Source organism: Pseudomonas pisciculturae, from assembly GCF_015461805.1.
GTDB classification, from domain to species: domain Bacteria; phylum Pseudomonadota; class Gammaproteobacteria; order Pseudomonadales; family Pseudomonadaceae; genus Aquipseudomonas; species Aquipseudomonas pisciculturae.
On the sequence record NZ_JACVZE010000011.1, the window covers coordinates 114484 to 167271 of the forward strand.

General features: G+C 60.2%; 43 protein-coding genes (1 of these 43 only partly in view). 11 read left to right on the forward strand and 32 right to left on the reverse strand.

Going from position 1 to position 52788, the window contains the following annotated elements:
- Both ICY20_RS25655 and ICY20_RS25660 read left to right on the forward strand, forming a co-directional pair.
- A protein-coding gene (locus tag ICY20_RS25655; protein WP_159958595.1) for a GNAT family N-acetyltransferase crosses the window boundary here: on the forward strand, positions 1–705 show its 3' portion. It extends 138 nt beyond the left edge of the window; only the last 705 of its 843 coding nucleotides appear in the window; the start codon falls outside the window, past its left edge; the stop codon is at positions 703–705.
- A 22-nt stretch (positions 706–727) separates the two neighbouring features.
- On the forward strand, positions 728–1441 hold the full coding sequence (locus ICY20_RS25660) for a cupin domain-containing protein (RefSeq protein ID WP_159958597.1): 714 nt from the start codon (positions 728–730) through the stop codon (positions 1439–1441).
- A gap of 169 nt (positions 1442–1610) precedes the next feature.
- Here ICY20_RS25660 and ICY20_RS25665 read toward each other — a convergent pair whose 3' ends face one another.
- The 19 genes from ICY20_RS25665 to ICY20_RS25755 form a co-directional block, all read right to left on the reverse strand.
- Positions 1611–2963, reverse strand: coding sequence for an LLM class flavin-dependent oxidoreductase (locus ICY20_RS25665; RefSeq protein ID WP_194938949.1), 1353 nt, complete (start codon positions 2961–2963; stop codon positions 1611–1613).
- A 94-nt stretch (positions 2964–3057) separates the two neighbouring features.
- Positions 3058–3492 carry a RidA family protein gene (locus ICY20_RS25670; RefSeq protein WP_135292118.1) on the reverse strand — a complete coding sequence of 145 codons (435 nt, stop codon included), beginning with the start codon at positions 3490–3492 and terminating at the stop codon, positions 3058–3060.
- 11 nt (positions 3493–3503) lie between these two features.
- Positions 3504–5087 (reverse strand): flavin monoamine oxidase family protein, encoded by a 1584-nt coding sequence (locus tag ICY20_RS25675; RefSeq protein ID WP_159958603.1) that lies wholly within the window; start codon positions 5085–5087, stop codon positions 3504–3506.
- A 12-nt stretch (positions 5088–5099) separates the two neighbouring features.
- A complete protein-coding gene (locus tag ICY20_RS25680) occupies positions 5100–6023 on the reverse strand; it encodes an ABC transporter substrate-binding protein (RefSeq protein ID WP_194938950.1) in 924 nt (307 codons plus the stop codon).
- Between the two features lie 18 nt (positions 6024–6041).
- A complete protein-coding gene (locus tag ICY20_RS25685; RefSeq protein ID WP_194938951.1) occupies positions 6042–6815 on the reverse strand; it encodes an amino acid ABC transporter ATP-binding protein in 774 nt (257 codons plus the stop codon).
- Positions 6808–7773, reverse strand: a complete 966-nt coding sequence (locus ICY20_RS25690) for an amino acid ABC transporter permease (RefSeq protein WP_194938952.1) — start codon at positions 7771–7773, stop codon at positions 6808–6810. The genes ICY20_RS25685 and ICY20_RS25690 overlap by 8 nt, the downstream gene beginning before the upstream one ends.
- Before the next feature lie 16 nt (positions 7774–7789).
- Complete coding sequence (locus ICY20_RS25695) at positions 7790–10183, reverse strand: TonB-dependent receptor plug domain-containing protein (RefSeq protein ID WP_159958611.1); 2394 nt, start codon at positions 10181–10183, stop codon at positions 7790–7792.
- A gap of 1112 nt (positions 10184–11295) precedes the next feature.
- Positions 11296–13524, reverse strand: a complete 2229-nt coding sequence (gspD, locus tag ICY20_RS25700) for a type II secretion system secretin GspD (RefSeq protein WP_194938953.1) — start codon at positions 13522–13524, stop codon at positions 11296–11298.
- Positions 13521–14045 (reverse strand): general secretion pathway protein GspN, encoded by a 525-nt coding sequence (locus tag ICY20_RS25705; protein WP_194938954.1) that lies wholly within the window; start codon positions 14043–14045, stop codon positions 13521–13523. The genes gspD and ICY20_RS25705 overlap by 4 nt, the downstream gene beginning before the upstream one ends.
- Positions 14042–14653 carry a type II secretion system protein GspM gene (gene gspM, locus ICY20_RS25710; RefSeq protein ID WP_159958617.1) on the reverse strand — a complete coding sequence of 204 codons (612 nt, stop codon included), beginning with the start codon at positions 14651–14653 and terminating at the stop codon, positions 14042–14044. The genes ICY20_RS25705 and gspM overlap by 4 nt, the downstream gene beginning before the upstream one ends.
- Positions 14628–15653 carry a PilN domain-containing protein gene (locus ICY20_RS25715; RefSeq protein WP_194938955.1) on the reverse strand — a complete coding sequence of 342 codons (1026 nt, stop codon included), beginning with the start codon at positions 15651–15653 and terminating at the stop codon, positions 14628–14630. The genes gspM and ICY20_RS25715 overlap by 26 nt, the downstream gene beginning before the upstream one ends.
- On the reverse strand, positions 15650–16372 hold the full coding sequence (locus ICY20_RS25720; protein WP_159958621.1) for a helix-hairpin-helix domain-containing protein: 723 nt from the start codon (positions 16370–16372) through the stop codon (positions 15650–15652). The genes ICY20_RS25715 and ICY20_RS25720 overlap by 4 nt, the downstream gene beginning before the upstream one ends.
- Positions 16369–16989 carry a prepilin-type N-terminal cleavage/methylation domain-containing protein gene (locus ICY20_RS25725; protein WP_159958623.1) on the reverse strand — a complete coding sequence of 207 codons (621 nt, stop codon included), beginning with the start codon at positions 16987–16989 and terminating at the stop codon, positions 16369–16371. Before ICY20_RS25725 ends, ICY20_RS25720 begins: the two co-directional genes overlap by 4 nt.
- A complete protein-coding gene (locus ICY20_RS25730; protein WP_194938956.1) occupies positions 16986–17354 on the reverse strand; it encodes a type II secretion system protein in 369 nt (122 codons plus the stop codon). Before ICY20_RS25730 ends, ICY20_RS25725 begins: the two co-directional genes overlap by 4 nt.
- The gene (locus tag ICY20_RS25735) at positions 17351–17782 is read right to left on the reverse strand and encodes a type II secretion system protein (protein ID WP_159958627.1); all 432 of its coding nucleotides are present in this window, start codon (positions 17780–17782) and stop codon (positions 17351–17353) included. The genes ICY20_RS25730 and ICY20_RS25735 overlap by 4 nt, the downstream gene beginning before the upstream one ends.
- Entirely contained in the window at positions 17782–18198 is a 417-nt protein-coding gene (gene gspG / locus ICY20_RS25740; protein WP_122487127.1) for a type II secretion system major pseudopilin GspG, read from the reverse strand. The genes ICY20_RS25735 and gspG overlap by 1 nt, the downstream gene beginning before the upstream one ends.
- A gap of 20 nt (positions 18199–18218) precedes the next feature.
- Positions 18219–19421: a type II secretion system inner membrane protein GspF gene (gene gspF / locus ICY20_RS25745; protein ID WP_194938958.1), complete on the reverse strand. Its 1203-nt coding sequence runs from the start codon at positions 19419–19421 to the stop codon at positions 18219–18221.
- Complete coding sequence (gene gspE, locus ICY20_RS25750) at positions 19418–21148, reverse strand: type II secretion system ATPase GspE (protein WP_194938959.1); 1731 nt, start codon at positions 21146–21148, stop codon at positions 19418–19420. The genes gspF and gspE overlap by 4 nt, the downstream gene beginning before the upstream one ends.
- Before the next feature lie 144 nt (positions 21149–21292).
- On the reverse strand, positions 21293–21505 hold the full coding sequence (locus tag ICY20_RS25755; protein WP_159958633.1) for a hypothetical protein: 213 nt from the start codon (positions 21503–21505) through the stop codon (positions 21293–21295).
- A gap of 497 nt (positions 21506–22002) precedes the next feature.
- Here ICY20_RS25755 and ICY20_RS25760 point away from each other — a divergent pair, with 497 nt between their 5' ends.
- On the forward strand, positions 22003–24756 hold the full coding sequence (locus ICY20_RS25760; protein ID WP_194938960.1) for a beta-glucosidase: 2754 nt from the start codon (positions 22003–22005) through the stop codon (positions 24754–24756).
- Positions 24757–24893: 137 nt separating this feature from the next.
- On the opposite strand, the gene ICY20_RS25765 is transcribed toward ICY20_RS25760, so the two are convergent.
- Together ICY20_RS25765 and ICY20_RS25770 are read right to left on the reverse strand one after the other, a co-directional pair.
- Positions 24894–25508: a TetR/AcrR family transcriptional regulator gene (locus ICY20_RS25765; protein ID WP_194938961.1), complete on the reverse strand. Its 615-nt coding sequence runs from the start codon at positions 25506–25508 to the stop codon at positions 24894–24896.
- The gene (locus ICY20_RS25770) at positions 25505–26557 is read right to left on the reverse strand and encodes a LacI family DNA-binding transcriptional regulator (RefSeq protein WP_194938962.1); all 1053 of its coding nucleotides are present in this window, start codon (positions 26555–26557) and stop codon (positions 25505–25507) included. Before ICY20_RS25770 ends, ICY20_RS25765 begins: the two co-directional genes overlap by 4 nt.
- Before the next feature lie 207 nt (positions 26558–26764).
- On the opposite strand from ICY20_RS25770, the gene ICY20_RS25775 reads away from it, so the two are divergent.
- From ICY20_RS25775 to ICY20_RS25785, 3 genes are read left to right on the forward strand one after another with little or no spacing between them, the layout of a single operon-like run.
- On the forward strand, positions 26765–28945 hold the full coding sequence (locus ICY20_RS25775) for a TonB-dependent receptor (RefSeq protein ID WP_194938963.1): 2181 nt from the start codon (positions 26765–26767) through the stop codon (positions 28943–28945).
- A 2-nt stretch (positions 28946–28947) separates the two neighbouring features.
- Positions 28948–30279: an LLM class flavin-dependent oxidoreductase gene (locus tag ICY20_RS25780; RefSeq protein WP_159958643.1), complete on the forward strand. Its 1332-nt coding sequence runs from the start codon at positions 28948–28950 to the stop codon at positions 30277–30279.
- Complete coding sequence (locus tag ICY20_RS25785) at positions 30276–31208, forward strand: sulfonate ABC transporter substrate-binding protein (RefSeq protein ID WP_194938964.1); 933 nt, start codon at positions 30276–30278, stop codon at positions 31206–31208. The genes ICY20_RS25780 and ICY20_RS25785 overlap by 4 nt, the downstream gene beginning before the upstream one ends.
- Positions 31209–31362: 154 nt before the next feature.
- Here the strand turns inward: ICY20_RS25785 and fecE are convergent, their stop codons facing one another.
- From fecE to ICY20_RS25815, 6 genes are all read right to left on the reverse strand, one after another.
- Positions 31363–32154, reverse strand: a complete 792-nt coding sequence (fecE, locus tag ICY20_RS25790) for a Fe(3+) dicitrate ABC transporter ATP-binding protein FecE (RefSeq protein WP_159958647.1) — start codon at positions 32152–32154, stop codon at positions 31363–31365.
- Between the two features lie 4 nt (positions 32155–32158).
- Positions 32159–33127, reverse strand: coding sequence for an iron chelate uptake ABC transporter family permease subunit (locus tag ICY20_RS25795; RefSeq protein WP_194938965.1), 969 nt, complete (start codon positions 33125–33127; stop codon positions 32159–32161).
- Entirely contained in the window at positions 33124–34113 is a 990-nt protein-coding gene (fecC, locus tag ICY20_RS25800; RefSeq protein ID WP_194938966.1) for an iron-dicitrate ABC transporter permease FecC, read from the reverse strand. Before fecC ends, ICY20_RS25795 begins: the two co-directional genes overlap by 4 nt.
- 2 nt (positions 34114–34115) lie before the next feature.
- Positions 34116–35030, reverse strand: coding sequence for a Fe(3+) dicitrate ABC transporter substrate-binding protein FecB (locus ICY20_RS25805; protein WP_407692641.1), 915 nt, complete (start codon positions 35028–35030; stop codon positions 34116–34118).
- Positions 35031–35294: 264 nt separating this feature from the next.
- Positions 35295–37682 (reverse strand): TonB-dependent receptor, encoded by a 2388-nt coding sequence (locus ICY20_RS25810; RefSeq protein ID WP_194938967.1) that lies wholly within the window; start codon positions 37680–37682, stop codon positions 35295–35297.
- A 74-nt stretch (positions 37683–37756) separates the two neighbouring features.
- Positions 37757–38683, reverse strand: coding sequence for a LysR family transcriptional regulator (locus ICY20_RS25815; RefSeq protein WP_159958657.1), 927 nt, complete (start codon positions 38681–38683; stop codon positions 37757–37759).
- A gap of 133 nt (positions 38684–38816) precedes the next feature.
- Here ICY20_RS25815 and ICY20_RS25820 point away from each other — a divergent pair, with 133 nt between their 5' ends.
- Both ICY20_RS25820 and ICY20_RS25825 read left to right on the forward strand, forming a co-directional pair.
- Positions 38817–39257 (forward strand): nuclear transport factor 2 family protein, encoded by a 441-nt coding sequence (locus ICY20_RS25820; protein WP_159958659.1) that lies wholly within the window; start codon positions 38817–38819, stop codon positions 39255–39257.
- 26 nt (positions 39258–39283) lie between these two features.
- Complete coding sequence (locus ICY20_RS25825; RefSeq protein WP_194938968.1) at positions 39284–40399, forward strand: alkene reductase; 1116 nt, start codon at positions 39284–39286, stop codon at positions 40397–40399.
- Here ICY20_RS25825 and ICY20_RS25830 read toward each other — a convergent pair.
- From ICY20_RS25830 to ICY20_RS25840, 3 genes are read right to left on the reverse strand one after another with little or no spacing between them, the layout of a single operon-like run.
- Positions 40366–40818 carry a hypothetical protein gene (locus ICY20_RS25830; RefSeq protein WP_159958663.1) on the reverse strand — a complete coding sequence of 151 codons (453 nt, stop codon included), beginning with the start codon at positions 40816–40818 and terminating at the stop codon, positions 40366–40368. The genes ICY20_RS25825 and ICY20_RS25830 overlap by 34 nt on opposite strands.
- A gap of 57 nt (positions 40819–40875) precedes the next feature.
- A complete protein-coding gene (locus tag ICY20_RS25835) occupies positions 40876–42156 on the reverse strand; it encodes a HAMP domain-containing sensor histidine kinase (RefSeq protein WP_194938969.1) in 1281 nt (426 codons plus the stop codon).
- On the reverse strand, positions 42153–42836 hold the full coding sequence (locus ICY20_RS25840; RefSeq protein ID WP_194938970.1) for a response regulator transcription factor: 684 nt from the start codon (positions 42834–42836) through the stop codon (positions 42153–42155). Before ICY20_RS25840 ends, ICY20_RS25835 begins: the two co-directional genes overlap by 4 nt.
- A 176-nt stretch (positions 42837–43012) precedes the next feature.
- Here ICY20_RS25840 and bamA point away from each other — a divergent pair, with 176 nt between their 5' ends.
- The 3 genes from bamA (at position 43013) to ICY20_RS25855 (ending at position 48550) form a co-directional block, all read left to right on the forward strand.
- The gene (gene bamA / locus ICY20_RS25845; protein ID WP_194938971.1) at positions 43013–45379 is read left to right on the forward strand and encodes an outer membrane protein assembly factor BamA; all 2367 of its coding nucleotides are present in this window, start codon (positions 43013–43015) and stop codon (positions 45377–45379) included.
- An 83-nt stretch (positions 45380–45462) separates the two neighbouring features.
- On the forward strand, positions 45463–46233 hold the full coding sequence (locus tag ICY20_RS25850) for a lipopolysaccharide biosynthesis protein (protein ID WP_194938972.1): 771 nt from the start codon (positions 45463–45465) through the stop codon (positions 46231–46233).
- A gap of 412 nt (positions 46234–46645) precedes the next feature.
- The gene (locus ICY20_RS25855; protein ID WP_194938973.1) at positions 46646–48550 is read left to right on the forward strand and encodes an NHL domain-containing protein; all 1905 of its coding nucleotides are present in this window, start codon (positions 46646–46648) and stop codon (positions 48548–48550) included.
- A gap of 40 nt (positions 48551–48590) precedes the next feature.
- Here the strand turns inward: ICY20_RS25855 and ICY20_RS25860 are convergent, their stop codons facing one another.
- Both ICY20_RS25860 and ICY20_RS25865 read right to left on the reverse strand, forming a co-directional pair.
- Positions 48591–49931 (reverse strand): hypothetical protein, encoded by a 1341-nt coding sequence (locus ICY20_RS25860; RefSeq protein ID WP_194938974.1) that lies wholly within the window; start codon positions 49929–49931, stop codon positions 48591–48593.
- A 227-nt stretch (positions 49932–50158) separates the two neighbouring features.
- Positions 50159–52129, reverse strand: a complete 1971-nt coding sequence (locus ICY20_RS25865) for an acyltransferase family protein (protein WP_194938975.1) — start codon at positions 52127–52129, stop codon at positions 50159–50161.
- Between the last annotated feature and the right edge of the window lie 659 nt (positions 52130–52788).

Consider the following 52788-nt stretch of genomic DNA (forward strand, 5'->3'; position numbering starts at 1 on the left):
GTGCTTGATGGCGAGCGGTTGATCGGCAGTGCCTTCACTTGCCCACAGGGTGATTACGCCACCATCGGCCTGGTGATCGTGAGCAATGACTACCAGGGCCAGGGCATCGGGCGCCGCTTGATGGAAAAAGCCCTCGCCGCTTGTGGCACCCGCACGCCGATGCTCAACGCGACACTCGCGGGCGCACCGCTGTATGAGAGCCAGGGCTTTGTCGAATTCGGTCGGGTGCAGCAGCATCAAGGCCAGGCGCTGGTGCCTGATTTGCCGCCACTGGCCGACGGCGAAACCTGCCGCCCGCTGCACGCCGATGATCACGCCGCCCTGCTCACCCTGGCCAAAGCCGCCAGCGGCCTGGACCGTCGCGAAGTACTGCGCGACTTGCAGGTAGAACACGCTGTTGGCATCGAGCGCGACGGCAAGCTGCGCGGCTTCGCCCTACTGCGACCGTTCGGGCGTGGCCGTTGTATCGGCCCCGTAGTGGCTGAAAACATCAATCAGGCCAAACACCTGATCGCCGTGTTGCTGGCCCAGGTACCGGACGCCTTCGTGCGCATCGACATCCCGGTCGCCTGCGGCCTCAGCGACTGGCTCGAACAGGCCGGCCTGAAAAACATCGACACCGTCGCCCAGATGGCCCTGGGCACCCCGCCCCAGGCCAGCCAAGGCGTGTACCCGTTTGCGCTGATCACCCAGGCGATTGGCTGACTTTTATCCCGGAGCATTTCCCATGTCATCACCCCAGATCCTGCTGTTGGCTCGCGCCGATGGCAGCCGCGTTGCCACGTCTTTCAATACAGCGGCCTTGAGCGCAAAGGACCCTTTCGGCGACAGCCGCCAACTCGCCTGGCAGGGCGATGACGGCGTGTCTGCCGGGCTGGTGCAGTTCAGCGGCGAAGCCGTGATTGACGCCTTCCCCCACAGCGAAACCCTGGTGGTGCACGCTGGCTCCGTGGCGCTGAGTACCGCCGACCATACGCTGGAGCTGGGCATCGGCGACAGTGTCGTGATTGGCCGAGGCACCCGCCTCAGCGTGCAGGCCGGCACCGGCAGCGAATGGGCCTTCTGCGCCGTCGACCTGCCCGATGCCCCTAACCGCCCCGGCCTCACACCGCTGCCCGCTCACACGTTGCTCAATCCTTCCGCCGCCCCGGAACCGCAGATCCTGATCGGCCCCGCGCCGCAGTGCCGTGCGCTTAACCTGTTCGACGACGAAACCACCGAACTGCGCGTCGGCATCTGGGACTCCACCCCCTACGCCCGCCACGGCCGCCCGCACAAACTGCATGAGTTGATGTACCTGATTGAAGGCAGCGTGACCCTCACTGACGACAACGGCAGCGCCGTGACGGTCAACCCTGGCGACACGGTGTTCGTGGCCAAAGGCGCACCGTGTGCGTGGAGCAGTGCGGTGTATGTGCGCAAGGTGTATGCGGTGAAGTGATGAGTGTGGCTTGCCCGCTATGGCGGTGTGTCAGTCAGTACAATTGCACGCTGACGCACCGCTATCGGGGGCAAGCCCCCTCCCACATCTGGATCTGCGCCAGGCTGAGAAAATAGTCACACCGCCCCTCCCACAGTTTGAACTGAGTTCGGCAGGTATTCCGGGTGGGTTATAAAGCCGCTACTTTCAACGCTGGAGCCGAACGCGCCGCGGTGTGCCGATTGACCGGCACGGGCAAGCCCAAATGCCCACGCAAGGTGCTGTGGCTGTATTCACTGCGAAACAACCCGCGCTCACGCAACAGCGGCAGCACTTGATCGGTAAACCGCGCAAAGTCATCCGGCGCGCCCACGTGGATATTGAAGCCATCCACCGCCCCGTCCACGAACCAGCGTTCGATTTCGTCGGCCACGGTCTTGGGCGAGCCGACAAAACTGGAAAACGGCTTGGCAAAGCGCAACGCCGCCTGGCGCAAGGTCAAGCCTTGATCGCGGGCCACTTGCTTAATGTTCTCGGCGTGCCCGCGATAGCCATTGCTGCCCAAATCCCCCAGTTCCGGGAAGGGTTCGTCCAGTGGAAACTGGCTGAAATCGTGGTAGTTGAATGGCCGCCCCAGTTGCACCAGCGCCTTGTCCAGGTCCAGCTCGCCGTTGCGTTCGCGGTCAATGGCCTGAGCCTGTTCGTCGGTGTCGGCAATGATCGGCGAGATACCCGGCAGGATGGTTACGTGGTCGGGGTTGCGCCCGGCGGCGGCGGTGCGTTTTTTGATGTCGCTGTAGTACGCCTGGGCGTCTTCAAAGTTGCCCACGCCGGCAAAGATCCCCTCGGCATAGTTGGCCGCCAGGCTGCGCCCTGACTCAGAAATACCGGCCTGGAAAATCACCGGTTGGCCTTGGGCCGAGCGTTCGATATTCAACGGCCCGGTGACCGAGAAAAATTCGCCCTGGTGATCGAGCCGGTGCTGGCGTTGAGGGTCGAGGAACACCTTGTTCTGCTTGTCGCGCACAAAGGCGTCGTCTTCGTAGGAGTCCCACAGGCCTTGCACGACGTCCAGGTGCTCGGCGGCGCGGCGGTAGCGCTCGGTGTGGTCGATGTGTTGCTCGCGGCCAAAATTACCAGCGGCGCCTTCAAGGCCGGTGGTGACGACGTTCCAGCCAGCGCGACCGCCGCTGATATGGTCGAGTGAGGCGAATTGGCGGGCGACGTTGAAAGGTTCGGTATAGGACGTGGTCAGGGTGGCAACCAGGCCGATTTTTGAGGTAGCGCCGGCGAGGGCCGAGAGCAGGGTCAAGGGTTCCAGGCGGTTGAGGAAATGCGGCGCGGAATCGGGGGTGATGTAGGGGCTGTCGACGATGAACACCAGGTCGAACTTGGCCGCTTCTGCTTGTTGCGCCTGGGCGCGGTACCAGTCGATATCGACGCTGGCAGTACCGGGGATTTGCGGGTGCAGCCATTCGTTTTGCGCGGTGCCGACGCCGGTGAGGATGGCGCCGAATTTGAGTTGGCGGGGTGAGGTGGGCATGAGAACACTCCTGGAATAAATAGACATCACTGGAGGAACCTAATCAAAAATGTGGGAGCGGGCTTGCTCGCTCCCACAGTTTTGACCGAGTTGGTCAGTTAGTTCTGGCGGCGATCGCTTCTACTTCGATCAGGGCACCGGGCAGGGGCAGCGCTACTACTTGCAGGGCCGTACGCGCCGGTTTATTCGGCTGCTCAGGCGTGCCGAAGAACTGCGTATACCCGGCCTGCAACCCGGCAAAATCCAACTTGCCGCCCGTCTCTTCAGCCCCCACCAAAAACACCCTCAACTGCACGATGTCGCCCAGGTCCAGGTCTTGCTGACGCAAAATCTGGCGGATCTTGTTGAACACCGACACCGTCTGCACCTCGGTATTGCCATAGGCCGCCGGCGTACCCGCCGGGGCGTTGGCGTCGTGCAGATCGGGCAAGGTGCCGCTGACGAAGATCAGGCTTGCCGAGGCTGGCACGGTGACCGTCTGGGAGATCGGGAAATTACCGACGCTGGTGCGTTGAATGCTGTCGCTCATGATGACTCTCCTTAGGACGCGGCCACGGCCGCAATCTGACGTTGTTGAGTGATGCGCTCGGCCAGTTGCCCGACCACATGACGCGCCGAGTTGGCTGCCGACTCCTGCCAGATGCCCACGCCGCTTTGCACCAGGCCGTCGCCGGCGAAGTACACGCGGCCAAAGCCCTCTTCAAGCAGGGCGCTGGCATCGGCTGGGAAGTGTTCGCGTTGCAGCCACGGGCCTTCGCTGTAGGGGATCTGTTCCCAGGACACGGCCAGCGGGTGGCGCAGGTGTTTGGAGTAGCCGGGGTGCAGCAGCTCGACGGCTTCTTTGGAGGTGGCGTACTGCGTGTCCAGCGGTTGTGCGCCAAATACGTCGGCGCCCTCCCCGGTCACATAACCCGCTACCAGCAAGCCTTCGCGGGTATTGAGGTCATTGCTCGGGTACCACAACAGGCGCGCCGGGTGCTCGATCCACGAGAGGCCGCCGTAGGTACGGTAGTCGCTCTCCCAGAAGCGCGGCGATTGCCACGCCACTTTGGTCGCCTGGTCGCTGCGGGTGCTGAGCAGCGCGGCCTTGATCGGTTCGCTGAAGTCGGTGTCGAGCTTGGCCAGCAACGGCAATGGCAGGGTCGAGACGAGGTAATCGGCACGCACGACCTGTTCACGCCCGCTGTGGTTGTCGTGATAGGTAACGGCGACACCGTCTTCCAACTGGCGGATCTGCCGCACCTGGGCGCCCAATTGCACGTGGTCGCGAACCCGTGCGTAAAAGGCATCGGTGATACGGTCCATGCCGCCCACCGGTTGGAACATGGTGGCGGAAAACTCCGGGAATTCGGTGTGCAGCAACGCGCCCCACAGCTCCGGGTGCAGCAGCTGATCCAGCGACAGCGGGCTGCGGCTGGCCGGCAATGCACCGGGATGGGCCGGTGATTCCAGGTGCCCCGAACGAATCGTGCCTTCAAACGCCAGCTCTTGGGACAGGTCGCCATACACCTGTAAAAACGCCAGCAACCGCGTGCGTTCTTCGCCGCTCAACACATCATCAAGAGCATCGCGCTGCACGGCTTTGGCCAGCAGGCCGGACAAGTGCCCACGCGCATCATTGATCGCCTGCCCGACGCTGAACGCGGGCTTGGCCACATCCGGCCGCACCTGAGCGCCGTGGCTGCTGTTGACCAGCACTTCCAGCGGTACACCCAGCTCGCTGCAATAGTCGAGGATCGTTCGGTGCTGGCTGGGAATTCGCGCCGGCCCTGCATTGAAATAATGGCCCTTATCGAAAGCGGCGGTTTGTGTGCGGCCGTCCTTGTAGTCCACGCGGTCGCCGTTGCGAATCGTCCAGGTGCGGCCGCCGACCCGCTCGCGGGCCTCCAGCACTTGCACGTTAAACCCGGCGCGGGTCAGTTCCAAGGCGGTCACCAGCCCGGCAATCCCGGCACCCAGTACCAGCACGCGGGTGCCCTGCCCCAGGCCGTCCTTGAGTTTGAGCGTCTGTGGGCGGCGGTGCGACGAAGGCCCAAGGCCTAAAACCGCCAGTGCATCCTTGACCGCCTGCTCGCCGCCGACCGCAGCAATGCTCGACAGCGCTTCACGTCGTGTCAGTCCCATGCTCGTTGCTCCTTAATCCGGCAGGCCCGGTGGGTTGATCAGCGACTTGTCGACGCGCTCCACGTCCAGGCCCCAGCGTTGCAGTACCTGCTCGTATTGGCCGCCGGCAATCGCGCCTTCCAGCACGGTATGGATCGGCTTGACCAGGCCGTTGTCCTTGCGGGTGGTCACGGCGATATCCGCCTGCAATGGCCAGCCGCCGTTGACCGTGCCGACACGCTTGATGCCGCCGGTGATGGCGGCAGAATACGCATACACCGAGTTCGGCCCGAACAGCGCATCGGTGCGCCCCGATTGCACCGACAATTGCGCGGCGGCCTGGTCATCCAGGTACTGCAACAGCGCAGGTTTGAGGCCGGCTTTTTCGTTGGCCTCGTTCCAGGCCAGCAGGACTTTTTCCTGGTTGGTGCCGGAGCCAACGATGATTTTCAACCCGGCAATGTCCGAAGCCTGTTTGATCTCGCTGATCTTGCTGGTGCTCTTCACATAGAAGCCGAGCACGTCCTGGCGGTAGGTGGCGAAGTCAAAACGCTTCTTGCGCGCCTCGGTCACGGTGACGTTGCTGATCACTGCGTCGAATTTGCCCGAGCTGACGCCCAGCGGCCAATCCTCCCAACTGGTCTGCACCACATTGAGCTGCAAGCCCAGGCTGTCGGCCACCAACTGCGCGGTGTCGGCTTCGCTGCCGATGGTGGTCTTGTCGTCATTGGCCAGCAGCGCCAGGGGCGGCCCGGCCACGCCGGACACGGCTACGGTGAACTTGCCCGGCTGGGCGAACTTGAAGCCCGGCGGGATCTGCGCAATGGCCGCTTCGTTACGCGGCACATGGATGCGCACACGGTCGGGGCTGAGGTCGACCTGTTGCACGGCAAACGCGCTTTGTGCGGTGCTGACAGCCAGCGCCAGCAGGGCCACACGGGCAGTAGAAATAAACATGGGCAGTCACTCCTTGAACTAAAGCACCTTGCCTAAAAAGGCCACAGTGCGGGGATGTCGGGGTTGGCGAAAAATCTGTTCCGGCGGGCCTTCTTCGATCAGCTGGCCGTCGCAGAGGAACACCACGTGGTCGGCGACTTCGCGGGCAAAGCCGATCTCGTGGGTGACGATCACAAGCGTTACGCCCAGTTGGGTCAGGCCCTTGATCACGTCGAGCACTTCGCCCACCAACTCCGGGTCGAGGGCCGAGGTGGGTTCGTCGAACAGCAGCACTTTTGGGTCTAGTGCCAACGCTCGGGCAATCGCCACGCGCTGTTGTTGACCGCCGGAGAGCTGGCGTGGAAAGGCGTCGGCCTTGTCCGCGAGGCCAACCTTGGCCAGCAGTTGGGATGCCTTGGCCTGTGCCTCGGCCTTACTCCAGCGCTTGTGGGCCAGGGGCGCTTCGGCGACGTTTTCCCAGGTGCTGAGGTGCGGGAAGAGGTTGAAGTTCTGGAACACAAAACCCACGTCGATACGGCGCTTGAGGATTTCGCGCTCCTTGAGTTCGTAGAGCAGGTCACCCTTGCGGCGGTAACCGACGTATTCGCCGTCGATGGTGATGTGCCCGCTGTCGATCTTCTCCAGGTGGTTGATGGTGCGCAGCAAGGTGGATTTGCCCGAGCCCGATGGCCCGAGAATCACGGTGACCTTGCCGGGGTCGATGGTCAGGTCGATGTCTTTCAACACCTGTTGGTTGCCAAAGCGCTTGCCCACGCCTTGGATCTGAATGCGCCCGGCGCGTGCTTCACTCATGGGTTTTCTCCTTGATCCAGCGGGTAATGCGCTGCAACGGCGTCGGCGGCAGCACCCGTGCGGTGCCACGGGCAAAGTGGCGCTCGACGTAGTACTGCGCGCTGGTGAGCACGGTGGTGATGATCAGGTACCACACGGTGGCCACGATCAGCAGCGGGATCACCGCCTGGGTGCGGTTGTAGATGACCTGCACGGTGTAGAACAGCTCCGGCAGGGCCAGCACGTAGACGATGGAAGTGCCCTTGACCAGGCCGATGATTTCATTGAAACCGGACGGCAAAATCGAGCGCAGTGCCTGGGGCAGGATGATCCGGAAGATGCGTCGCGAAGCCGGCAACCCCAGGGCCGCCGCCGCTTCATGCTGGCCAGCGTCAACACCGATCAGGCCGCCGCGAATGATCTCTGCCGCATACGCCGCTTGCATCAGGCTCAAGCCCAACACAGCCACGGTGAACTGGCTGAGCACGTCCACGGTGGACCATTCGGCGAACACCACGCTGGTGAACGGCACGCCGAGCACGATGTGGTCATACAGGTAGGCAAAGTTGTAGAGGATGATCAGCACCAGCAGCGCCGGCATCGAGCGGAAAAACCAGATATAGCCCCAGGCCAATGCCGCCAGCAGCGGCGAGCCCGACAGCCGTGCCAACGCCAGTGCGGTGCCGAGGATAATGCTGAACACCGTGCTCAGCAGGGTCAGCAAGAGCGTCTGGCCAAGGCCACGCAGCACCGAGGACGAGAAGAACCACTGGCCGAATACGCCCCACTCCCAACGCGGGTTGGTGGCCAAGGAATGCACGATGGCCAGCAGCACCAACGCGGCAAAGATCGAGCCGGCCCAGCGCCAGGGATGCCGCGCGGGCACCACTTGCAGGGCCTTGATCGGTGTGGAGACCCGGGCCTGGCGCACCGGGCTTGCGTGTTCAATCAGGTCATAAGGTTTGGCGACGATGGGCATGTGCAATTCCTCGGCCTTAGAAGGCATAGGTCAAACGGGTGTAGTAGTACCCACCGGTAAAACCGAAGGGCGAATAGGTGCCGTAGCTGCTGACCATGGTGCTGCTGGGCACGCCTTGTTTCTTGGGGTAGATGTCGAACAGGTTCTTGGCGCCGATGGCGACGTTGAGGTCTTTGGTGAGGTTGTAGCCAAGGTCGAGGTCGGTGATCCACTTGGCGCTGTAGACCCGGTCGAGGCTGCGGTCGGCGGAGACGTTGACCTCTTTGTAGGAGCCGTAGCGGGTCAGGGCCAGGTTGAGATTGAAGCGATCAATGCTCCAGTCGCCTCCCAGGATCAGCTTGGTGCTGGGCTGCACGCCGGTAATCAGGTTGCGCGCCTGGCGATCCATCAGGTCGTAGGAGGTACCGAGGATCGTGGTGGATTCCTTGTAGTTGAGGATTTTGGTCTGGTTCCAGTTGAACGCAGCCGTCCACTTCAGCGAGCCGTACTGGCCGAGGTCCTGGCTGTAGTTGCTGACCAGGTCCAGGCCTTTGGTGCGGGTGTCGGCACCGTTGATAAAGTACTGGCCGCCGGAGGTGGACGTGATGCCGTTGTCTTGCAGCACTTGGGTGATTTCCGGGCCAAGCAACGTACCGGTGAGGGTGATGCGGTCGCGCAGGTTGATCACGTAGGCGTCGGCAGTGAAGCTCAGGCGGTCGGTGGGCGTGAGGGTGAAACCGAGGCTGAAGTTGGTGGAGCGTTCGGGTTTGAGTTCCTGCGCGCCCAGGGCTTGGGCCGCCGCCGAACCGACCGGCAACACGCCGTAGTTGATCGACTGGTACACGCCGTTCACTACGCCATAGGTGGTGGACCGCGCACTGAACAGGCTGTTGGCCAGGGACGGAGCACGGAAGCCGTTGCTCACCGTGGCACGCACGGCGAATTGCGGCGTGAAGTCATAACGGGTGGTCAGCTTGCCGCTGCGGGTGGCGCCGACGCCCTGGTTGTAATGCTCGTAGCGAAAGGCGGTGCCGATGTACCAGTCCGGCACCGGGTTGAAACCCACATCGACGTAACTGGCCAGGCTGTTGCGCGAGGCGCTGCTCTCTTCTTCCGGCGAGATACCGTTGGTGACCTGGGCGCCACTTGATGCGCAATTGCCCGGCGCCACGCAGTAGCCGCCGTTGGCGTAGGACTCATAATCGCCGGCCTGCACCTCGTAAGTGTCGCGCCGATGTTCGAAGCCGTAGCTCAAATCCAACGGTTTTTGCAGGCCGATATCGAAGCCGCGCTTGAAGTCGAGGTTGGTGGTCAGCTCGGTGGAAATCCACGTGCCGGAGGTGAAGTGATTCGGCGTGGCTTCGCCCAGGGACGGGTTCTGGTTATGGGTGGTGCCCTGCTCCGCGTCGTTGCGCCCGTAGGTGGTCGACAGGTCCCAGTCCCACTCGCCCACGGTGCCCTTGCCGCCGAATGCGGCCTGGAAGTCGTCCTCGTCGATAAACCAAGTGGGCGTGTAGCCGCCAGGGTAACCGTTGGGGCCGGTGGTGATGGTGTTGGTGATGGTCGGCAGGCGGAAGTTCTGGCCCTGCTCGGCCTTGCGGCGCGAATAGGTGGTGAAGGAATACAGGCTCAAACTGTCGTCGATGGGCAATTCGGCGTTGTAACCCAGGGTCAGCAGGTTGGTCTTGGGCGTGCCGTAGCCGCCGTAGGTAGAGCGGCCGGCCTGCTCATAGGCTTGGGCGTAGGTGTAGCCGTTAGCGCTGGCCTTGTTGTCATCGTTTTGGCTGCGGGCGTCCAGGGCCAGCTGCACGATGCCGCCGTTGCCGATTTCAAAGCCCTTGTTGAGGCTTTGTTGCACGGTCTGTTTCTTGCCGTCGTAGCCCAGGCCCGCGTTGGTCACCGAGGTGCCGCTGGTGTCGGCCTTGAGGATTACGTTAATCACCCCGGCGATGGCATCGGAGCCATATTGGGCGGCTGCACCGTCTCTTAATACTTCAACATGGTCGATGGCGCTGATGGGGATCAGATCCAGGTCCGCCGGCGCGGCACCGGTGTTGATCCCGTTAATGTTGAGCGTGGCGCTGGTGTGGCGGCGCTTGCCATTGACCAACACCAGCACTTCGGCAGCGCTCAGGCCCCGCAGGTTGGGAGCGCGGGCAATGCCACTGGCGTCCCAACCGGTTTTTTCCGGCAGGGTCAGCGACGGGATCACCGCGCTCAAGGCCTCCATCAAACCGGGCTTGCCGGTGCTCTGCAATTGCTTGGCGCTGACCACATCGATCGGCACCGGGCTGCTGGTGACCGTGCGCTGCTCGGCGCCACGGTTGCCAGTGACTACGACGGTGGAGAGGGTGCTGTCGTCCTGGGCCTGGGCGGTGTTGGCGAGGATTGCCAGGGCCAGTATGGCGGTGGGTTTTAACGTTTGTTTCATAGGCTTGCCTGTCGTTCCAGATCGCGGAGTCGGGCAGTCACGCGGTGGGGCGCGGTGCTCGGTTTTTTTGGGGGTGTTGCGGCGATTTGGGGCTAGGGCGAGTGCGGGGTGTGGATTGGCAACATACGTTGAATTCCCTTCCAACGATTCTGCTGCGGGCATGATTGCCCGGTTATGGGAGCAGAATCTGAATCACGATGGGTACCATCCGTGGTGAGGGGTAGGCTGTTGCGATCAAACATAACGGAATGGGTTTTGAAAATATAATGCTGTTTTGGTCTAAGCTAATATTCTTGGATTTCATTATTTTTTGATGGGGTTATTCATTTAAATAATGTCTTCTTGAGGAGAATTGAGTACATATCCGTTTTTGCGGTAATGGCTGATATTGGTTTCGCCCTTACGGCGAGTCACTTTGGAAAAGAGCCCCAAAGTAACCAAAGGGCTCTTGCCCCACCACTCGGCACCTCGCCTAGGCTCGGTGTGCCCTCACTCCGGCTTGAATCCGTGGGCCGCCGCCACGCGCCATCCATGGCGCGGGGCGGCTAACCCGGCGTCCTGCCGGGTTACCCACGGATTCAAGCCTGCGTTCGGCCAGCGTGGTTAACGGGGCGCCTAAGATCAAGATCAAAAGCCAGAGCCAGAGCCAGAGCCAGAGCCAGAGCCAGATCAGACCACCATCTACCTGATGTATGAGGGCCAAATGTGGGAGGGGGCTTGCCCCCGATGGCGGTGTGTCAGTCACAGATATTTCAACTGGCACTCCCTCATCGGGGGCAAGTCGAATCGTCGCACCGCCCCTCCCACATTTGAATGGTGAACGGCACACCCAACCGGTCGGCTCTAAGGCCGCCGCGCTTTTGCTTTTGATCTGGGGTCGCCCCGTCAAACACGCTGGCCGAACGCAGGCTTTGGAGCGTGGGTAACCCGGCAGGACGCCGGGTTAGCCGCACTGGGCCATGGATGGCCCATTGCGGCGGCCCACGCTCCAAAGCCGGAGTGAGGGCACACCGAGCCTAGGCGAGGTGCCGAGTGTTGGGGCGAAGACCTTTTGGTTACTTTTGGGTCTTTCCAAAAGTGACCCGCTGTAAGAGCGGAACCATAAGCAGCCGTTACCTAAATAACGGATATGTACACTCGCACACTCCACCCCCCGGCCGCAAAAGCTGCATCTGCTGCCGATAATCATCCGTCACCTGCCGCGCCTGACTCCCACTGGTAATCACCCTCGGTGTAATCAGCACAATCAATTCAGTGCGGTCCTTGGACTTGCTGGTATTCCCAAACAACCACCGCAACCCCGGAATCTTCCCAAGATAAGGCACCGCACTCACCGACTCAGCGTTGTCCTGCTTGATCAACCCCCCCAACAACACCGTCTGCCCACTCTGCACCGCCACCTGCGTCGACACCGAGCGCGTCGAGATACGCGGATTACTCTGGGTATCACTCGCCGCTTGAGTCTCGGCATCACTGACCTGCTGCTGAATATCCATATACACCAACCCACCCGGATTAATTCGCGGCACCACGTCCAGAATCACTCCGGTCTGCACGTATTCAACGCTGCTCAACGTGGTGTCGGAGGTGCCGGTATTCACGGTGGTCTGGCTGATGGGAATGTTGTCACCCACCTGAATCTGCGCCGGCTGGTTGTTCATCACTACTAGCGACGGCGCCGACAGCACTTGGGTGCGGCCATTGGTTTCCAGCGCATGCAAGGCCACTTGCAGGTTGGAGCTGACAAACGAGTAGAACAACGAATCCGCCGCCCCCAGCCCTGCCCCGCCACCGCCCAGGGCACCTTGGCTGCCGGCGGTGTTGGCCACGGTGGTGCTGGTGGAATTACCCGCCAACCGCCCCAGGTACCACTGCACGCCAAGGTCGAGTTCACCACTGAGTTTGACTTCGAGAATGCGCGTTTCGATCTGCACTTGCAGCGGTGGGTTGTCGAGGCGTTTGATCGCCGATTCAATTTCTTTCCACTGCACCGGGCGGGTACGTACCAGCAATTGATTGCTGCTCTTTTGCGCGGTGATGCGGGTGCCGGCGTCGAGGCTTTTGGTTGGGGCGTCTTCGGTCACGCCCTGCTCGGCGGTGTCCTGCTCAGCCTGCGGTTCTTCATCATCCGCGACAGGCTGGCTGTTATTGAAGTTATTGCTCAAGCCGCCGGGCGTGCTGCCGGAGGTGCTGTTGGTGCCCGGCGAAGACAGCGTCGCCGTGCGCAAACCCGGTGCGACCTTGGCCGGCGCGTCATCCTTGATCGCACCAGTGCCGTAGATCTGCCGCAGGTACTTGGCCAGGTCGGTGGCCTTCATGTTGCGCACGTCGTACACGTACATTTGCGGCTCGTTGCCACCGCCTTCGTCGATGGTGTGGATCCAGTCGCCGACCTCGCTCAGGTACTGTGGCTGCGAAGAGATCGCCACCACCGAGTTGGTGCGCTCGATGGGCAGGAACCGCACCATGCCCGCCAAGGGCATGCCGCTGTCGGGGCCGAACATCTTTTGCAACTCGGGCATCAGCTCGGCGACCGAAGCGCGTTGCAGACCGAACACGCCCACCGACATGCCCTTGAGCCAATCCACATCAAAGGTGTCGATGGTGTCTTGGTAGTTGGCCAGTTCCTCCGGGGTGCCGGCAAGGCTCAGCACGTTGCGGGCCGGGTCTACCAGCAAAAAAGCGTTTTCGCGGGCGAAGGGTTTAAGCAGCTTTTGCATCTCGGTGGCGGAAATGTAGCGCAGTGGGAATAGCCGCGCCGACAACCCACTGGAGGGCTGCGCCACACGCATCTGCGGCACCAGTTTGCCGGCCACGGCCTGGTTGGCGGGCAGGATCACATAGCGGTTGCCCTGTTTGATCATGGCGTTGTCGGTCCAGGACAGCAGGGTTTCCAGGATCGACAGCGCCTGTTGCTTGTTCACCGGTTTGGAAGTGGAGAAGCTGACATTGCCCTTCACGCCCTGGGCGATGCTGTAGTTCTCGTGCAGCAGGTCACCCATCACGCTGTTGATGACGGCTTCGATGGGCTGGTCGGCGAAGTTGAACACGATGTCGCCGCCGGCCTGCTCGCCCGCTACCGCTGCGGTGGGCGGGCGCACAAACTGCTGGTTGCCGCGGATCAACTGACGTTGCGGCGCAGTCGTGGCCTGGGGCTGTACAGACGGCTCGCTGGCAGGCTCAACAGGCGGGCGCTGCGAGCCGGTGCCCTGCATCGCCTCGTGCATCAGCGCGTCGTCCGCGTCGAGGTGGTCGGGCAGTGAGCCGCAGCCGCCGAGGGAAACGGCGGTGGCCAGGCAAAACACGGTGGTGCGCAAGGCGCCGGGGACTGTATCGATCAAGGGGTGGGCTCGTGAGGAAGGGTAATCGGGGGTGTATTGGACGGCGGCGGCAAACGCAGGGCCTTGAGGCTCAGGGTTTGCGTGCGACCGTCCAACACGAAACGGGCATCGCGGGGGGTGAGTTGCTCCAGTTGCCAGCCGTTGGGCAGGCGCTGGCCCTGGTGGATTTTCAATGCAGGGCCGTCGGCGGGTTTAAGCAGCGCCACGCGCAGGTCGCCGTCGAGCACGACACCGGTCAGTACCAGGCTCGATAGGCTCGACGCTTGGGCCTGGCCCACGGCGTGATCCGGGCTACGGTCGGGGCTGAACAGCGGCGCCTGCCAGGTGCCGGCCAGGCTTTCGAGGCTTGCATCCGGTGCGTTCAGCACCTTGGCCGACGCACTGGCGCCAGCCTTGGGCTCAGGGGTAGGCAACCACTGTGGCGCATCACCCACACTGCTCAAAATCACCACCATCAGCACGCCCAGCAGGCCAGACAACCCAAGCAATGCCCACTCGATGGGGCGCAATACCGGGATCATCGCGACACCTGCTTCGCGCCTGCCGGTTGCAAGTAGCCGCGCACCAACAGGTGCACCACCAATTTGCCGGCGCCGCCGTTGGCGGGCGCATCAGGCCGACGGCGGATGCTCATCTCGTCCACGAACAGGAACGGCCGCTGGTACTCCAGCGCATGCAGGATTGCGGTCAACGGCTCGATGGCACAGTCCAGGGTCAGGCTGACCTTGACCTGGCGATAGGGCTCGCTGTCGTCCTGCTCGGGGGTGATCGGCATGCGCTGGGTCAGCTTGCAACCGCCGCCGAGGTTGGCCTGGCTGTTGATCAGGTCGGCACTGCGCTGCATCAGGTCGGCGGCCACGGCGCTGGGGTCATCGCCGGGCAATAGGCTGGTGCTGCTGGCCGGGTCTTGGCGGGCCTGCTCCAGTTGCTCGCGCAGTGAAGCGCCCTGCTGCAACAGGCCGGCGTAGCGTTGCTGCTGCTCACGCAATTGTTCGGCTTGCTCGCCCATGGTGCGCAGGGGGCCGGCGAACCAGCTGTCGATCAACAGCCAGTACGCCGCGCCCAGCACCAGCGCCAACAGCAAGAGCGCAGCGCCGCGACGTTCACGGGGTGTCAGTGGTCGGCGCATCGGCGGCCTCCTGATGCAAGTGGGCACGCAGGGAAAACTGGTCTTTGCCGGTTTGCGCGTCGGGTTGGATCACCCCTTCGAACTGGGCATTTTCCAGGCTGTGGCAGGCCTTGATGCGGGTGATCAAGGCGCTGGCCTTGGCGCTTTGCCCGGAGAACGACACGTCGGCGCCGTCGTTGATTTCCAATTGGTCGATCCAGGTGTCGGCGGGCAGGCAGGTGGTCAGTTCATTGAGCAGCGCCGCCAACGGTGGCTGGGCGGCTTTGCGGCGAATCAGGTACTGCGCCGCGCCGCGCGTATTGAGCAGTTGCTGGCGCAGACGCTGCACCTCGGCGACTTGAGCCTTTTGCTGCTGAACACTTGCATGCATGGCGTCGAGCACCCGCTGGCGGTCGTTGAGCCAGAGCAGCATCGCCGCGATGAGCAATGCACCACACAGCCACGGCAAGCTGCGCTGCAAGCCCTTGCCGGCCGTGCGCTGGCGCGGGCGTAACGGTGCGGGCAGCAAATCCACGCCCAACCCCTGCACATCCACGTGATGCGGTCGCAAGCCCAACGCGGCGCAGTCGGCCAGGATCTGGTCGAGGCGTTCGCGCAAAACGGCCACCAGCGTCACCTTGAGGTGCGTGGGGGTACGTCGCTCCTGACGCGCGACGAAATACAGCTGATCGGCGTCGAAAGGGGTGAAGCGGTCGAGTTCATAACCCACTACGGCCGTGAGGTTGCGTGCCGCGGCCAGCGGCAGCTGCAGGCTTTGCACCAGCACCGTCGAAGGCGCGAGTACCAGTACTTGGCGCACGTTGTCGGGCACTGGCATCACCGGTTCGAGCAACGGCCAAAGGTAGCTCTGCTCAGGCAACTCGTGTTGGCGCAGCCAGCTCGGCAAGCAGCCGTGCAGCTCCTTGAGCCACAGGCGCCAGCCCTGCTGCAACACGCTGCCACGCCAGCGCTGGGCAAATGGTGCAAGCTGCGCCAGGGGTTTGGATAACAATCGATTCATTCTTGCCAACGCAGCACCCGATAAGGTTGTGCGCTTCCCTCCGATGGGCTCAATAAGACGGTGACATGCAACCGCGCGTGGTAACCGCCGGGGCGTTCGGCGCGACTGCTGATGACCAGCACTTCGCCGGGGTCGGCACCCACCGCGCTTTGGTGCGGCAGGTTCAAGGCCTTGCGCATCAGCGGGCTGGCGAAGGCCGGGTCAGGCCGGTCCAGGCCGCTCCACAAGGTGATCTGCGGCACCAGCCGGCTGTACAGCGCCTGGCTCATGCCCGGCAACTGGCGTAATTCTTCGACCACACGGAACGGCGCCAGCCCTTGGTTGCGCCGGGTTTCCAGGGCTTTGGCCAAGTGCGAGGCTTGGGCCTGGGTGGCACCGCAGGCCAGGGCCACGCGGGCAAAGTCGGCGGGCTCGGCACTGTTCAAATACAACTTGCCGCGCTCACTGCGCAGGCCCACACGCAACTGCGCGTCATCAAACACCAACGGGATTTCCCGCCCATCGGCGACCCACTGTTTGCGCTGCTCGGGATCGGCCAGCGCCTGCATGACCAACGCCACGCCCGCCTCCGCCGCCAATGCGGCTTGGGTGTGCTGGCGATGCCACGCAGCCTGGCGGGTTTGCAACTGCACCCAACCGGCCAGCCCACCGAGCAACAGACTGAGCAACGCCAGTACCCACAGCACCAGCAGCAAGGCCACGCCACGTTGGCGCTTCATTGATCGGTCGCCCCGCCGGAAAGGTTCAACCGCAACGCCACCACCTGGCTGACCCACGGCACCGGCCCGCTGACTGTGGCGTCAATGCGCACCGCGTAGGGCAGCCGTTTGGTCCACGGCCAGTCGCTGATCCAACCGGTGGCCTGGCCTTTGGGCGAGACGCCGCGATAGCTCAATTGCAGCGCTTGGACATTCTTCAACAGCACCTGCGGTTCACTGCGCGACGCCGGCACACTGAACTGGGCGGCGGATTCAAACTGGGCGAAGGCCACCTGTAAATCGCTGCCTTTCAGCTGCAAGGTGAAGCGCTGAATGCCGCCGCCGAGCACACCGGGCAAGGTCGCGACAAATTGCATCCGCTGCGCGGCCCCCACAAAAAAACCAGGGGTCTGGCTATCGTCTTCGGTCACGTCCAACGGCAAGGCTTCGCTGATGGCCGTGCGCAAAAACTGCTGGGCGGCGCGCATTTCATCCAGGCTGGTGGTGTATCGCTGGGCCTTGAGCACGGCGCGATTGGCCCCCAGCAACGCACCGCCCACCAGGGTCAGCAGCACACCGAGCAAGCTGAGCACAATCATGATTTCAAGCAAGGTGAAGCCCTGTTGGCGTCGCTTCACAGTGGCGCCCTGTCCGTCACGGCACGCAATTTAAGCGTGCTGAAATGTGCCTGGTGCGGCCCTTCGCTGACGGTCAGATCAACGCGAAACAAACGCGGCTGGCCCAATCGTGTTGGCTGCTGGGCAATGTTCAATTGCCAACGGATGCCCTGCACGCTGCCCTGGCGCACGCCACGGGCCAGCGGCCCGCTGGCTTCCTGATCGAGCACGCTGAGTGCGGCGTGGGTCAGGCGATCACTGTGATTGACCTGCGCCAGCGACCGCGCACTTTGGCCAAAGGCGACCAGCAGCACCGTGCTGCAAATCGCCATAAGCACCAGCGCGGCGAGCATCTCCAGCAGGGTGAACCCCGCCTGGCGCTTCATGGCAGGGCCTTGGACTGTACGCTGCCGGTCAGCCAGCCGATGTCGATGCGCCAACGGCGTGTGCCATTGGTCAACAACAGGTTGCCGCCCGTGGAGCTGCCATCGGGGTAGAACTCGACGCTAGAGCCGGCTTGCTCGGCGGTGTGCAGGGTCACTTGCAGGTCTGCCGGCCAATGCCTGAAGGGGCGACCGGGGGCCTTGAAGCTCAGCGTTTGCAGGTTAAATTCGGTGCTGGCCGTGTGGCCGCTGACAATCGCCCGTGCTCGCGTACTGCGCAAGGCCTCTACCATTTGCCCGACCACCTGACGCTCGCGGGCGGCCTTGAGCCCTTGTTGCAGGCCAAACCCCACCAGCCCGGCGGCGACGCTGATCAAGACGATCACCACCAGCATCTCCAGCAGGGTAAAGCCGCGCTGAGGGTTGGGCATTATTCCCAGTTGCCCAAATCGGCGCTGTAGCCTTCGCCGCCGGGCTGGCCGTCCTGGCCATAGAAGATCAGGTCGAACGCGCCGTGCTCACCGGGGAAGCGATAGCCGAAGGCATGGCCAAACGGGTCTTTCAGGTCTGACGGCTTGGCGTAGGGGCCGGCCCAACCGGCGGCATTGGCGGGTTTGTCGACCAGCTGTTGCAGGCTCTTGGGCGGCGAGCCGATATCCAGGCCGTAGCTTTCGATCTTCATCGACAGGCTCGCCAGTTGCGCCTTGCCCGCGCCGTATTTGCCCTTGTCGACGTTGCCACCGACCTGGCGTACCACGATGGTGGCGACGATGCCCAGCAGCACGATCACGGCGAGCATTTCCAACAGGGTGAAACCGCCTTGGCGGCGTGCAGGTTTGGAGCGCATGGGGATTAGTCCTTGAGGGTTCATATATTGCTGGTCAGGCTCATCAGCGGCAGCATGATCGCGAGCATGATCACCGCCACCAGCACCGCCATGACCACGGTCAGGGACGGCACCAGCGCAGCGAGCAGGCGGTCGATGCCGCGTTTGGCTTCGACGTCGAACACGTCGGCGACCTTGAGCAGCATGCTGTCGAGTTCGCCGGCCTGTTCGCCGACTTCAATCATTTGCAGGGCCAGGTCGGGCAGCAGCGGTTGCGCGCCAAAGGCGCTGGCCAGGGTGCCGCCGCCTTTGACTGACTCGGCCGCCTGGGCGACCTGGGCTTGCAGCGCGCGGTTGGTGCAGACCTGGCGGGCGATCACCAGCGCTTGCAGCAAGGCCACGCCATTGCTGAGCAAGGTGCCGAGGGTGCGCGCCAGGCGTGCGGCTTCGACCCTTTGCAACAGCGGGCCGATGATGCGAATGCCCAGCACGCGGCGGTCATAACGCTCGCGGCGTTGCGGGTTGCGCAGGCGTGCGGCCAGGGTCCAGATCAACCCAATCAAGCCGGCCAATACCGCCAAACCATAAGCACCGAGGAACTGGCCAAGGCCGAGAATCACTTCGGTAATCAGCGGGATCGGCACGCCGAGGTCTTTGAAAATCGGCACGAATTGCGGGACGACATACGCCAGCAACAGGGCCAGGGAACCCAGCACACCCACCACCAGAAAGGCCGGATAGATCAACGCGTTGATCACTTCGCCCCTTAACAACTGGCTGCGCTCCAGATAATCGCTGAGCTGGCGCAGGGTGTTTTCCAGCGCGCCACCGGCCTCACCGGCACGCACCATGCTCAGGTACAGCGGCGAGAACTGGCTGCCCTCCTCTTCCAACGCTTTGGATAAGGGTTTGCCGGCCTTGACGTGTTCGCGGATACGCTCGATGAGGGCACGGGTTTGCGGCTGGCCGGGCTGCTTGAGCAGGATGCCCAGCGAGCGCTCCAGCGGCTGGCCGGCGCCCAGCAGGGTCGCCAGTTGCTGGGTAAAGCTCACCAGCGCCGCACCGTTCAACTGACCACGGCCCAAGGCATTGCGCAGGCCCTGGCTGCCGGCGGGGTCGATTTGCAACAACAGCAGGCCGCGCTTGTGCAAGGTGGCCACGGCGGCGGCGTGGTCCTTGGCTTCCAGAGTGCCGTTTTGCGCCACGCCCTGGCTGTCGAGGGCGCGGTATTTGAACAGGCTCATGTGCCTTCGCCCCGGGTGACGCGCAGCACTTCTTCCAGCGAGGTCACGCCGGCCACAGCTTGGCGCAGGCCTTCTTCGTGCAGGGTGCGCAGGCCGCCACGGCGAGCGGCCTGTTCAAGGGTGGCGGCGTCGGCCTGGCGCATCAGCAGGCCGCGCAGTTCTTCGTTCATCACCAGCAATTCGGTGATTGCACTGCGGCCGTGATAACCGCCGCCGGGGGCATCCGCGCGGGGTCGGTAGAGTTTGATCGGACGCTCATCGGTGAAGCGGTCCAGGCCGTGTTCGGCGATCAGTTCGGGCGGTGCTTCGAAGGCTTCGCGGGTGGCTGGATCAAGTCGCCTGACCAAACGCTGAGCGAGGATGCCGTTGACCGTCGAGGCGATCAGGTAGCTTTCGACACCCATGTCCAGCAGCCGCGTGATACTCGCCGAGGCGCTGTTGGTGTGCAGCGTCGAGAGCACCAAGTGGCCGGTCAGCGATGACTGGATCGCGATGCGGCAAGTCTCCAGGTCGCGGATCTCACCGATCATGATCACGTCCGGGTCCTGGCGCACGATGGAGCGCAGGGCCCCGGCGAAGTCCAGGCCAATGGCGGGTTTGACCTGGATCTGGTTGATGCCTTCGAGCTGGTATTCCACCGGGTCTTCCACGGTGATGATCTTGCGTTCGGCGGTGTTGAGCCGCGACAGCGCGGTGTAGAGGGTGGTGGTTTTGCCCGAGCCGGTGGGGCCGGTGACCAACAGGATGCCGTGGGGTCGCTCCAGTACTTCAAGAAAGGTTTCGAGGCGCTGGCCGTCGAAACCCAGGCTCTGGAAGTCGAAGCTCACGGTTTGGCGGTCGAGCAAACGCATCACCACCGACTCGCCAAAGCTGGTGGGCACCGTGGACACCCGCAAATCCAGCTCCTTGCCCTGAATGCGCAGCATGATGCGCCCGTCCTGGGGCAGGCGGCGCTCGGCGATGTCGAGTCGCGCCATGATCTTCACCCGCGAAATCACCGCCGCCGAGGAACTGGACGGCGGCGCTTCGGCTTCGTGCAACACACCGTCGATGCGGTAGCGCACCTTGAGCTGGCTTTCGAAGGGTTCGATATGGATGTCGGAGGCGCGATGCTCAACGGCGCGTTGCAGGATCAGGTTGACCAGGCGTATCACCGGTGCCTCGGAGGCCATGTCCTTGAGGTGTTCGATGTCTTCCAGGGCGCCGCCCTGCTCGTCGAGGTTTTCGATCAGGGTGCCCATGGCGGAACGGCCCTGGCCGTAGTAGCGCTCGATCAACGTGTCGACTTCGTTGCGCGCGCCGATGGCCAGCCACACCGGCAAGCCACAGGCGTAGGCCACAGCCTCAAACGGATACAGCTGCGACGGGTTGGCCGCCAGCACGCGCAGGCCGCCGTGGCTCCAGCCCACTGGCACCACTTGGTAGTGACGCATGAAGCGTTCGGTCAGTGCAGGCAGCGGGTCCAGCAACGGTGGCGCAGCGTCAGCCAGCATCAACGGTGCACCGAGCAAACCGGCCCACGCCCGCGCCAACTCGACTTCGGAAACCAACCCCAGGCGGGTGAGCAGGCCGAGCAATTCGGTGTCGTCAGACTCGTGTGACAAGCGCCGGGCGCGCTCCAGGTCGACGGTTTTCAAGCCGGCATGCTGCATCAGCCAGGCGCACACTTGTTCGGTGTCCGGGATGTGCAGTTGGCAGGCATTGATGGGCGTTGGGGGACTTGGCATGAGCAGCTATCTAAGGGGCAATGAAAGACCCTTGTGGGAGCGGGCTTGCTCGCGAAAGCGGAGTGTCAGTCACCGGATACATCGACTGACCCACCGCTTTCGCGAGCAAGCCCGCTCCCAAAGGGGGGGGTTGTGCGCTGGCCGCTAGTTCGAGGCCTTGCTCTCTTTCAACGGCCGGCCGCCCTTGGTGGTTTCCGCTTTTTGCTTTTTGACCGCCTTGGCATCGTGCGCCTGGGTGATCACCGTGGAATCGGCAGCGCCGGACTTGGCGTCTGCATCGGTGGACTCAACCGCCATGGCCGCACCACTCAGTGCAACGCCCAATACAACACCGGCACTCAACAGGGAAATCTTCATCAACGTTCTCCAGATCAAAAACAGCAGATTGCTCAGATGGCGCCTTGATTTCGGCCAAGACCCTACACCAAAGCGTTGTGTATGACAGCGTGTATAAAACATGGCCTTTTAGAACTACCGAGCAACGCCACTAGTTCGCCACGACCTCATAAATTTTGTTAAACCAATCGACTGGTAGGTTTAGCCTTAGTTCAGAATCGTAATGAAATATTTCTAATTTCACGCAAAAATTAGCTTTTGTTTGACTTATAACCGCAAGAATTGCCTTAATTATTGGGTTTTTGTGATTCAAAATGCCATCGCGCGATATCACTTAGACATTATTTATAACAACAAGTAATACATTTTTCACACTAGCAAAACTGCGAAATTCGCCAAGTAATTGCAATTAGCCATCGGTTAAAAATTGCGATAAAGGCCAACTATTGCCTACAGAAAAGTGACGAACGCGCACTTATTGGTGCGCCATGTTTAATAAACAGTTGTTGGAGAGACCCATGAGTAAACGCAAGATGATCGGTGCGCAGTCGGCTTTTGCCCTGCTGGCACTGGCCGTGTCCCATGCACACGCGGCGACCAGCCCGGCGCTGGACGCAGGCATGGTGAGCCGTGCAGAAAAGGCCGCCGACAAGACCCTGGCAAAGATGACCCAGGAAGAAAAGCTCGCCTATATCGGCGGCATCGGGGGCTGGGACGTCAAGCCGTTGAGCCAGTACGGCATCCCGCAGATTCACGGTGCCGACGGCGGCGTGGGCGTGCGTTACACCAGTGAAGGCAATGACCAGGGCGTGGTGTATCCGTCCGGCCCGAACGTGGCGGCCAGCTGGAACCCGCGCCGCGCCATCGACGTGGGTCGCGCCCTGGGCTATGACACGGCCAGCGGCGGTTATCAGTTCGTCACGGGGCCTGGGGTGAACCTGTACCGCATGCCCTACAGCGGGCGTGCGTTCGAGTACTTGTCGGGAGAAGACCCATTCCTCGGCGCCAGCCTGGGGCCGGCGTTGATCAACGGCATCCAGTCCCGTGGGGTGTGGGCCAACGCCAAGCACTACGCGGCCAATGACCAGGAAAGCAACCGCTTCCACCTCGATGAAATCATCAGCGAGCGTGTGCTGCGCGAGATGACCTTGCCTCCGTTCGAGTCAGCCTCAAAGAACAGCAAAGTGGCGATGATGATGTGCGCGTTCCAGAAGGTGAACGGTGAGTTCGCCTGCGAGAACTCGCACCTGATCCACGATATCCTGAAGACCGAATGGGGCTACCCAGGCTTCGTGCAGAGCGACTACAACGCCGTGGTCAACGGCTTGCCTGCCGCCCAGGCCGGCACCGACCTCGACATGATGGGCTACCAGATGAACAGCTCGGTGCTCAAGCCGTTCCTGGACAGTGGCGAGCTGAGCGGCGCGACCCTGGATGACAAGGTGCGGCGCATCCTCAAGCAAATTTACCTGTTCAAGTTCGACAGCAAGGCACCGCTGACCAACCACAACATGAACAGCGCCACCAGCAACCGCGTGGCCCTGAATGCCGCACGCGAAGGCATCGTGCTGCTGAAAAACCAGAACAACCTGCTGCCACTGGATACCAAGAAAGCCAAGCGCATTGCCGTGGTCGGCAACCTGGCCAAATACGCGCCGCCCACCGGGTTCGGCAGCGCCAACGTGATGGCGGCCAACTACATCAGCGAGCTGAGCGGCTTGCAGCAACTGGCACCGGGTGCCAAGGTCGAGTTTATCGACGGGCTGTCGCTGGACCCGAGCGCCTCGGTATGGACCCACACCGACAGCGCCGGCAACAGCGCCAAGGGCCTGAAGACCGAGTTTTTCAGCAACACCAACTGGTCTGGCGACGCGGCGGCCAGCCGTACCGACACTCATGTCGACCTGGACTGGTCCACCGACAGCCTGCCAGTGAATGGCGACACCGCCGCCACCTCGATTCGCTACAGCGGCCAGGTCACGCCGACGGTCAGCGGCGAGCAGGTGTTCAAGATCCGCGCCGACGGTGCGGTGCGCCTGTACGTCGACGGCAAGAAAGTCCTCGACAACGGCGACGGCAAGCCGCTGCCGAACAACAGCATCCCGCCCACGATTCCGGTGTTTGCCAAGGTCAAGCTGCAAGCTGGCAAGCCGGTTGATATCAAGCTTGAGTACTCGCGCCGCAACGGCTATCTCTCCACCATGGGCGGCCTGGTCGGCGTGCAAATGAGCTGGGCTTCACTGGTTGCACCGCAAGACCTGTCTCAGTACGACGCAGTACTGGTGGCCGCCGGCAACAGCAATGAATACGAAGGTGAAGGGTTCGACCACAGCTTTGATCTGCCTGAGTTTCAGGGCCAGTTGATCCAGAGCATCGCCAAGGTCAACCCGAACACCGTGGTCACGATGCACGGCGGTACCGGCTTGAAGATGAGCGACTGGATCGACCAGGTGCCGGCCGCGCTGCATGCGTTCTACCCTGGGCAGAACGGCGGCCAGGCGTTGGCGGAGATTTTGCTGGGCAAGGTCAACCCGTCGGCCAAGTTGCCGATCAGCATCGAGCGCAATATCGAAGACAACCCGATCTACGCGACCTTCCCGAAATTCGACAACCAGGAAACCCTGGCCGAGATGAGCTACAAGGACGACCTGTTCCTGGGCTATCGTGGGTATGAGAAAAAGGGCATCAAGCCGCTGTATCCGTTCGGGTATGGCTTGTCGTACACCACCTTTGGCTACAGCAATATCAGCGTGAGCCCTGGGGTTGCGGTGGCGGGCGCGCCGATCAAGGTGTCGTTCGACCTGGCTAATACCGGCAAGGTCGCTGGCGCTGAAGTGGCCGAGTTGTATGTGGGCCAGAACCACCCGAAAGTCGAACGGGCGCTTAAGGAACTCAAGGGCTACAAGAAGGTGTTCTTGAAACCGGGTGAGAGCAAGCGCGTGACCATCGAACTCAACGACCGCTCGCTGGCTTACTACGACGTGAAGAGCAAGCAATGGGTGGTGGATGCGGACAGTTTCAACTTGTCGGTGGGTGCTTCGTCTCAGGACATTCGTCTGAATGCCAAGCTGGTTAACCCGTTCCGCCAGGAGCTGTCGACCACCACCAGCAATCCCTTGCCGCGTTCGGCGTTGAATTCGACGTTGCGGGAGTTGCCGCAGGTGAAGACTGGTGGGGTGCTGCATCAGAATGACGGGGATAGCGGCACCAGCGCAGGTGATGGCTATGACATGAGCGATGACAGTGCTCAGGGCAGTTCTGCCGGGAACTGATCGGTAAGCAGGATGCTTTTCAGTGGGAGCGGGCTTGCTCGCGAAAGCGGTGTGTCAGGCGATACAAGTGCCAGCTGAACCACCGCCTTCGCAGGCAAGCCAGCTCCCACATTTGACGCTGCCCACTTTGGATTGCATCAGGGTCTGATGGCGGCTTCGACCCGTGCGATGTAGGTGTCGAAGCGCGCTACCAAATCGACCTGCTCGGGAAACCGCAGCCACTGGATCTGCAACCCATCCATCATCGCCAAAATCTCTTCCACCAGCCCGGCGATATCCACGTCGGCGCGCACCTCCCCCGCCGCCACCAACTCCGCAAACTGCCCCTGCATGCGCTGATGAATCGCCGCATAGCGCACCTGGAACCAGCTCCACGCCGGGTGGGTGTCCAGCAAACTCTCGGCATTCAAAATGCTAAACGCCCGCACCACCCCCGGCGCCGTGGCGTTCGAGCGGTTGATCGCCCGCAGACTGCCGAGTAAACCGTTCAGGGACTTCTCCGCACGCACTTCATCGGCAATTCGCTGATTGACCTCGTCCCGACGCTGCAACACCCCCATCAACAGTGAGATCTTGCTGGGAAAGTGATGCAGCAAACCGGCCACTGAAATGCCCACGATCGCCGCCACCTGGGCCATGGATGCGCCGCTGTAGCCTTCCAGGGAAAACACCTGCAAGGCTGCGTCCAGCAGCTCCTCGCGGCGCTTTTCGCCTTTGGGGGCGCGACGGGTTTTGGGAGTGGGTTGGGTCATGGCAACGTCCTTGAGCTTTCCCGTTCGATCAATTGGCACTCCAACAGGTTCAACCGCTGTACTTCATCCTCCACCGGCAACACGCCGAGGCTTTCCAGCACGCGGGTGGCGGCCAGTACGCCAATCTCCAGGGCCGGCGGCTTGATGGTGCTGAGGCTGGGCAGCAGCATTTCGGCGAAGGGGTAGTCGCCAAAGCCCAATACGGCGCAGTCCTGCGGGATTTTCACGCCGGCACGCTGCCCGGCCAGCAGGCCACCGGCAGCCAGGTTGTCGTTGGCGAAGAAGATGGCGTCGGGTGGTGTGGCGTGGCTCATGAGTGCGTCCATTGCCTGCTTGCCCGCCTCGAACGGTGCACGATCAGCGTCGGGGGCAAAGGCCCAGGGTTGCACACCCAATTCCGTCAGCGTCGCGGCAAACCCCTCGCCCCGCTCCATCGCGCTGAAGTCGCCTGCCGCACTGTTTTGCACGAAAGCAATGCGTCGATAGCCTTGACCATAGAGATAACGCGCTGCCATGACGCCCACTTCGTAATGGGAAAAACCGATCTGCAACGGCTCGCGCTCGGGCACGTAGTCCCAGGTTTCGACCACTGGGATATCCGCGTCGGCGATCATCTTTTCGGTGGCCGCGCTGTGAAACCGGCTGGTCAATACCAAGGCCGCCGGCGACCAGCCGAGGAACGCCCGTACCGCGTTCTCTTCCTGTTCGGCGCTGAAGTAACTCGACGCCAGCAACAGCTGATAGCCATGGCGGCTGAGGGTATCGCTGAAGCCTTGAATGGTATTGGCAAAGATGGGCCCGGAGATGTTCGGGATCACCATGGCCACGATCCGCCCGCGCGCCGAGGCCAACCCGCCGGCCACCAGGTTGGGCACATAACCCAACTCGGCCACCACCTGCGCAATGCGCTCGCGACGTTCGGGCGACACTTGCTCAGGCTGGTTGAAATAGCGCGACACCGTAATGGCCGACACCCCGGCCTGACGCGCCACCGTATTCAAGGTCACCCGCCCGGCGCCACGGCGTTTGCGCGGTTTGTCTTCACTCACGGAAGCATCCTGTTAGAAACAAAAAGACATATAGGACTAATTTTTCAGTATTTGACGTTCTAAAGCATACCTCACAATAATGCCGATGTTAGCGCTAACAAAGCGCTTTGTCTGCTACTCGCTCGAGCGAATGCCAGAGACGAATTCACAGGCGCTACCGTCGCAGAACGGCAGCGGTTCAGGGCATTTTTTTCGAGCGGGCACAGCATGCACAACTTCCAACGCACAACGTTATTGATCCTCGCCGGGCTGACGGCCCTGCCCGCCTTTGCGGCCGATGAGCAAGAGCCGACGCTCAAACCGGTGACCGTCACCGCCACGCGCCGCGAAGAGTCGCTGCAAAAGGTCCCGGTGGCGGTCTCGGTGCTCGACGGCGAGCAGCTTGAGCGCGACAACCGCAACGGCGTGGCGAGCATTGCGCAGCAAGTGCCGTCGCTGAATTTCCGCACCGGCGCGTCCAACAAGGACACCTCGCTGTTCGTGCGCGGCGTGGGCACTATTTCAACCTCCCCCGGCGTTGAGCCAACCGTGGCCACGGTGATCGACGGCGTGGTCTACGCCCGCCCCGGCCAAGCCACCCTCGACCTGCTCGACCTGGAACGCATCGAAGTGCTGCGCGGCCCACAAGGCACGCTGTTCGGCAAGAACGCCTCGGCCGGTGTGCTGAACATCACCAGCAAGGCGCCCACCGCAGAGACTCACGGTTATATCGACCAGTCCTACTACAGCGGCAACGAAAGCCGCACCCGTTTCGGCATTGGCAGCAGCCTGGTGCCGGATGTGCTCAAGGGTTCGGTCAGCACCTTGTTTGGCAGCTACGACGGTAACGTCGACAACAAACACAACGGCCAAGAGGTCAACGGCTACAACCACAAGGGCATTCGCGGCAAGTTGGAGTTCACCCCTAACGACGACCTGAAACTGACCCTGATCGGCGACTACATGCAGTCCCACGACGACGCACCTAATGGCGTGGTGAGCAAGTCCCTGACGCCTGCGTTCACCAACGCGCTGAGCCCGGTGCGCGCCTCCAGCGACAACCGCGACATCAACACCGACACCCGAAGCCATGTGGAAGACACCAACAAAGGCCTGTCGGCGCAGTTGGACTGGAATCTGGGCGACTACACCCTCACCTCCATCACCGCCTGGCGCGGCTGGGACAACACCCAATACCAGGACGGCGACCGCCTCGGCACCGTGACTGCCGCGTTCCCCGGTACTGCTGACAAAGGCCAGCTGGAATTCAACCAGTACTCCCAGGAACTGCGTCTTGCCTCACCCAAGGGCGAATTCCTGGAGTACGTCGGCGGCCTGTTCTACATGCACGGCAAGGACGAGGAAACCTATCAGCGCACCCTTACCACCACCACGCGCACCGACCGTGGCATCGCCGACTACAGCACCACCAACGACAGCTACGCGGTGTTCGGTGAAACCACGCTGAATTTCACCTCGCGCTTTCGCGGCATCGCCGGCTTGCGCTACACCCACGACGACCTGAAATACGATCATCGCCGTGTTTCCACCTCGGCCACCACGGTCAGCGGCATTCAACCGGCCACGTCCAGTTCGGGCTCGGTGGATGAAGACGGCTGGTCCGGCCGCCTGGGCGTGCAGTACGACATCACCGACAACGTCACCAGCTACCTGACCTATTCCCGTGGCTACAAAGGCCCGGCCTACAACGTGTTCTTCAACATGCAGCCGCGTGACACCGACGCCCTCAAGCCCGAGACCTCCAACACCTGGGAAGCAGGGATCAAGGCCACCGCGTGGAACAATCGCCTGACCACTAACCTCGCGGTATTCCACAGCGACTACGACAACTACCAGGCCAACTTTTTCGACACCGTCGCCGGCCAGGTAGTGACCCGCCTGATCAACGCCGGCAGCGTCAGCACCGAAGGCGTCGAGTTGGATTACGCCTTGCAGGCCACCCAGCAACTCAAGCTCTCCGGCGCCCTGGCCTACACCCGTGCACGCATCGATGAATTCGCCTGCCCGGCGGGTGCCGCGGCTACGTGCAACGTCAACGGCAAGCCGCTGCCTTACAGCCCGGACTGGAAAAGCTACGTACGCGCCGACTACAGCATCCCGCTGGATAACGGCCTGGACATCGAACTGGGCACCGACTACAGCTGGCAAAGCGAAGTGCAGTACGACATCAGCCAGAACGTCGACACCAAGCAAGGGGCTTACGGCATCTGGAACGCCAGCGTAGCCCTGGCCGACTACACCAACGGCTGGCGCGTGGCCTTGCTGGCCAAGAATCTTGCCGACAAGTCTTACTCGCCGATGCTGGCCAGCGGCGGCAACTACATCTACCGCGCCGTGCCCCGTGACGATGAACGTTACTTCGGCGTGCAACTGCGCAAGGACTTCTAAACATGAGCCGTCAACTGAAACTCGGCGCCTTCCTCATGGCCACCGGGCACCACGTCGCCGCCTGGCGCCACCCGGATGTGCCGGCGAATGCAGGGCTGAATATCGCCCAGTACAAACACCTGGCGCGCGTCGCTGAGGCGGCGAAATTCGATGCCCTGTTCGTGGCCGACAGCGTTGCCGCCGCCACGGGTGAGATCGCCAGCCATATGGCGCGTTCGGATCATTTCGAACCGCTGACCTTGCTCTCGGCGCTGAGTGCAGTGACGGACCACATCGGCCTGATCGCCACGGCGACCACCACCTATAACGAGCCCTACCATGTGGCGCGCAAATTCGCCTCGCTGGATCATCTGTCCGGCGGGCGCGCGGGCTGGAACCTGGTGACGTCGGACGCTGCCGCCGAAGCGCAGAATTTCGGCCGTGATGAACACCTGGGCCATGGCGAACGCTACAGCCGCGCCCGCGAGTTTCATCAGGTGGTAACCGGCCTGTGGGACAGCTGGGAAGACGACGCCTTTGTGCGCGACAAGGCCAGCGGCAACTACTACGACCCGGCCAAATTGCATGTGCTGGACCACGTGGGCGAACACTTTCGCGTCAAGGGCCCGCTGAACGTAGCGCGCTCGCCTCAAGGCCAGCCGGTGATCGTGCAGGCGGGTTCTTCGCAAACCGGTCGTGAGCTGGCGGCGCAAACTGCTGAGGTGGTGTTTACCGCCCAGACGTCACTGGAGAATGCCCAGACGTTTTATGCCGACCTCAAGGGCCGTCTTCAAGCGTACGGACGCGATGAGAATTCGCTGAAAATCATGCCCGGCGTTTTTGTAGTGGTCGGACAGACCGAGGCTGAGGCCCAAGCGAAGTTCGAGGCGTTCCAGGATTTGGTTGAGCCCGAAGTCGGCGTCGCGCTGCTTGGGCGCATGCTCGGTAACTTCGACCTGTCCGGCTACCCGCTGGACGGGCCGCTGCCGGAGCTGCCGTTGACCGACAGCGGGCAGCGCAGCCGTCAGCAATTGCTCAGTGATTTGGCGCTTCGCGAGAACCTGACCCTGGCCCAGTTAGGTCGAAGGATTGCGGGTGGTCGCGGGCATTACAGCCTGATTGGCACGCCTGCGCAGATCGCCGATGAGCTGCAACGCTGGTTCGAAAACGGTGCGGCGGATGGCTTTAATATCCTGGTACCGCACTTGCCGGGCGGGCTGGAGGACTTCGCCGAGTGGGTCGTGCCCGAGCTGCAACGGCGCGGCCTGTTCCGCACTGAATACACGGGCTCCACCTTGCGCGAAAACCTCGGCTTGGCGCGCCCAGAAAACCGTTTTAAAAAGGACGACGCATGAAGATTCCAGCGCTGTTATTGGCCCTGCTAGCCGTGACCCAAACCACATTGGCTGCCGACCCGGCCACCTTGCGCATCGGCTACCAGAAAGGCTCCATCGCCCTGGTGCTCGCCAAGGAACATGGGCTGCTGGAAAAACGCTTCCCACAGACCGATGTGAAATGGATCGAATTCCCCGCCGGGCCGCAGATGCTTGAAGCATTGAACGTCGGCGCCCTGGACGTGGGCTCCACCGGCGATATCCCGCCGCTCTTCGCCCAGGCGGCCGGCGCCGACCTGGTCTACATCGGCGCTGAACCGCCCAAACCGACCGCTGAAACCATCCTGGTGCGCAACGGCAGCCCGCTGCACTCGGTGGCAGACCTGAAGGGTAAGAAAGTCGCCTTTCAGAAGGGCTCCAGCTCACACAACGTGATCCTGCGCGCGCTGAACAAGGCCGGTCTGAGCTACAAGGACATCCAACCGGTGTACCTGCCGCCCGCCGATGCCCGTGCGGCGTTCGAGCAAGGCAGCGTGGATGCGTGGGCAATCTGGGAACCGTATTCGTCCCTGGCGTTAAGCCAAAGCCCGAGCCATGTGCTGGCCAATGGTGAAGGGTTGGGGTTATCGGGGCCGGTGTACACCGCGCGGCGCGAGTATGCGAAGGCTAATGGGGCGTTTGTGCGTGACGTGCTGGATGAACTCAGTGCGGCAGAAGCGTTGACCCGTAGCCAGCGTGAAGACAGCTTGAAGGTGCTGACCGGGTTTATGGGGCTGCCTGCCGAGGTGATTGCGCGTTACATGGACAACCGCCCGCCTTCGCCGATCCTGCCGATTGACGACAAGATCATCCAGGCGCAGCAGGCGACGGCGGATTTGTTCTATCAGAACAAGTTGCTGCCCAAGGCCATCGACGTGAACAAGGCTGTATGGAGGCCCGAAGCCGACTAAGATCCAAATGTGGGAGGGGGCCCGCCCCCGATGGCGGTGGGTCAGCCACAGATATATCAACTGACACTCCCTCATCGGGGGCAAGCCCCCTCCCACATTTGAACTGCATCAGGCTTGAGTGCAGAGTAAAACCCCAGCCACCTTTGGAACTCCGTCAGGCTTGAGACCGTGTGCTTTTCTCAATCAGGCACATCGGGGTTCCGGCAATCGGCTCCTGCATCACCTGCACCTGCACATCAAACACCTGCCGCATCAGTTCGACACTGATCACCGCCCCCGGCTCACCATCGGCCACCAATTTGCCGGCATGCATCACCGCCAAGTGATCTGCATACCGGCAAGCCTGGTTGATATCGTGCAACACCGTAATCACTGTCTTGCCCTGCGCAGCCAACTCCCTCATCAAATCAAGCAACTCAACCTGATGGCTGATATCCAGGTAGGTGGTGGGCTCATCCAGCAACACTACCGGCGCGTTCTGCGCCAGCACCATCGCCAGCCATGCGCGTTGGCGCTGGCCGCCGGACAAATCGGCCAGGGCGCGATCCGCCAATACGTCCAGTTCCAGGCGCTGCATGGCTTGGGTCACATGGGACTGGTCACTGCCGCTCAGGCGCCCCCACAACGCGTTGTGGGGGCTGCGGCCATACGCGACCAACTGGCGCACGCTGACGCCTTCCGGCACCGGCAACACCTGGGGCAAGAACGCAATCTGGCGCGCCAACTGGCGGGCGCTCAGGCTGGCGTAGGCCTGGCCATCCAGGGTCAATTCACCCTGGGTCGGCTTGAGAATGCGCGCAAACGCCTTGAGCAAGGTGGACTTGCCGCAGCCGTTGGGCCCAATCAATGCGGTGACCTTGCCCGCCGGTGGCGTGAACGACAACCCTTGCACGATGCGCGTCGCGCCGTAACCAATATCGAGCTGATGTGCCTGCAAAATACTCATGTGATCAGCCCTTGAACCGTGCCAGCAACCAAAGAAAATACGGCGCGCCAATCACGGCCGTGAGCACCCCGGCGGGGATTTCGCTGGGCGCGATCAGCGTGCGGCCCAGTGTGTCGGCCAACACCAGCAGCAACGCGCCGATCAACATCGCAGCGGGCAACAGACATTGGTGATGCCCGCCCACCAAGCGCCGTGCCATATGCGGTGCGACCAGCCCGACAAACCCAATCGGCCCGATCACGCCAACACCCAGGCTGGTAAGCAGCACCGCGCACGCCATCGCCAGCCAGCGCGTGCGGTTCAGCGCCGTGCCCAGGCTATGGGCGGCCTCATCGCCCAAGGCAATCAGGTTCAGCGGTTTGGCCAGGCACAGGCCCAGCGGGATCAACACCAGGAACGGCAGCACCAGCGCCACATGGTGCCAGTTCCGGCTCCACAGGCTGCCGGTGAGCGCGAGCAACGCGGTGTTGATATCCAGCGGATGGGACAGGATCAAAAACTCGGTGACGCTGGACAAGGTCACCGCAATCGCCACCCCGGACAACGCAAAGCGCACCCCAGAGAAACTCACGCCGGTGTTGTACAACGCCAGCAGTAACGCACCGCCAGCGCCGCCCAGGCACGCCACCACCGGCAGCCACACGATCGGCAACTGCGGCCAACTGATGATCGCCACGGTCAGCGCCAAGCCTGCGCCCTGGGTTACGCCCAGGATCTCCGGCGACGCCAGCGGGTTACGGATCACGCCCTGCACAATCGCCCCGGCCAGGCCGAACGCGGCACCGGCGAGGATCGCGATCAGGCTGCGTGGCAGGCGATGGTTCCACACTTCGAAGTCGAGGGCGTCGTGGGCCAGCAAACGCTCCAGTACGGTGGCGGGTTTGAGCCACAACGTCCCGGCACTCAGGCTGATAAAGGTGGCCAGCAGCAGCAAGCCGAGCAGCAGCCACAGGCGCAAGCGGGGGCGAATCATAGGGCGCGCCTGGCAAGAAAGAGAAAGAACGGTGCGCCAATCAACGCAGTGACCACACCGGCCGGGGTTTCCACCGGGAAGGCCACAGCGCGGCTGAGCAGGTCGGCGCCCAGCACGATGACGGCGCCCAACGCAGCGCTCAAGGGGATGAGCCAGCGGTAGTCATTGCCCAAAAACTGGCGAAGGATATTCGGCGCGATCAGCCCGACAAAACCAATCGGCCCCACTGCGCAGACACTCGCCCCTACCAACAATAGGCTGGCGATAAACACCTGCAAACGCAGGCTGGCGATGCCCACGCCCAAAGAGCGCGCGGCGTCTTCGCCGAGGTTGATCAGGTTCAGGCGCGGCGCACACCATAGCGCCCATAGGCCGCCGATCAGCGTGCACGGCCAAAGCAACTGCACCTGGGCAGCACCGACATTGGCAAGAGAGCCGGCCAGCCAGTTCAGGACGCTTTGCGCCTGGGCCTCGACCAAAATCACTGTGAGGCGGGTCAAGGCCGCACACAGTGCTGCGACGGCCACACCGGCCAGCACCAAGCGGCCTTGAGCCGTGGTCGGCGACCATGCGCCGCCGAGGCTGAACACCGTGACCCAGGCCAACGCGCCACCCAGGCAGGTCATCAGCAACGCGCCACCGGCAAACGGCGGCGCGACCAAGCCGGTCGAGAACAACGCCAACCCCAACGCCGCCCCCGCCGTCACGCCAAACAGCGACGGCGACGCGAGGCGGTTACGGGTGATGCCCTGCATCAATGCACCAGCCAGGCCCAGGCAAGCACCGACCAACGCCGCACACACCGCACGCGGCACCCGCAACTGGGCAACGATGTAGGCCATATTGCCGCCGACACTGCCCTGATGAATCAGGCCGTTCCAGGCGTCGGCCGCCGTGATCGTGAACGGCGACCAACTGTACAGCGAGAACCAGAACAACACGGCCCCCAGCAGCACCACGCCAACGGCGGCAACACTGCGCGGCACGGTTACTGGCTCAATACGGCTTTGCCGCCTTTAAGAATCGCCAACGCGTCTTCGGCGATCTGCTCCGAGGCCAGCACGCCGCGGTTGCGCGCCCAGCTGTCGCCATCCACTTCGGCGACGTGTTGGTTGCGCACGGCGCCGAGCACTTGCCACAGCGGTTGCTTGCTCCAGGTGTCGACGATGCTGGGGCGACGGTAATGGCCGACCAGCAACCAGCCCGGGTCCAGCGCCAGCAGTTGTTCCAGGCTGACGAATTCGGTGGGCGCGGCCTTGGCACGTACGCTCGGCACTTTCAGGCCGATGGCTTGCAGCACGCTGCCGGCATAGGAGTCCGGGCCGTGCACGGAGAAGCTGTCTTCACGGGCAACGCCAAACAACACGCTAGCGCCGGCAGGAATTTGTTGGGCGATGGCCTTGAGGTTTTCGCGGTTTTTCTGGATGCGCGCTTCCATTTGCGGGCTCTTGCCCAACGCCTTGCCGATCAGCTCGGCGGACTTGAGGCTGCCCTCGTAGTCTTCGCCCCGCGACGGCAGCAACAAGGTCGGCGCAATGCTCGCCAGGTCGCTGTACAGGGCTTGGTGACGGTTGAGGTCGGCGACGATCAGGTCTGGCTTGAGCCGGGCAATTTCCTCGATGCTCGGCTGCGAACGCAGGCCCACCGACTTCCACTGGCCGATGGCCTGGCGTACGCGGGGCAACACGCGGTTGGCGTCACCATCATCGGCGGCGCCGACCGGGGTGACGGCAACAGCGGCGAGGCTGTCTAGAAATGAGAACTCCAGCACCACCACGCGCTTGGGCGCATCTGGCAGATGCACCGCGTGCTGGCCGTCGTTCAGGTCGATAGGGGCAGCGTTGATTACGCTTGAAGAGAACGCCAGCAGGCAGGCGGCCAGGGTGGGGATGAAGCGCAACAATCGCATGGCAAGAACCTCAGCGTTAAAACACCCGGGCTAGACAGGCCTGGGAAAACGGCGGGTACTATTCCATATCGAGGCGGTGTGATCAAAAAACATTCTCATTGGGCTGATGAAGCTAGAACTGACACGGCCGGATAAATGTGGGAGGGGGCTTGCTCCCGATAGCGGTGGGTCAGTCAATTTGTTTGTGGCTGATACACCGCTATCGGGAGCAAGCCCCCTCCCACATGGCCCTCCTCTCGCCGTTGGATCTGCGTCTGACTAAAAGTCGACGGTGGCAGAGAGCAAGTAGGTACGCGGAGTCGCCAGGGTCAGGCCCGGCTCGCTGTCATCCGACGCACCGGCCGAACTCCAGTAGCGTTTGTCCGCCACGTTTTCGACATTCGCCCGCAGGGTCACGTGTTTGTCATCCACTTTGAAGGCATAGCGTGCGCCCAGGTCGATACGGTTCCAGGCGTCGATTTCCTTGACGTTGGACTGGTCCAGGTACTGCGAGCTGGAATGGATGCCGCGACTGGTCAGTGTCAAACCTTCAAGCCCCGGTACGTCCCACTCGGCGCCCAAGTTGACGTTGTACTTGGGCGTGGCCGGCGCACGGTTGCCGTCCCAGGCGCCGTTGGTGGTGTCTTTGAGTTTGCTGTCGATGTACATCACCCCGCCGAGCAAACGCACGCCCTTGATCGGCTCGCCGAACGCACTCAGCTCCACGCCGGTGTTCTGGCGTTTGCCGTTGGGGCCGAACAGATTGCTGACGGCGTTGGTTTCATAGGCCGGTTGCTTGATGCGAAACACCGCAGCGGTCACGGCGAAAGCGCCAGCGTCGTACTTGGCGCCCACTTCCATCTGGCGGCTGATAAAGGGCGGGAAGATCTCGTCTTCGTTGCGCGAGATGGACGGCGCGATCTTGCCCTGGCTCAAGCCTTCCATGTAGTTGGCGTACAGCGACAGCTTGTCGGTGGCCTTGAACAGCAGGCCGCCGGAGGGCGAGACCTTCTCTTCGTCGTAGCCGGTCTTGCCTTTGACGCCGTTGCTCCAGTCCGTCACCTTGACCCGCTGCCAGCGGGCGCCAAGGGTCAGCAGCAGGCGGTCGTCGAAAAAGCCCAGGGTATCGGACAACGCCACGCCGCTGAACTTGTTTTCGGTGTACACCTTGGCGTCCTGGCGCGTGGCCGTGGTCGGCGTGGGGGTTTGCACCGGGTCGTAAAGGTTATTGCCGTTCACCGTCGCGTAACGGGCGCCGCCGTTGGTGAAGTCCATGTCGAAGTAGCTGGCGGCCAGGTTGACCTCATGGCTCACCGACCCGGTATGGAACCAGTTGCGCACACCGGCGTTGTAGGTGCGTACGTTTTCGTCCCGGGTGAAGTCCCTTGGCGACACACTGAAATTGCCCGCGGCGTTGGTCACCGAGACCGCGTGACGCAGGAATTCATGGTTGCTTTTACGTGCACCGAAACCGCCGTACAGCATCACGGAGTCGCTCAGGTCATATTCAGCGTTGACCGTACCGAAGGTGTCCTTGGTGCGGGCCTTGCTCCAGGATTGCGCATAGTTGCGACGCACGTCGTTGGCGCTGGGCACGGGGGCTGCGGCCGCCACTTGCACGCGCTCCTGCGGCGCATCGGTATCGCGCTCTGTGTGGCCGATATCGGTGGAAAGGCGCAGGCGCTCGCCACGGAAATCCAGGCCCAGCACGGCCATTTCGCGGTCGACGCTCTGGTGGTCCCACGTGGTATCGCCGGACTGCTTCACGCCGTTGAAGCGAATGCCGAACTTGTTGTCTTCGCCAAAGCGCCGGCCCACGTCCACCGCGCCGCCGGCCTGGCTGTCGGAGGCCCAGGTGCCGGTGAACGAGTTGATGTCTTTGTCGGTGGCGCGCTTGGGCACCACGTTGATCCCGCCGCCCACGCTGCCTCGGGGCGAGATGCCGTTGATCAACTGGGTGGGGCCTTTGAAGATATCGACGCGGTCGGCCATTTCCATGTCGATGGTGTAGGTCGGCAGCACGCCGTAAAGGCCGTTATAGGACACATCACTGTTGAACAGGCTGAAACCACGGATGGTGAACTGTTCATAACGCCCGCCGGCCGGGTTGGTGGCGCGCACCGAAGGGTCACTGGCAATCAGGTCGCCCAGAGTGCGGGCCTGTTGGTTTTTCACCGCCTCTTGGGTGTAGGTGGTCATGCTGAAGGGGGTTTCCATGAAATCCCGCGTGCCCAACAGGCCTTGGGAGCCACGCCGCGCCACTTGGCCACCGGCGTAGGTATCACCGTCGTACAGGCCGGTGGTGCCAAGGATCGAGGTGGGTGCCAGCTCCAACGTGCTGCCATCCGGCACCGGCATCAACATATAAGCCTGGTCGCCCATGGGTTGCAGTTGCAGGCCCGAGCCTTGCAGCAGGCGCGCGAAGCCCTCTTCCACGCCGAACTCGCCAGACAAACCACTGCTGCTGCGCCCGCTCACCAGGGCCGGGTCCACCGACAGGTTGACCCCTGCCAAGCCGGCGAACCGGGTAAGCGCGGCACTCAGGCTGCCGGCCGGCACCTGGTAGCTGCGACGGGCGTCGTCGGCATAGCTGACGGACGCGAAAAACGGGCTGGCGCTGAGGCTCAGCAGCAGGCTCAGCTTGAGCAAGGGGCGAATTGCGGGCATTGGCGGAAGCTCTCGATTTTGTTCACTTACCCGGAATGACCAGTGAGGCAAAAAAAAGGGACAAGCTATTTGATTTATTTTTCACCGCCGCCAAATACTTCGGTGTGTTGCGCGGCCATTTCCAGCAGTGCGTCCACCACCACTCGCACCTTGGGCTGCACGTAACGGGTGTGCGGCCAGATCACGTGGATCGGCATGGTTGCCCCTGCGCAGTCGTCGAGTACCGTGACCAACGCTCCACTGCGCAGGTGTTCGGCCACCAGCCACGTCGGCAATTGGCACAGGCCGCCGCCGTCGAGAGTCGCCCGCAGCATCATCTCGCCGTCGCCGAACTCATGACGCACGCGTATTTCCTGCTCTTGCACGCTGCCTTTGGCGTTTTTCAGCAGCCAGGCCTTACGCAGCCCGATACGCCAGCCAATGATGCAATCGTGCACCAGCAGATCGGCCGGGCTCAGCAGCAGCGGCGCATGGCGCAGGTACTGTGGCGCGGCGCAGATCACCAGGCGTTGCTCGCCCAAGCGACGGGCCACCAGCTCCGGGTCATCCTTGAGCTCACCGATGCGCACTGCCAGGTCAATGCCTTCGTTGATCATGTCGACCTTACGCTCGCCAAACGTGAGGGTCAGGTCCAGTTGCGAATACCGACCGGCCAACGCGATCAGCAGCGGTGCGATATGCCGGCGGCCAAACGCGGCGGGCAGGTCGATCCGCAAGCGGCCCTTGGGCTCGGCGACACCGCTGAGGAAGCTGCCCTCGACCCCGCGCAATTCCTCCATCACCCGCAGGCAACTGGCCAGGTAAACCTCGCCCTCGTGGGTCAGGCTCAATTTGCGCGTGCTGCGGTGCAGCAACTGGATGCCCAAGCGCTTCTCCAGACGCGTGACGCTCTTGCCCACCGCCGAGCTGGTCACGCCCAACTGCAAGGCCGCTGCGGTAAAGCTGCCCAGTTGGGCGGCCAGGATAAATTCAGGGATGCCGTCGAATTGAAGGGTTTCCATCGCTGCCGTGCCCACAGAAAACCTAGATTCTAGCCTGACAGGATCAACTGAACGTAATTTTACCGGGTTAATCCAACTGACACGCTGGAATAAGCTAGGTGTCACTGTTCAATGACCACCCCAGCGAGGTTCCATGACCGCCGATCTACACCACCTTGTCAGCCTGGAAGCCATTCGCACCCTGCGTCTGCGCTACTGCCATCACCTCGACGCCAACCGCATGGATGAACTTGGCGCGTTGTTTACCGAAGACGCCATTTGCCAGGTCGACCGCGCCGGCTGGACCGGCCGTGATGCCATCAAGGCGGGTTTGGCCCAGGCCTTTCGTGATTTTGATACCGAGCAACGCGGCGAGTACCCCTTCCTGCATGCGGTGTCCAACCACTGGATCGAGATCCTCGATGAAGACCGCGCCGAAGGTCGCTGCTACCTGATCGACTTCGTCACCCAACGCCCCGCCGGGGAAAACCCATTGCTGCTGCTTGGCGTGTACGTCGATGAATACCGCCGCGTCGACGGCAAATGGCTGATCAGCCACACACGCCTGGACGTGGTGTGGCCCGAGCATTCCTAAACCCTTATCACTTGCCGAGAACTCCCATGAGCAACCTGTTCAAACCTTACGACCTGGCGGGCACTGCGTTGACCAACCGCGTGGTGATGGCCCCCATGACCCGTGCCCGTGCGCGGGACGATATCCCGGATGAACACACCGTTCTCTATTACACCCAACGTGCCTCGGCCGGGCTGATCATCAGCGAAGGCGCGCCGATCTCCCGCGAGGGTTGCGGTTACCTGTTCAACCCCGGCCTGTACAACGATGCACAAACCCAAGGCTGGCGCCGGGTGACCGATGCGGTGCACGCCAAGGGCGGCAAGATCTTCGCGCAGTTGTGGCATGTGGGGCGTGTGTCCCATGTGTCGATTCAGCCTGGGGGTGGTGCGCCGGTGTCATCGGTGGCGGTGAGCGCCGCCCGCTCGAATGCCTATGCCTGGGTCGCCGAAGGCCAGCCGGGGCCGATACAGGCCAGCACGCCGCGAGCGCTCGAAACCCATGAGGTGCGTCGCGTGACCGCAGACTTTGTCGGCGCCGCCCGCCGTGCGATCGACGCAGGTTTTGACGGTGTCGAGCTGCACGGCGCCAATGGCTACTTGTTCGAGCAGTTTTTGAATGGCGCATTAAATACGCGTACCGATGAGTACGGCGGCTCCATTGCCAACCGCCAGCGCTTTCTGCTGGAAACCCTGGATGCCCTCGCCAGTGAGATTGGAGGCGAGCGGGTCGGCGTGCGTATCTCACCGTTCGGGCGCCTGTTCGATATGCAGCCGTACGCCGAAGAAGCCGAGGCGTGGCTGAGTCTCGCGGCGGCCATCAATGAATGCAGCCTCGCCTATGTGCATTTGAGCGACCAACTGACGATTGGCGCCGAGGCTATCCCGGCCGGTTTCGCCACGCAGTTTCGCCAGGCCTACCAGGGCACGCTGATTGCGGCTGGCGGTTTCAATCGTGAATTGGCCGATGCGGTGCTGGAAAAAGGCGAGCTGGATCTGGTGGCCTTCGGACGCCCCTTCATTGCCAACCCAGATCTGGTGGAGCGCATGCAGAACAACTGGCCGCTGGCCGAAGGTGATCGCGCCACGTTCTACGGCATTGATGGCAGCCCGACGCGGGGATATACCGACTATCCGGCTGCAACGATCGGATCGGCCGAATAGATGACAGTTTTTGCGCTGTTTTCAGCGACAGCCTGGCGAGTGAAATAGGTGTCACCTTCGTCAGTGAGGATCTCGTAGTCCACTTTGCGCGTGGCGCTGGCGTGCTTGATGATCTTCAGCACACGCTGGAACTTCACGCTTTGCGTGCCGTTCTGGTTGGGCCCGGTCAGCACGCTGACGCTCTGAAACCAACCCGCGTGCTGCTTGTTGGTCACCAGCGCGCTGGTCATCGCCTCGAAGCGCTCCAGCCGGGTGAAGCCCCACAGCGTCTGTTCTGCCACAGTCGCGTCCGGCGTGGCCGCACCGGTAAAGACAAACAGGTTGATCGCCGGGCTGTCTTCGCAGAAGAAGTCATAGGGGACCAGCCCGTCGACCATTTTCCTACCGGGCACGAAGCCCTTTTTGTGCACCTGAAACATCGCCACCTCCGTTCAATCAATGGCGAGAAGTCTAATCAGGCGTGACGTACAGGGCGGTCAAGCCAATGTAATGTCGTGTAAAGATCGTGCGTTGTGCAGGTGGATCTCCACCGTCAGCCCGCCGCGCGCTTCGTTGCGCGCGATGATACTGCCGCCGTGCATTTGCACCGCCCTTGCGGCGATGGCCAAACCCAGGCCGAAGCCGACGCTGGCGTCACCCGCGCCACGTTCGAAGGGGTGGAAGATGCTTTGCAGGCGGTCGCTCTCGACGCCGGGGCCATGGTCGGTAATGCTAACGTTCAGGCGGTTACCGTCGGCGTCGACCTGGGCCACTACCTGCACGGTAGTGTTCGGCCGAGTGTAACGAACAGCGTTGCGGATGACGTTTTCAAAGCAGCGATACAGCAATTCGCCACTGACACAGGCGATAAAGGGTGGGCACGCCTGTAGCTCGACGCGACAGCCTTTGATGCCGGCTTCGAATTGCGCGTCCTCAACAATCATCTTCAGCAACTCAGTGATATCCAGAGACTCGCGCTCAATGCTTTCGGGGCGCCCCTGCAGGCGCGCCAGGGTTAGCAACGCTTCAATAAGCGTGTCCATGCGCTCGGATTCACGCTCGATGCGTTCGAGCATTTCCAAGCGAGTACTGTCCTGGCGAAACAGCCCGATGGCAGCCTGTATTCGCGTCAACGGGGAGCGCAATTCATGAGAGATGTCGTGCAATAGATGTTGCTGGGCGTGCACCAATACTTTCAGTTGGTTGGCCATGCGGTCGCAGTCTTCGGCGAGGTCGACGATTTCATCCCGGCGTTTGCCCATGGCGGGCTTTACACGGGTTTCGAAACGCCCCTGGGCGGCGTCGCTCATTGCACGCTTCAAGTGAGCCAATGGCCAGGCCAGGTAGTAGGCCATGTAGCCGCTGAACAATGCGCTCATCAACGTGCCGATGATCAGCGGAATCTGCCGCCAAGGTCGCCCGTGATCATCAGGGGCATGTGTGGACTTGATCGACAGCGCCAGGCCCTCTTTGCTGATGATCGCGCGCTCATACACCGGCTGCGCAACGGGCAGGCCCGCCAGCAACTGACCCGCACTGTCATAGACGCCGATAGCTTCATCCGGCGGATGCTCCCATACCGTGAGCAGCTGGCCGGCGGCCTCGATACCAAACTGTTGCAGCAGCCGCTCTTCGCTCGCCAGGATAGCCTCCACATGAGGGTCGCCCGGCCGGAAACTGCCCAACTCAAGCACGCCGACACCCGCAAGAAACGTGAAGGTAGTGGCCAGCCAGAAGGCCAGGAACAGTTTCCAGAACAGCAGGCTGGGCTTGCTCATTCGGCAATCAACAAGTAACCGAGGCCGCGCACGCTTTGAATCCACGCCTTGGCGTCCGGACGTGGCCCGAGTTTTTGCCGGATGCTGCTGATGTGTACGTCGATGCGGCGGTCGTAGCGGGTCAAGGGGCAGCCCAAGGCGTTGAGTGACAGGTCCTTTTTACTCACCACCTGCCCGGCGCTGCGGGCGAGTTCTTCAAGCAGGCTGAACTCGGTACTGGTCACGCCCAATTCGACACCGTTCCACAAGGCCTGGCGCTTGCCGGGCCATAGCACCAGCGCGCCAGTCGTGATCACCTCAGAGGTCGGCTGGCCCGCTGGCTGCACCCTGCGCATGATGGCGCGCATGCGCGCAACCAGCTCGCCGGGGGAGCTGGGTTTGGGCACGTAGTCATCGGCGCCCAGTTCCAGGCCAGTGATGCGGTCGATGTTGTCGCCGCGGGCGGTGAGCAGCACCACTGGCACCTGGCTGGTCGCTCGAATGCGCCGCAGCACTTCGATGCCCGAGCGTTTGGGCAGCATCACGTCGAGCACCACAATGCTGTAGCGCCCCGACAAGGCCTCGATCTCACCCTCCTCGCCGGTGTGCACGGCGCTCGCCGCAAAGCCTTCGCTCGCCAGGTATTGGCTCAGCATTCCAGTCAGTTCCTGGTCGTCGTCGACCAACAGTACGGAGATCATCGCGGGCTCGTCGGTGGGGGGCTGCGCATTATCAGCCCTGCTTGAAGGTTTGCGGCCAACCTTTACCTAACTTGACATTCAGTTAACCGCACCAAACGCGAGGCGCTCTTAAGCTGGATGCTCACCAGTCCGGCCGCGCCGGCGCTGCTTGTCGATGTGTTCTGGAAAAGATCTTGATGAATTTTTCGCGCCTGCTTTGCTCGGTTGCGCTGCTGCTCAATGCCACACTGGCACTCGCCCAGGGTTTCAAAATCTCGGATATTCGAATCAACGGCCTGCAACGGGTATCGGCGGGCAGCGTGTTCGGCGCACTGCCGCTGAACGTCGGCGACGAGGCGGATGACCGGCGCCTGGTGGACGCTACGCGTGCGCTATTCAAGATCGGCTACTTCCAGGACATCCAACTGAGCCGCGAAGGCGATGTGCTAATTATCAATGTAGTCGAGCGCCCTTCGGTTGCCAGTATCGAGTTCGAGGGCAACAAGGCCATCGCCACCGAAGACTTGATGAAGGGCATGAAGCAGTCCGGCCTGGCCGAGGGTGAGATTTTCCAGCGCGCAACCCTTGAAGGTGTGCGCAACGAATTGCAACGCCAGTACGTGGCCCAGGGGCGTTATTCGGCATCGGTCGAAACCGAGGTAATGGCCCAGCCGCGCAATCGGGTGGGGGTAAAGATCAAGATCAATGAGGGCGAAGTGGCGTCGATCCAGCACATCAACGTGGTAGGCAACACGGTGTTCCCCGATGAAGCATTGATCGACCAGTTCACCCTCAAGACCAGCAACTGGCTATCGTTTTTCAAGAATGACGATAAATATGCGCGGGAAAAACTCTCCGGCGACTTGGAGCGCTTGCGCTCGTATTACCTGGACCGTGGCTACATCAATATGGATATCGCTTCGACCCAGGTCTCCATGACCCCGGACAAGAAGCACGTCTATATCACTGTGAATATCCAGGAAGGCCAGAAATACACGGTGCGCGAGGTAAAGCTCAGCGGTGAATTGAAGGTGCCGGAAGATCAGGTGCAATCACTGCTGCTGGTGCAAAAAGGCCAGGTGTTCTCGCGCAAGTTGATGACCACCACCTCGGAACTGATTACCCGTCGCCTGGGCAATGAGGGCTACACCTTCGCCAACGTCAATGGCGTACCACAGGTTGATGATAAAGGTCACACCGTGGATATCACGTTCGCCGTCGACCCCGGCAAGCGAGCCTACGTCGACCGGGTTAACTTCCGTGGCAATACCAAGACCGACGACAAGGTGCTGCGCCGTGAAATGCGCCAGATGGAAGGTGGTTGGGCGTCGACCTACCTGATCGATCAGTCCAAGGTGCGCCTCGAACGCCTGGGGTTCTTCAAGGAGGTCAACGTTGAAACCCCGGCGGTTGCGGGCGTGGACGATCAGCTGGATGTGAACTACGCCGTAGAGGAACAAGCGTCCGGCTCGATTACCGCCAGCGTCGGCTTTGCCCAGAGCGCGGGGTTGATCCTCGGTGGCTCGATCACCCAGAACAACTTCCTTGGCACCGGCAACTACGCAAGCCTGGGGCTGACTCGTTCGGAGTACCAGAGCAAGTACAACATCGGCTTTACCGACCCCTACTTCACCCCGGACGGCGTGAGCTTGGGTTACAACGCGTTCTACAGCAAGACCGACTACAACAAGTACTACGACGATGGCGTGTCGTACTACGCCATCAACAGCTATGGTTTGGGTGCGTCCCTCGGCTACCCGATCAATGAAACCTCACGCTTGAACTTTGGCCTGACGGTGCAGCACGACAGCATCGAGCCGGGCACCTACAGCGCGGATGAGATCTATGATTTTGTCGAGCGAGAAGGCAAGGAGTTCACTAACTTCAAGGCCAACCTTGGCTGGTCGGAGTCGACGCTGAACAAGGGCATACTGGCGACCCGCGGATACGCGCAGAGCCTCAATTTCATGGCGACGGTGCCCGGCAGCGACTTGAGCTTCTACAAGATCGATTACTCGGGGCAAACCTACGTTCCCGTCACCAACAGCACCACCCTGCGCTTCCACACCAAACTCGGCTACGGTAACGGCTATGGCTCGACGGCCAGCCTGCCCTTTTATGAAACCTATACGGCTGGCGGCGAAGGCACTGTGCGCGGCTTTGAAAGCGGCACCCTCGGCCCCCGCAACACCCCGGCCACCGGCACCTATTCCAGTGCTGGCCAGGCGTACTACTCCGACCGCGACACTGAGGCGCTGGGCGGCAACATTCTGATCACCGGCGGCGTGGAATACTTGTTCCCAGTGCCGTTCATCAAAGACAACAAGTCGGTGCGTACCTCGCTGTTTTGGGACGTGGGTACGGTGTACTCGGACAAGTGCTACCTGAGTACGACACAAGGCTGTGGCAGTGTTGACCTGAGCCAGATGGCCAGCTCTGTCGGGGTTGGGGTGACGTGGTACAGCCCGTTGGGGCCGTTAAGTGTGAACCTGGCGTACCCGATCAAGACGCCCGAGAACGCGGATAAGCAAGTGTTTCAGTTCTCGATGGGGCAGACGTTTTGAGGGCCGTGTTTTTATAAAAGGAACTGCGTAAGCGAGCTCAGGTCCGGTAGAGTAGGAGTTATTACTTTATTGCGTAGGGTTCGATGAAACAGATCCCCTCTTACCTGGACCTGCACGATTTTGATGCGTGCCGAAAGACTCATACCGGTGCAGTGTTCATCATTGCATCGGGCCCTTCGGCCAAGTCGTTTCCTCTCGAAAAATTCGCCCACGTGCCGATGATCACGATGAATGGGGCGATTTCGATGTTTCTGAACACTGATGTAAAGCCGCTTTTCTATGCCTGCACCGACAGGAGCTTTTCTGAGCAACAACCTGATTTGTTCAATTACGCAATGGCCGTCAGTCAAAACGTTGCGCTTTGGGAAGACCATGCACGCTCTTTGGAGACGTTCCCCGCAGGGCATCTATACCCGCTAGCCAAGGCATTGCGACCGTCCTGGCTTGATACTGTGCTAGGCAAACACCCAGCACTGGTCACTCGTCGTTCATTACCCGGCTTTCGCGGACGCCCCATTGGGTTCAGCAAAGACATGAGCGAGGGGTTCTTTGATGCGCGAACCGTTGCGTACCTGGCCCTGCAACTGGCCTACCACCTCGGGTTCTCCAAGGTGTTTATGGTGGGCGTTGATTTGAACGAGAAATCCGGGAGATTTTACGAAAACGATGAATCCAGCAAGTCGCCCTGCGGGCTGGATCAGCACTATCACACCCGCATATTGCCGTCGTTTGAGTTAATGGCCAGCAAAATCGTGGGGGATGATTTCAGGGTTTATAACCTGTCTGAGTGTTCCAGAATTCCGGAGAGTGTGGTGCCGCGGGTGGGGTTGGGGGTGGTTGAGGGGTTGCTTTAGTAGTCTGACTTGCTGATTTGCAAAGGTCACAAACGAGAAAGGGGCAATCATCTAAATGATTGCCCCTTTTTCTAATTAAAGTCTGGACCGCGTGATGAAAACACTTTCACTTAACAGCAATACCAGACGCAAGCGCACGCCTGACGATGTTAGAAAGGGATTATGAGGCTCTGCAAAGTCTCTTACATCTCATCTCAGAAACTTCCTACAAGCTTTCCACAAACCTCCTACAGACTTTCGCTAAGAAACCCCCTATCCGTTCGGGTCTATATTCCTGCACCCGCTTCCAACAACAAACGCACGTCGACTCAGATCAAGAAAGCGCTCGAATAGAGCACTGGCTATATTGGAGTTGTTTGTATCTGTATAGCCTTTTGATAAGCTCACCGACTAACTGAAGGCAGGGACTCCAATGAAAATAATACTACTTGTTTCAAGTCTAGCGCTGAGCGCTTGCGGCAACAACACTCTGACCGGACCTGTATCAGGTGAAGTAATATTTGGTATTGATTCTTCAAAGCCTACTCTCGCAGAGAATGCCAGGCTCAATTACCCCGAAGATGCTGTTGAGGCGAAAGATGGATCAATATATGTATCCGATACGCACCTGCATATCATCAGGAAACTCACCGATGGCGTCATGGAGCATTATGCAGGCACATTTGAAGCCGGCTTCAACGGCGACGGCCTAAGAAAATCGGCACGGCTCAATTTCCCTACCGGGCTCCTTATTTCTGAAGACCAAAAATTTTTAACGTTCTCGGACAGCGGTAACAACCTGCTTCGACAGATAGATCTCGACACCGGGATAGTCAAGACCATCGCGGGTAGACCAGGCGAGATTGAGCTTCCAAAAATTGGCGAAACCGCCAGTGAATCGCCAGTAGGCTATGTGGCCTCATTAAAGTACAACTTGAATGGGGAGCTTTGTTTTCCTTCATCACATATTGTAAATGGCATAGCAATTGCGGGCGGCATCTACTGCATCGACAACACTCAAAAGATCCGGACAAACCAGACAACTTCTTCTTATCACTTGAAAAATGCAAAAGATATCTTGATTGATAAAAATGAAACATATGCCACCGAACTGGAAAAACTTTACAGATTCAAAGGCCATGAAAAGCCGAAAGAAGTTGAACTGCAAAGTGGCTATGGAAAGGGCCTTGCCAAGCTAGGTGAAACGCTCTTCGTGGGCAATCACACTTTACTTTATGCTATCGATGAGAGTTTAAACCCGACGGTGGCAGCATCTGGATTCGCGAATATATCGAACGTTAAGCCTTACAAAGAAGGCTTGCTGATCACAGACTCGGACCAGGGCGTACTTTACTCATTCAATGGAACCACAAAAACTCAACTCACAGGTACCAGCGAGCACGCCATAGGCGCGCTGACCAGCGTTGCACAGTACGGTGAAGGTAAGCTGCTAATCCTTGACAATCAGCGCCCTAGGATTTTCATTCACGACATTGCTACCGGTAAGTCGTCGGTATGGGCGGGCACGGGTGAGCAAGGCTGGGCATCAATCAATGTCGACAAGCTAAGCACTAAATTTTATTACCCTACAGCAATTGCCGTAGACAAAAACCTGAACGTTTATGTCTCCGAGCAACACCGCATCATGAAGATCAACAATGAGGGGCAAGTTAGCCGCTTTGCCGGATACGAAAAAGACGGTGATATTGACGACGACAACCCTGAAAATGCGCGCTTCCGATCGATCAGCGGTATGTCTTTTGGGCCACAGGGAACCCTCTATGTTTCTGACACTTACAACAACAAAGTGCGCAAGATCAGCCCAAGCGGGAAAGTGCAAACCTTTGCAGGCAACGGAAGTGTTGGTACACCGGTCGTCGGGCGCACCTCAACTGATATACAGCTAAATCACCCTCTAGGTGTCATTGCCCTTGAAAATGGTGAAGTGCTCATTGCGGACAGCTGGAACAACTCGGTGATACGCGTTGACAAAACAGGCATCGTACACAACTTTGCTGGAAAGCAAGTTCAGTCAATGTATCAGGGAATGGGAAGTTATTCGGGAGATAACCAGCTCGCCATGGAGGCAGGCTTAAATACCCCAGCCAACTTAGCAATTGATACTCGCGGGAACGTATACATTGCAGATCAGTTCAACCACAAGATCAGAATGGTTTCCACAAACGGCAACATCATAACGATTGCTGGCGAGGCCCAAGGGTTCGCGCCAAATGGGAAAAGACTTAACTTCCCCAACGGCTTACAGGTCATTAACGGGTATCTCTATGTTGCTGACAGTGGAAACAGGCTGGTCGCAAGATACAAAGTCGATCAGTAATTTATAGAACAGAGGCAGGATCGCGCGACAATCCTGCCCTCTATGGCTCAAACCAGCCCGTTGGGGTTAGTTGCCCGTTGGATCGAGATCCTTGTAGCGTCCCCGCTGTGGTAATACAGAACGTTTGCGCGTACAGAAAGGCTAGTGATACACCGCCAAATACAAAACTCCTACTTGAAGAATTATCCTTATAGTCATAATTCGAACGAACGATGTGATTTCCCGAGTCGGGGGAAAAGTACTCAGCGTAGTCGCCACCTGATGCAGTGCTCATCCGACACAATGAATCCAACCGAACTCCTGAGGCGAGCGGCGAGATGTAACCCGCGCAGTTGATTGTCGTATTGGTTTGGGCGCCTACAGTATCGGGTGAAAGAATGTATATGCCTTTTGATACAACCTCGATGCCAGTATCGTAGATATTCCTGACCTCTAACGTATCGTAATAGAAAGTAGCCAGATAGCAGAATTCTGCAAAGCCTGGTGGCGCAGGCAAAAGGTAGTCACCAAACGCCAAGGCTCCAACCGAATCAAGCGTGATGCTGTCAGGCGCATTCGCAGTAATCGTCGCTACGCGGCCGCTGAAGATCCCCGCCTCGCTAATCACAAGGCATTTCACCCCAGTGAGGTTGTTTGTCGCTGACCATGCGTAGGTTTGGGCCTGAACTGTGTGTATCCCTTCCCCCGCCTTGTTCAAATTTACAACGAGCCCTACGACGCTGGACACACGCAAAAATGGCATAGTCTTGATTGCCGCAGTGGAACTCGTCGCGTTGGAAACCGCAAAAGCGGCGTACCAGTTTTCAGCCTTTACAACACTTTCAGCTCCGAGACCTGCCGGCGCAATGCTCGCCACCTTTGTACTCATGGGCAGAACCCTGGCACGTCCACCGGTGTAGCCACCCATGAAACGAAATTCACCCATGATCACAAAGTTATTCGAAACATGTACGGTGGTCGCAGAGCCGTATCTCAAAACGGGCCTTGGTCCCGTTGGCCACTGTGTAAAAGGGGTTTGGACAGTATCCGCCAGCGTTACAGGCAGCACTCCACCAGTGGGTACGACTGAAGCTGCCAAACTCGCTGACGCATTGCAGTTTTTTTTCGTTGCCGCGTCCTCGGTGCCTACCGGATATTTACCGCCGCCGATTCGGTGGTTTTCAGCCAGCGCGGTCGTGGTAACGACGCTACCGCCCTGCCCATCCCCTACCCCGTTGACCTTGTAATGCGCACCAAGGATTAGGGTGATTGAAGCGCCCGCAGGGTCAATGCAGGTGATGAGCAAGTCCTCATTCGCGAATAACTTGAAATGAACCGAGTAGTGGGTGATGAGCCCATTTGTCATGAACTTAGCAATGCTATCAACGGTATTTACGGCCACGGTTGTGACTCCTTTCTATGGGCAAAAAAAAGCCCGATCAATATCGGGCCTGATTGGGTGTCGACGGTGTTATCTGGCTATAGCTATACCCAATCGGCACAAAAAAGTCGGATAGGATGAGTACATGACCGGGAGCGAGAACGGTGGACATGGATTTCTCAAGGCCCAGAAAATGCTCTGGCAGATATTGCTTTCGATCTAACTAATATCAATGAATGGAGGCTACGTTATTCTTTCTCTGTAATGCTGAACTGTTTAGCAAACCCTTCAAAAACAAGCACGGACCCAAAACCAGATAAGTGCCCACGGTCAAAAAAAGTCATATCTCTACCATCATAAACTAAGCATTCAAGCGGCCTATCACTTTTACAAAGAACCGACGAGGGGTTGAAATAACTGAAACCATACTTTAAGGACAACCTTTCGAGTATCAAATTTGAATACAGATAGTCATCTGACTGCATAAATTGCCGCTCTTGCGAATAGATAATCTTTCTAGCCACAGACTGCATGGGCTCGACGGAAAAATCTGGCGAATTTCCAAACACTATCACTTGGGCACTCGTGACGCCAATATCTTTAAAAAACCGCTCAACGAGTTCTTCGTAGCGCTTTTCGCCGACAGAAATATAGGAACCCAACCAGTTTGCACCCACAATCATTACATCACCAGTTTTCAAATCTGGAGCTATTGAGTTAACAAACCTATCTGAAAACTCAGCACAACGCCTATCCACATTTTCAACATAAGCAAACGGCCTACAACTGGTCCCTGTCCACTGCTGAATTATAAAATCGCTATTCCCGTAAATACTTCTCACGCCAACCATAAGATGCGCCGCTTCCGAATCACCATAAACAACCAGCCTACGACCATTCTCCACAGAAGTTGCGCACTGTTGCGCTATGAGACTGTCAACACCCTGCCCATAATCTATAAAACATTTACCCAGCCCATACACCGTCATTGTTTCATTGTAGCCGGCGATAGTCCCAAGATTGGCCGCGACTTGTTGCGGAAATATTCTAAATTCAAAGCCGCCGTTTTTATGAGTCATATACCCAATAGCCCCCATCACCACCATAGAGGCCGCAAGAGCGTATGCCTTGCCAGCCCCGCCATCACCGACACGGATAGGACGCTCAATGAATCTATAGGTAATCCAAGCCAGAACCACCGACAGCAGCACTGCTGTCGCAAGCACCTTAACGCTCGGAATATCCCCCTCAATAATTCTCGCAAATGTCAGAATCGGCCAATGCCAGAGATACAGTGGGAAGCTTATCAATCCAACCCAAACCATAAGCCTGTGTGACAGAACAACTCGATTCAGCCAGGCGCCAGGACCGGCAGCTAGCAATAGAACAGTGCCGATTACTGGAACAGCAGCCCACTTCCCAGGAAAACCAATTTCTTCGTCTATCAGAAAAAAACCAAACCCGAGAATCATGGCGCCAGAAATTGATTGCATATTTGATACTATGCTCAACCTCGACGAAACCTGACTGTCGATTCTAGCCTTTACTAGGCTAAGGTATTCGCCTTTGTAAAGAACTGCCCACGCTAGCAAGCTACCGCATAACAACTCCCAAAATCGTGTATGCGGAGAATAGAACGTCACGGTGGGGTTATTTTCAACCCCGACCAAATTCATAGAAAAAGAAATAGTCGCAAAAAATATCGCAATGAAAAAAACGCTGAAGTTTAGTCTCCAGGCAATAATCAGCACAAGCGGCCACACAATATAAAACTGCTCTTCGATACCTAGACTCCACAAATGTAAAAGCGGCTTTGCCTCTGCCGCGCTATCAAAGTACCCAACCTCACTAAGCAACGTAAAGTTTGATATAAAACCAGCGCCTGAAGCTATATGCTTTCCTAGGAGGGCAAATTCATCTGCCAAAAGGACGCGCCATCCAATGACATAGCAGATGACCAACACAAACAGTAAGCTAGGAAATATGCGCTTAATTCGCCTGACGTAAAAATCTCCAATACTGAACATTCCACGATCAAGACTTTTAAATATAATCGTGGAGATCAAGAAGCCCGAGATAACAAAAAATACGTCAACCCCAATGAATCCGCCTCTCAATACTTCGGGAAAGGCATGAAACAAAACGACTGAAAGTACCGCTACCGCCCTGAGACCGTCAATGTCCGGGCGATATTTTGGATGGGACAAATTTGAGGTCATTAGTCTGTTGCTATCCGTAGTAGACGAAGACAATAGGTATTGACTTTTGGGCGCATACTAAGTAATGCCGTTCGACACATTAAGCGTCAAGGCTTGTCCCGGGCGCCACACCACCGAGCCTCGCATAGCAGTGCTCCGTAGATTAGGGTTCAAACCAACCAGTTACTGAGAAGTTAACCCGAACGATCGTATTTGAGTTTGCACCGCCGGTGGCCGGCATTAGAAATTGCCCCCCCCCCGAAGTGCGAGAAAAACGGTCAACGGTGTCGACACCATGTCAGCACTGTCTTTTTTAAATGTATGAACCTCCGGCGTATGGAGGCCTCCATCAATATCGAAGCGGATCTCTGCACGCAAAGGAAAGGAAGATGAGGACAGTTGGTAAGAGGATTGGAGATAAATGCCCGTAGCCAGCGGCGCCATGAAGCGGGAGAAGTCCACCCTCTTGCCTGGTTCGGGAATCGTCCCGTCGAGATATGTAGAGTGCGCCCCATCATTTCCGTGTGCATACACTACGTTCGTGCCGGCCATTTGATCTGGTCAAGTAATCTTGGACACCATTTACGGTTTATCCCACCAGTCGCTCGTGAGCGACTGGTGATCGGTAGCCGTTGTAGCTATGCGGCCGAACGGTGTTGTAACGCGATAAGTAGCGCTGC

Bases quoted from the DNA above. Each gene is read 5' to 3' on its own strand.
- ICY20_RS25660 (WP_159958597.1), top strand. From the start codon at position 728: ATGTCATCACCCCAGATCCTGCTGTTGGCTCGCGCCGATGGCAGCCGC.
- ICY20_RS25665 (WP_194938949.1), bottom strand. From the start codon at position 2,963: ATGCCCACCTCACCCCGCCAACTCAAATTCGGCGCCATCCTCACCGGC.
- ICY20_RS25670 (WP_135292118.1), bottom strand. From the start codon at position 3,492: ATGAGCGACAGCATTCAACGCACCAGCGTCGGTAATTTCCCGATCTCC.
- ICY20_RS25675 (WP_159958603.1), bottom strand. From the start codon at position 5,087: ATGGGACTGACACGACGTGAAGCGCTGTCGAGCATTGCTGCGGTCGGC.
- ICY20_RS25680 (WP_194938950.1), bottom strand. From the start codon at position 6,023: ATGTTTATTTCTACTGCCCGTGTGGCCCTGCTGGCGCTGGCTGTCAGC.
- ICY20_RS25685 (WP_194938951.1), bottom strand. From the start codon at position 6,815: ATGAGTGAAGCACGCGCCGGGCGCATTCAGATCCAAGGCGTGGGCAAG.
- ICY20_RS25690 (WP_194938952.1), bottom strand. From the start codon at position 7,773: ATGCCCATCGTCGCCAAACCTTATGACCTGATTGAACACGCAAGCCCG.
- ICY20_RS25695 (WP_159958611.1), bottom strand. From the start codon at position 10,183: ATGAAACAAACGTTAAAACCCACCGCCATACTGGCCCTGGCAATCCTC.
- ICY20_RS25705 (WP_194938954.1), bottom strand. From the start codon at position 14,045: ATGATCCCGGTATTGCGCCCCATCGAGTGGGCATTGCTTGGGTTGTCT.
- gspM (WP_159958617.1), bottom strand. From the start codon at position 14,653: ATGCGCCGACCACTGACACCCCGTGAACGTCGCGGCGCTGCGCTCTTG.
- ICY20_RS25715 (WP_194938955.1), bottom strand. From the start codon at position 15,653: ATGAATCGATTGTTATCCAAACCCCTGGCGCAGCTTGCACCATTTGCC.
- ICY20_RS25720 (WP_159958621.1), bottom strand. From the start codon at position 16,372: ATGAAGCGCCAACGTGGCGTGGCCTTGCTGCTGGTGCTGTGGGTACTG.
- ICY20_RS25730 (WP_194938956.1), bottom strand. From the start codon at position 17,354: ATGAAGCGCCAGGCGGGGTTCACCCTGCTGGAGATGCTCGCCGCGCTG.
- ICY20_RS25735 (WP_159958627.1), bottom strand. From the start codon at position 17,782: ATGCCCAACCCTCAGCGCGGCTTTACCCTGCTGGAGATGCTGGTGGTG.
- gspG (WP_122487127.1), bottom strand. From the start codon at position 18,198: ATGCGCTCCAAACCTGCACGCCGCCAAGGCGGTTTCACCCTGTTGGAA.
- gspF (WP_194938958.1), bottom strand. From the start codon at position 19,421: ATGAGCCTGTTCAAATACCGCGCCCTCGACAGCCAGGGCGTGGCGCAA.
- gspE (WP_194938959.1), bottom strand. From the start codon at position 21,148: ATGCCAAGTCCCCCAACGCCCATCAATGCCTGCCAACTGCACATCCCG.
- ICY20_RS25755 (WP_159958633.1), bottom strand. From the start codon at position 21,505: ATGAAGATTTCCCTGTTGAGTGCCGGTGTTGTATTGGGCGTTGCACTG.
- ICY20_RS25760 (WP_194938960.1), top strand. From the start codon at position 22,003: ATGAGTAAACGCAAGATGATCGGTGCGCAGTCGGCTTTTGCCCTGCTG.
- ICY20_RS25765 (WP_194938961.1), bottom strand. From the start codon at position 25,508: ATGACCCAACCCACTCCCAAAACCCGTCGCGCCCCCAAAGGCGAAAAG.
- ICY20_RS25775 (WP_194938963.1), top strand. From the start codon at position 26,765: ATGCACAACTTCCAACGCACAACGTTATTGATCCTCGCCGGGCTGACG.
- ICY20_RS25780 (WP_159958643.1), top strand. From the start codon at position 28,948: ATGAGCCGTCAACTGAAACTCGGCGCCTTCCTCATGGCCACCGGGCAC.
- ICY20_RS25785 (WP_194938964.1), top strand. From the start codon at position 30,276: ATGAAGATTCCAGCGCTGTTATTGGCCCTGCTAGCCGTGACCCAAACC.
- fecE (WP_159958647.1), bottom strand. From the start codon at position 32,154: ATGAGTATTTTGCAGGCACATCAGCTCGATATTGGTTACGGCGCGACG.
- ICY20_RS25795 (WP_194938965.1), bottom strand. From the start codon at position 33,127: ATGATTCGCCCCCGCTTGCGCCTGTGGCTGCTGCTCGGCTTGCTGCTG.
- ICY20_RS25810 (WP_194938967.1), bottom strand. From the start codon at position 37,682: ATGCCCGCAATTCGCCCCTTGCTCAAGCTGAGCCTGCTGCTGAGCCTC.
- ICY20_RS25815 (WP_159958657.1), bottom strand. From the start codon at position 38,683: ATGGAAACCCTTCAATTCGACGGCATCCCTGAATTTATCCTGGCCGCC.
- ICY20_RS25820 (WP_159958659.1), top strand. From the start codon at position 38,817: ATGACCGCCGATCTACACCACCTTGTCAGCCTGGAAGCCATTCGCACC.
- ICY20_RS25825 (WP_194938968.1), top strand. From the start codon at position 39,284: ATGAGCAACCTGTTCAAACCTTACGACCTGGCGGGCACTGCGTTGACC.
- ICY20_RS25830 (WP_159958663.1), bottom strand. From the start codon at position 40,818: ATGTTTCAGGTGCACAAAAAGGGCTTCGTGCCCGGTAGGAAAATGGTC.
- ICY20_RS25835 (WP_194938969.1), bottom strand. From the start codon at position 42,156: ATGAGCAAGCCCAGCCTGCTGTTCTGGAAACTGTTCCTGGCCTTCTGG.
- ICY20_RS25840 (WP_194938970.1), bottom strand. From the start codon at position 42,836: ATGATCTCCGTACTGTTGGTCGACGACGACCAGGAACTGACTGGAATG.
- bamA (WP_194938971.1), top strand. From the start codon at position 43,013: ATGAATTTTTCGCGCCTGCTTTGCTCGGTTGCGCTGCTGCTCAATGCC.
- ICY20_RS25850 (WP_194938972.1), top strand. From the start codon at position 45,463: ATGAAACAGATCCCCTCTTACCTGGACCTGCACGATTTTGATGCGTGC.
- ICY20_RS25855 (WP_194938973.1), top strand. From the start codon at position 46,646: ATGAAAATAATACTACTTGTTTCAAGTCTAGCGCTGAGCGCTTGCGGC.
- ICY20_RS25865 (WP_194938975.1), bottom strand. From the start codon at position 52,129: ATGACCTCAAATTTGTCCCATCCAAAATATCGCCCGGACATTGACGGT.